This window comes from Microcoleus asticus IPMA8 (genome assembly GCF_013179805.1).
GTDB classification, from domain to species: Bacteria; Cyanobacteriota; Cyanobacteriia; order Cyanobacteriales; family Microcoleaceae; genus Microcoleus; species Microcoleus asticus.
The window spans coordinates 1-54404 of sequence record NZ_SRRZ01000036.1 but is presented as its reverse complement, the minus strand read 5'-3'; the positions used below and the strand labels follow the sequence as shown (position 1 = coordinate 54404).

Genomic DNA, 54404 nt, shown 5'->3' with positions numbered 1-54404 from the left:
GCTTTCACTATTTTTTTACGAAACTCGATCGAATAAGCTTTCATTTTTTCTGCTGATGTACTCAATAGAGTGTACCACATATACATGGAATCGGCTGTAAATCTTTTTCAGCGCGTTTATGTAGGGTAACGTCAGTACGGGTTAAGAAAAAAGCTGAAGTCATTACCCAGTAAGGCTTAAAGCCGATTCATCTGACCGGGAATAGGAAAAGGAGGGGGATAATGCTGAAAATCTCAAAAAAACCATTCATTCAGCCCCCCTCCCTATGACTAGTCTAGAGGAACTCTTTTGCCAGATCGATGATTTTTGCCAAAGCTTTGAACCCCAATGGCAGGTCGCGCTTTTAGGCAACGGCTTGAAGCATCGTCAGCGTCGCCGCTCCTTGAGTTTGAGTGAAATCATGACGATTCTCGTCAGCTTCCACCAACACTCATATCGCAATTTTAAGCATTTTTACGAGAAACACGTCGGTGTCTATTGGCGACAGGCTTTTCCCGGACTCCCCAGTTATCAACGGTTCGTCGATTGGATGCCCTCCAGCTTGATGCCTTTATGCGTCTATCTCAAACAGTGCTTTGGGACTTGCAGTGGCATCAGCTTTATCGATTCCACCAGCTTGAAGGTGTGCCACAATCGGCGCATTTCAGGACACCGAGTGTTTAAGCATCTGGCGGCGCAGGGCAAAACCTCGGTCGATTGGTTCTTTGGTTTCAAGCTCCATGTGGTGGTCAACGAGCACGGTGAGCTGCTCAACTTCACTTTGACACCGGGCAATACTGATGACCGCAAACCCGTTGGAGATTTGCTCAAAGAGTGCTTTGGAAAAGTGTTTGCCGATCGACAAGGTTACGTCTCCAAAAAGCTGGCTGGGCAGTTGCTTGAGGACTTTGGCATCAGCTTCTTTGCTAAACCCAAGCGCAACATGAAGAATCAGTTGATGCGACGTTCCCGACAAGCTGATGTCCCGGAAAAGTTCGATTATTGAAACGATTATTGACCAATTTAAGAACATCTCTCAAATTGAACATTCTCGACATCGCAGCCCCATCAATTTTCTGGTCAATGTCGTCTGTGGGTTGATTGCTTATTGTCACCAGCCCAAGAAGCCTTCCCTCCAGATTGACTGGGCTTTACCCCCTGCTGCTTAACCCGTACTGACGTTAGGGTAAGGTGCGCAATGCGCACCTACAGTTTATCTAGCGGTCAAGTGCGCATCGCGCACCCGGAGAAAGCGATTTAACCTTAACTGTAAGCCTCCATTGGCAAACAAGAACAAACAAAATTGCGATCGCCAAACGCATTATCTATCCGGCCCACCGCCGGCCAAAACTTATGTTCGCGAGTCCAAGGTGCCGGATAAGCCGCTTGCGCGCGAGTATAAGGACGATTCCACTCATCAACCATCAGAGATTCTGCTGTGTGGGGCGCATTTTTCAAAACGTTATTTTGCGCGTCAACATTACCTTTTTCAATTTCCGCAATTTCGCCTCGAATCGCAATCATCGCATCGCAAAAACGATCTAGTTCCTGTTTAGATTCGCTTTCCGTCGGTTCCACCATTACCGTACCAGCAACCGGCCAAGAAACCGTCGGCGCGTGATAGCCGTAATCCATCAACCGTTTAGCGATATCTTCGACTTCAATAGTCGCAGATTTTTTGAGCGAGCGCAAATCTAGAATACACTCGTGCGCCACCAAACCAGCTTTCCCTTTGTACAAAACCGGATAATAAGATTCTAAGCGTTTTGCCATGTAATTAGCATTAAGTATTGCTACTTTTGTTGCCTCAGTTAAACCCACTCCTCCCATCATCCGAATGTACATCCAAGAAATAGTCAAAATGCTAGCACTTCCCCAAGGCGCTGCGGAAACAGCACCAACTGATGTTTGTTGACTGTTAACTGTTGACTGTTGACTGTTAACTGTTGACTGTTGACTGTTAAGAATAGAATGACTGGGCAAAAATTCTACCAAATGAGACATTACCCCAATCGGGCCCATACCAGGGCCGCCGCCGCCGTGGGGAATACAAAAAGTTTTGTGCAAATTTAAGTGACAAACATCAGCACCAAAATCACCGGGGCGGCACAAACCAACTTGAGCATTCATATTGGCGCCGTCCATATAAACTTGTCCGCCGCAGTTGTGGACAATCTCGCAAATGTCTTTAATTTCTTCCTCAAAAACGCCGTGCGTAGATGGATATGTCACCATCAAAGCCGCCAGTTCATTTTTGTGTTTCTCGGCTTTTTTATGTAAATCGGCAACATCAATATTGCCCTGAGAATCGCACTCCACAGCAACTACTTTCATCCCAGCCATTACCGCGCTAGCCGGATTCGTACCGTGGGCTGACTGGGGAATCAAACAGATATTTCGGTGAGATTCGCCTCGGTGTTCGTGGTATTGGCGAATAACTAACAAGCCCGCGTATTCGCCTTGGGAACCAGCGTTTGGCTGCAAAGAAATTCCCGCAAAACCGGTGATTTCTGCCAGCCACTGTTCTAGTTGCACGAACATCATTTGATAGCCGCGAGTTTGATCGCGGGGTGCAAAAGGATGTATATTGCCAAATTCCGTCCAAGTCACCGGCATCATCTCTGCTGTTGCATTCAATTTCATTGTGCAAGAACCCAAGGGAATCATCGATGTATTTAGCGATAAATCTTTGGCTTCTAAACGGTGCAAATAGCGCAAAAGTTCAGTTTCTGAATGGTAGCTGTTGAAAACTGGATGGGCGAGATAGCTGCTGGTGCGATCGCAAAAATCTGGTAACGTCAAATATGAATTCAATGCGTCGGCATCCAGCGGAATGTTAAGAGCATTCTGCCCGTCTGCCCTGATATAATCCTTATCCTGTGAAAATATTTTCCACAACTCTTGCACATCTTCAACGGTGACAGTTTCATCTAACGTGATTCCCACTGTCGAATCATCGAAAATTCGGAGATTAATTTTGCGAACTTTAGCAGCTTCTAGAAGTTCTGAAAGGGGTTTATCTCCCAATTCTACTCGCAAAGTATCGAAGAAATGTTGAGAACCAATTTTGTATCCGAAACTTCTTAAACCGGATGCCAAAAGTGCTGTTAAACTCCATACTTTCTCAGCAATGTCTTTCAGTCCAGACGGCCCGTGATAAACAGCATACATACTCGCCATCACTGCCAGCAAAACTTGAGCAGTACAAATATTGCTGGTTGCTTTTTCCCGGCGGATGTGCTGTTCGCGAGTTTGCAAGGCCAGACGCAAAGCAGATTTGCCGTTGGCATCTTTAGAAACGCCGACAATTCTCCCCGGAACTTGCCGTTTAAAATCTTCTCGCGTGGCGAAATAGGCTGCGTGGGGCCCTCCGAATCCCATCGGCACTCCGAAGCGCTGAGTGCTTCCTACTGCTATATCCGCGCCGAATTCGCCGGGGGGTGTGAGCAAGCAAAGGCTCAAAATGTCGGCGGCCACTGTGACTAATGCGCCGACTTCGTGTGCCGATCGAATAAAATCCGTATAGTCGTAAATTGCGCCGTCTGTGGCGGGGTATTGCAGGAGAGCGCCGAAGATTGTACGATCGAACTCAAAGCTTTGATGGTCGCCGACAATTACCTCAATTCCCAGCGGCTTAGCGCGAGTTTGCACGACTTCCACAGTTTGAGGGTGGCAATCTTGGGAAACAAAAAACGCTTTTGCCTTATTTTTACTCGCGCCGTAACTAACCGCCATCGCTTCCGCCGCCGCAGTCCCTTCATCTAGCAAAGAAGCGTTGGCAATTTCCAAACCCGTGAGGTCAATTATCATGGTTTGGAAGTTCAGTAAAGCTTCCAATCGTCCTTGAGCAATTTCAGCTTGATAGGGAGTGTAAGCTGTATACCAGCCAGGATTTTCTAGGATATTCCGCTGAATGACGGGGGGAGTTATGCAGTCGTGATATCCTGTGCCGATATACGATCGAAATACCTGATTTTTGGCAGCAATTTCTTTCAATTCTGCCAAAGCGCTGTATTCGCTTTGCGCTGCGGGAAGTTGTAGCGGTTGAGAAATGCGAATCGCCGCAGGAACCGTTTTGTCAATCAACTCATCGAGGCTGGAAATGCCCAAAACATTGAGCATTTGCTGGATTTCGCTGGGTGTCGGGCCAATGTGTCGGCCCGCAAAACCACCGATGGGGGAAAGGTTTTGCTGCTGACTGGGTTCAAGTTGAGGGCTGTAAAGTACCAAGGCGGATTCTCCTGAATAGACTTTTGCTTCTTTGTTTGTAACATTTTGCTAAGAAAACCAGGAAGATTTTCTGGGTCTATTAAAGTCCGACAGTCCGACAGGGGTTTCAACCCCTGTCTCACAGCTAAAGTGGTCGGTCGCCGACCTTAGATTAAGCCGCACTTATCGCAAATCGCCACGCAACTGCTTAGTATTTCAGTCGTATTTAGACGACTTGTGCTATAAGCCCCGTGGGTTTCAACCCCTGGCGGATTGTGGAGGAATCAACGAGCCCTAGCCCCAAATTCCCACTCAAAACCCAAAACTCATAACTACTCGCCTTCCACCATTTTGCGATACTCCGGGGCCGAGAAAGCCTCGTCTGCGTCGCTGGTGTTGTCAACGCGCACTTTCAGCAGCCAGCCAGCGCCATAGGGGTCTTCCGCCAAATTTTCGGGAGACTCTATAATTTCATCATTGCGTTCTACGACTGTACCGGTAACTGGTGCTTTCAAGTCTTCAACGGCTTTCACTGACTCGACTGTACCGAAAGCTTCGCCTTTTTCCAACCCTGCACCGACTTCTGGCAAATCTAGAAACACGATATCGCCGAGTTGGTCAACTGCAAAGGCACTAATGCCGATGGTGGCAATTTCGCCTTCGAGTCGGATGTATTCGTGGGTGTCTAGGTATTTCAAGTCATCGGGGTATGTTAGTGCCATGTCTTTTCTCGCAATAAAAAAGTATTAGTTAAATCTTATTCAACTATGAGCCTTTAGTAATGACTAAGTGGAACAGAAAAAATATTAAACGCTTACTTTTCGGAGAATTTTCTGTCAAACGACTTATGAAATCTATAATTTTTATTTACGCATTTCTGTGTTTTTACGCTTTCTTTTTTTCAGAACGGCTAATTTTCCAACATCCCCCATCTAGTCAGAGTGATAGCATGGAAGTTATCAAAGTTAGCTCAGCTAATGGCGTGAAAATTTCTGCTATTCATTTTCCTAACCCGCAAGCTAAATATACCATACTTTACAGTCACGGGAATGCGGAAGACTTGGGCGGGATTTTGTGGGTACTCAGAGAGATTCGAGATAGCGGGTTTGCTGTGTTTGCCTATGATTATCAAGGTTACGGCACGAGTCAGGGAAATCCTTCTGAGTATAATACTTATCGTGATATTGATGCTGCGTATAATTATTTAACCCAACAGTTGAGAGTACCTGCAAAGCAAATTATTCTTTATGGGCGTTCTGTGGGCGGTGGGCCGGCAATTGATTTGGCGTCGCGCCAAAAAGTGGGCGGTTTGGTGGTTGAAAATTCCTTTGTTTCCGCTTTTCGGGTGTTGACGCGGATTCCGATTTTACCCTTTGATAAGTTTGTGAATATTGATAAGATTGGCAAAGTTCGATCGCCTGTTTTGGTAATTCATGGTAAGGCTGATGACGTGGTGCATTTTTGGCATGGAGAGCAGTTGTTTGCAGCCGCGAAGCAGCCGAAATTGAATTTTTGGGTTGATGGGGCGGGTCATAATGATTTGATGGACGTGGCGGGCGATCGCTATGCTGCAACTTTGCAAAAATTTGCTAAGCTAGTAGATGAATCTTCTCGACCAATATGAGCAACGGGCTAGAAGCCCGTTCCACAACAACACTTACACTTACACTTTCTTGTGAACCCTTGCTCTGAGCAACGCCCCTGAATTAATGCTCGCTTACTTAAGTTAACTGGGGCGGTTTGGCGAGCGATAAAAGGGTTTTTTCACCACACTAGCCGGATAGTTTTTACCGCGAATTTCGATCTCTAATTGCTGACCAATTTTAGCTAATTTTGCCGGAACAAATGCGAGGGCTACTGGCCGATTCAATGTAGGCGATAATGTACCGCTAGTAACTTCTCCTACTGTTTCGCCTTCAAATATTACCGGATAGCCGTGGCGTGCAATGTGCCGCGCCTCCATTTCTAACCCTACCAAACGCTTCGATACTCCACTCGCTTTCTGCTGTTCCAAAACCTCGCGACCAATAAAATCGCCTTTGGTGTCGAGGTGAACTACCCAACCCAATCCAGCCTCTAAAGGCGTGATATTGTCGTCTATATCTTGACCGTAAAGAGCCATTGCTGCTTCTAAACGCAAGGTATCTCTCGCACCCAAACCGCAGGGCACAACCCCAGCAGCTAACAATTTTTGCCACAGTTCTTTTCCTACTTCGGCATCCACCATGATTTCAAACCCATCTTCGCCGGTGTAACCAGTTCTGGCAATAAAACTGGGCTGTCCCAACAGATTTGTTTCTAAGTGACCGAATGCCTTAATTGGTGCCAGGTTGTCTTCCACAAAAGGCTGGAGATAGTTAACAGCTTCCGGCCCTTGAATTGCGATTAAAACTTTATCTTCGGAGATGTCTCTAAAACTGAGTTCGCTCAATTCTAAGTGCGTGGTTATCCATGCTTTGTCTGGGATGCGAGTGGCGGCGTTGACAATGATTACTGCACGTTCTTCGTTAGTAATAGCGTCTGGTTCTTGGCAGTAGAAAATAATGTCGTCTAAGATGCAGCCTTTGGCGTTTAGCAAGACTGTATATTGAGCTTGACCGGGTTGCAAGCGGCTCAAGTCTGAGGGTACTAAGGGTTGAAATTTTTCTATTACTTTTTTCCCTGTTAAACCAAATTTTCCCATGTGGGAAATGTCAAACATTCCTGCTTGCTGACGTACTGCTTGATGTTCGCTGCTGATGCCTGCGTACTGTACTGCCATCTCCCACCCAGAAAAGGGCACCATCCGGCCTTTGAGTTGTAATGATAGGTCGTACAGAGGCGATCGGGCAAGTTGTTGGATCGGACTCTCTGGATTGTTGGGTTCAGTTGACTTTGCCACAGGTAGCGCTTTGTTTTTGCGGGTAGACTGTTTTGATTTTACGGGAAAATTGGTTTTCAGGGTGTGCGGTGCGATCGAATTTAAACACGGGGTGCTACTGTTTCGGTACAAAGCGCGATCGCATTTAAGCACACGGTGGTACTGTTTGCGTACAAATTAGGATAGGGCAGTGCCGTTTATTTAATCTTTTTTATGGAGAATAGCGGACTCGAACCCCTAACCCCTACAATGCCATTGTTCATATATTTTGCCTGTAATACTTATTTTGTATAGCTTTTTAGCATTCTCAATAACTGATATCCGTCTTCTGTCACTAAGCGGAAGAAGAAAATAAAAATTCACTCTCATTCATCAAGTGAAAGAAGGGATTTGGGTAAAAATTCATTAACGCATTTAATCGAGCCAAGCCTGTAGATAATTGTGGAATCGGAAAAACTTTTAGCCACTGTTGTATCAAGTTAAAGCTAATGGCTCTCCTGAGTTTATGGTGTAAAAGGTAACTACTAATACATTTACCGTTATGAGCTTCCATCTAGACTAGGGAGCATCTCAAATATGTAATGAGTATAAATACTATTCAGGCCAAAGCGAGATTTAAATAAGCACAACGATGTTTCAGAACTTGAGCCAGATTGTCACGATTCCACCGGCCCCGGATATTTTAATTCTCCCTCCAATCTGTTTAATTGTCGCCTCGACAGCAAAGCGAACCAATTGTGATCTTTTGAGATTGCATCGCCTGACAATCAGGAATTCTACATCGATGTCGTTCTAGATAATCCAGAAAGTTCTTGACGTGAGGTACATCCCAGTCAGCCAAAGTAGCGATTGCCCCATCGACCTGACCACGCCACAGATGAGTCTCCACTGTTCGCAAACGTTGATTAGAAGCACCCAATTTGTACAGGTTTTCCGGATCGGTGAGACCAATCTAAAATCTCTAAACGTTTCTCGAATGAAGCAATCGCAGCTATCAAATTCCTGACCCCTGGATGTCCATCACCCAAACAAGTAATTGGCTCACTATCGAGGCTGTCGATTCACCAAATCCAATAGCTTGTTATTCTCTTTAAAGAAAGCAGCACCTGTTGATGATGCAATGCCACGGCTTTGTAGTCTCGCCATTCACTGGCTTCTCCTAGGTCGGTCCTTAATCTTGCCTTGCCTCCATCTAAACTCAAAGCAGTGACAGTTTTCTCTGCTAGAGCCTCCACAAATTATTGTCAATGTACTAGCCGTTGTTGCGTACTGTGGGATACGTATATTCCTGTGAGTTGTTGTAAGTCTTTGGTGGTATTGGCGACAGATACGTTGGCGCTCAATATTAGGCAGCTTTTTTCTAAGTGAGGGCTTAATCTTGTCCCTTTCTTGAGTCCGAGTTTTTTACTTTGTTGTTCTCTCACTCGCCATTTACCCATGCAGGTCTGGATTTCTCTGGCTCTGCCTGCTTCTGTTTGGCTGCTGTTGCTTAAAAAATTTTCCTATCTCTGGGGCTAGTTCTTTGAGTACATTGTCTCTAACCGCTAATTCAATACTGCCAAAGTCTTTTAGCTGTTCTGATGGTGTATTCTTGAGTAAGATAGCGGATATCTTTTGTAGACTTTTTTGGAGTTCTTGAGTTTCTTCTGGGGTCATGTTTTCTCGCTCGTAAGTGTATTTTTACATTTTACATACTTCTTGCATACTGCTTTTGTTAGTATTTATACTCTTTGCATAATTGAGATGCTCCCCAAACTAACTCACCACCTCGCCAAAAACCACAGCTAAATTAAAATCGAGGATTTGCACGTCAAGGCATTCTTGAAAAACCATAAATTAGCAGGTGCAATTGCTGATTGTGGAATGTACGAGTTTAAACGCCAGTTAGAATACAAAACTGAGAGATTCCAAAGCAAACTAATCCTAGTGGATAGGTTCTTTCCAAGTTCTCAAATTTGCTCTAACTGTGGTAATCACCGTCACAAAATACCGTTAAAAAACCGCGTTTATATCTGTCCTGACTGTGGCTACAGAGCAAACAGGGACTTAAATGCGGCTCGTAATATTGACCGATGGTTTGAGGATATTTTTATCCCTGAACGGTCAGAAACGGTAAGCTCTACCGAGATTGCCTGCGGAGCGGACAAACCTCTTAGAAGTCATTCTAAGACCGCTGTAAAACAGGAAGTTAACGCCGAAACTACTTCTGTCCAGTTAAATCTAGACTTGGGTAGTTTTGGGTAAGTTTAACCGAGCGGTTTATCAGTAAGCCCTATTGACCTTACTGGCTTGTAGCCCAACATTCGGTAATAGAACCCTTGCTGGGTAAGGAGTTCGGCGTGAGTGCCAGATTCGACAATCTCGCCCTCCTGCATCACAAAAATCAGATCGCAGTCTACGGCAGTTTCGAGTCGGTGCGTGACCAAGATGATGGTTCTCTTGCGCCGCAGACGTTGCAGAGTCTCTAGGACCCACTGCTCGTGCTTCAAGTCCAGCGCATTCGTGGGTTCGTCGAGGATGAGTATGGGGGCCTTAGTGACGAGCGCTCGCGCAATAGCTAAGCGCTGTCGCTGTCCGCCCGAGAGGTTTTGACCGCCCTCAGCGATTAAAGTATCGTACTGCTCCGGCAAAGTTTCGATGAACTCGGCTGCCCCGGATTCGACCGCCGCCTCCCGAATATCGAGGAGCAGAGCATCCGGGCGACCGTAAGCAATATTTTCTGCGATCGTTCCGGGAAAGAGTGGGCTGCCTTGCGAGACGAGCGCCATGTGTTTGCGGACATCGGCAAGTTTAAGGGTGCGGAGGTCGAAGCCGTCGAGGAGGACGCTGCCCGATGTCGGGTCGTAGAAGCGAGGCAAGAGATTGAGCAGCGTGCTCTTTCCCGTCCCGCTAGGGCCCAAAAACGCCACCATCTGACCCGGCTCGATACTAGCATTAATGTTCCGCAAGACGGGTTGCCCAGAATTGTACTCGAAGCTTACATCGGAAAGTGCTAGTGTGCGGGGATGGACGGGAAGCGATCGCGCGTCAGGCTGATCTTTTATGGCGGGCGGCTCGTCAATAACAGTAAAGACGCGATCGCATGAAGCTACAAACGTTTGAATCTTAGTAGTGAACCCCAACACCCAACCTATCGGGTCCCAGAACTGCCCCAGGTACGCCATGAATACGAGCAGATCGCCGATGCTCACGCCGTTCGGCACCGGACGCAAGAACTGGTCGCGATAAACTAGGTATCCGCCGTAGCCTAAGATTACCCCGCTTCCCAGGGCGAAGACTACCTGAACCGCTAGCGGATAGAGGTTCTCTTGCCAATTGAGTCGCATGGATGCCTTGACGCTGCGTTCGACCATCTGCCCGAAGCGCCGCGACTCCGTTGCTTCTCGACCGAAGGACTGGATTAGCCCGATCGACTCTATACCTTGCTGCATGGTTGAGGTCATCACCGCATCGGTCTGCTTCGACTCCAGGGCTCGACTCCTAATCCTTCCCTCGAAATACCAATTCGCCAGTATTAGAAGCGGCGTGAACGAAAGTGCAAACACGGTAAGAAGGACGTGGCGCGACAGCATGATCCAGATCATCGCCGTCAGCGTCACCGATGCGGCCGTGGAGCCGATGAGCGTATCGATCACCCCCCAGGGTCCGAGGCTGTCGTAGCTCAACCGATAGATTGCGTCACCCTGCGATCGCGACCCGTGCCAACCGAGGCTGTGCGCCTGCATTTTGTCGTAGAGTTCGGTGCGAACCCGCAAGGTTCCGTTGTACTGGATGCGGTAGTTCAACATCCTGCGGAGCATGAAGACGGTATCGCTCAGGATTCTAATAATCATCGCGACGAACGCCATTCCGAAAATTCGGTTCAGCGTGCCTTCACCGAACGGGGCAAGAAACAGCGTATGAATCCAGTTGGCTGGAGGAGTTGGTGACAAAACCGTATCGACTAGAATAGCCACCGGCCACGCGTTGAGAAGGTTGAAAAGCACCGATGCCCCGATCAAAAGCAAGAGCGTGACGATCAGCCATAAGTCTTTGCGGAAGTAGGAAATAGAGCGCAGGACGATCCGCACCAACCAATGTTGGTTAATTAACGGCATCACCATTTTTGGTGAATTCTTCTGGCTCTTCAAACGTGCTTTGAATGGAAAATTCATGGATGTGCTGGATGCCTCTAAGTAAGACAATGCACCAATTAGGAAGTTTCACCCCTGTCAGAGAAGCTAGAAATTAACTTTGGGTTTTAACCCCTGTTGTCAAGCAGGGCAGACGGAATGTGAGATTATTCGACTGGTGGAAGATTTAAGTATAGTTTCGTTGTTTAAGGGTAGCTAAATAGAAAGCGAGCTCGCTTTGCTTCCTGGTGTGATGCGTAAGCGTTGCTTTCCCGAAAACTGTCGAAAAGTTGAGACTATCTCAACTTTTCTAGCGGAACTTCCCCTTTGTGGTCGATCGCATCCAAGCAAAAACCCCATCAGTCGGGCAATAGGGCTAATGCCCTCGCCTAATAGATGACTACAATATTAGGAAAACCTTCAGTAAATCCAAAGTTCTCTGTTGCAAAGGAGCCGGCATCGTCAGCTTGTCGAAACTAACTGAAACCCGACGCAATTTAGGCTAGACTCGATTTTTAGCGATTGTCGATAAATTTGTTATTAACGTCCGAAAATTTAGAAGTGGAAAACCCTCAAAAGTACATTTTGTTGAAGCTTTCCGTTTTGCTGGAGTGGATGGCTTAACCGGAACAACCACCTGCTCCGAATCAGAAGCATTCAACCGCTCCTCATCCTCGAACAACGACGACGGACGGTAATCGTTGACACATATGCCCTTCTACGTAATAAGCTAACACACATAAAAACAGGTGTGCAAGCACCACCATTCGTTGTATCGCTAGCAACAACACCCACAGCATCACTAATAGCGAAAACACTAGCCACACAACCCGCACAGGAAACTGCATTGCCAACTCCAACACCACCGCAGCCGGAAGCATCGGCGTTAGAACCAGTTCGCATTCAATCAAAGGAGCCTAGCCTGATGAGCAAACTGCAAGTACCCGATAAAGAAGCAACGGTTAGGTTTGCTGTGGATATGTCCGAATTCCTGCACCGCAAACTGTCGATGTTAGCCGCAAAGACGGGGCGCAAGAAAGTAGATATCGTGCGGGTGCTGTTGGAGGATGGATTGAAGGAGACGGACGGGTAAAAGCGATCATTTTAACCCGCTTCAAGGTAGTGGAAAACTTCTCTAAACCATCGAAATACTGTAGCGGGCTGGTGGCATATTGGCGTGACTGGCCAACTAATTACCAGCCCCGTCAGGGATTGAATCCTGCATACCAGGGTACAGAAAATGCGTTAGTTTTTATGAAAGAGCGTTCATCCAAATTCAGCTCATAATCGCATTTATGTGTTCAATATGTAGCAATTTCATTAATAGTTAGACAGGATTTATAAGGGCTGATTTACCGGCTAATACGGGGACGAAATTAAGTAGTAAATTGATGAGATATCGGTTAAATTAGGAAAAAGAGTCTTTAAGCTAAAATCATGGGACAATTCGATTACCTGTGCGACCAGATATCGAAAAAGAGCTGGCTCGACAAATAAATATTACAAATATCCGATACAGTTGCTGCTGCTCTAAATAGCGGTCGAGAATGATACTTTAGCCTGCCTCACATCCAGGGTAAGCTCATCTAATTTGGTATAAATTGTACTTGACAAAAATACGACTATAGAGGATGAGGGCTTTAGGTATTAGCGATTCTATAATGTCTTAAAAGCTAAGTCGCCCGGCGCGGTGGGTAAAACTCAATGAATCAAGGATTCGCGCCAGTTTTCGCAAGGCCTAAATCAAAGCAACCACAAAACCCGCCCCAACCTATTTCCATGCAAGAGTTACAAGGGAGCTTGTCAAGTTATTTTGACGACGTACCCGACCCTCATAGTGAACCGAACCAAACGCCACCTATTTAAAGACATTCTCGTCATTGCCATATTATCTACAATAGCTGGAGGTGATGGATGGGAAGACATGGAAAATTATGGAACCAGTAAGCAGCAATGGTTGCAAAAATTGGCGTTGCTGATTTACGGTATGAAAGGCTAAATATGCAAGTCAGAGAAACCAGTATCCACAAAGCTTCGGGATTTTCAACTAATTTTTTTTCATACCTAGATTAAGCAACTCCTTCATTCAGAACCGACAAGTTACGATAAATTGCTCGATCGCACTTATTAATATGCGTCAATGGTAAAAGCTACAGATCCCGCTGCTAATGTACTCGGCCCGTCGGATTTTGACTGGCCTGTGTATGTGAATTCTCTCGTAAAAGGCGATCGCACTTTATCCAATTGCCTACACAGCATCAGGATCTACGCCCAATTCCCGCAACCTCGCCGCCAATCTTTCAGCTTTCTGCAATTGAGCTTGTTCTGCCTTAATTAACCCTTCTACCAATGGCGGATCTAAAATTTCATTGACTGATAATCTCAGATTGGGAAATACTACAGATACCGTTTCCTCACCGGGCAAGTAATCTACCTGTGCATAAACGTCATCACCTTTTGGAAATGCCGCAACTCGCACCCGCTGTCGGTTTTCTGCAGGGTCAACAATCACATATTCCGGCACGTTAGCTAGTTCATACTCTACTCGTTTAGTTATATAATCTGCCCGCCGATCTTGGCTGACTACTTCAATCACTAATAATGGCGTTTCATCAAAGTCAAGGATGCCCCCTCCGGGTCTAGCAGCAGCTTGCTCTAAAAGACTTTTAGTGCAAACAACTACATCAGGAACACGGGAGGAATTTTCTTCGGTTCTGACTCCTAAACCTGTTTTTGCTACTAAATCAAGATTGTGTTCAGCTAGGTAACGCTGCAATTTGTAAACTAAATATTCGCAAATTTTTATGTGTAAAACTGTCGCTGTTGCCATCGGTATTAATTTGCCTTTGTACAATTCGTATTTTACATCGTCATTGCTTTGATAAAATCGGTATTCTTCAAAAGTTAATGTCGGCGAAGTATCGAGCTGTTTTTCTTCGACTGCTGGCACAATAGATTGAGACATATATTTTTACCTATTTCGAGAGTTTGCTATTCTACTCAATTGTAATTTTTCAAGTGTAACTTTAACACTCCAGGCATCGATTAGCAAAAGACCGATCGCCCTTATTTACAATCAAGCAATTTGGTCACAAGCCCCCGGATTCATTCGTGGAGCGAGAAAAAAGCTCCGAATCCCGATCGCAAGCCGCCGGATTTATCAGTGGGGTCGCTTTCTTCAATCTAAAATCTAAAATCTAAAATCGTGTGATTCTACAATAAGCGCACCGCGCAATAGTTTTAATATTTTTCAATATACAAATTAAATATTTGGTTCAGTTCACCATTTCGGCGATCGGCTCAACAAGGCTGTAGCTGCCTCGCTGTCGAGAGGTTTAGAGAAAAAGTACCCCTGACCGTACTCGCAGCCGATCGCCCGCATTTGAGCCAACTGGACGGCGGTTTCGACACCTTCTGCCACTACTTTCATCCCCAAACTGCTGGCCAGCATGACGATCGCGCGCACGATTTCCAAATTTTCGCCCTTTTCCCCGATGCGGCTGACAAAAGAGCGATCGACCTTCAAAATATTAATCGGGAACCTGTGCAAATAACTCAGAGACGAATAACCAGTCCCGAAATCATCAATGCACAGCTCAATCCCCAACTCTCTCAACTGCGAAAGCATCCCCGCCGCCACTTCCCCATCTTCCATCAGCACACTCTCAGTAATCTCCAACTTCAAACAGCGAGCGTCCACACCCGTTTCCAGCAAAACTTGCTTAATTTGCTCGATCGAGTCCGGTTCCGAAAACTGCCTCCCGGAAAGATTTACTGCTACTGTCAGTCCCGAATTTCCCACAGGTAAATTCAAACTCTGCCACTTGATAATTTGGCGACAGCTTTCGTTCAAAACCCACAAACCCAAAGGCGTAATTAGCCCTGTTTCCTCCGCCATCGCAATAAATTCCATCGGGGAAACTAAACCTCGTTCCGGGTGCAGCCAGCGCACCAACGCCTCAAATCCGATAACTGAGCCACTTTTCAAAGAAACGATCGGCTGGTAATAAACAGTAAAAGGACATTCCAATTTAAAAGGAGCAAATTGCGATTTCGGACGCTCCAACTTCCGCTCGATTTCGCTCGTAGGCGAGTTTTGCTGCGCCGCCCCACATCCTAAATCCACTATTGAATGTTTCAAATTCAGCTCTTCAACCGATTCCCGCAAATCGTGTTCCAAGTTCATCAAAGCCACAGCCCGAGTGTGCATCGAACTCGTAAACACTTCGTAGCGAGCTTTACCGAGAGCTTTGGCGCGGTACATCGCAATATCAGCATCGCGCAAAATATCTCCTGCCCACTGATATTTGTCGGTATTCAAAGCAATGCCGATGCTAGCAGTAATTAAAACTTTATTCCCTTCCAAATAAAGCGGTCGTTCGATCGCCTGGAGAATTTCCTTTGCTTGGGCGATCGCCTCATCAACACCCTGAATTTCCTCCAGCAAAATCACAAACTCATCTCCCCCCACACGCGCCGCCGTATCGCCAGGCCGCAAACAAGTCAAGAGACGGCGAGCCACAGCCACCAACAGCCGATCGCCCGTGCGGTGTCCCTGGCTGTCATTAATCACCTTAAACCTGTCCAAATCCAGAAACAGCACCGCAAACCGATCGCTTGGATGCCGTTGCGCGCGCGCAAAAGCTTGCCCCAACCTGTCAGTCAACAAACCCCGGTTCGGCAACCCCGTCAGCGCATCGTGCAAAGCATCGTGCAACAATTGCTCTTCAGCCAGCTTGCGCTCAGTCACGTCGTGACAGTTGACCACAATTCCCCGCACCGAAGGTTCGTCGAGCAAATTCGTCGCCACCGCTTCCAACACGCACCAGGAACCGTCCTTGTGCTGCACTCGGTATTCGGCCATTCCCAGGCTAACTCTCGGCTTTTGCATGACACCTTTGAACACTTGATCCACTATCACCAATTCGTCAGGGTGAATCAAGTCAAATACATATCGGCCGAGCACTTCCGCCGTCGGGTAGCCCAAAATCCGCTCTAGGGAAGGAGAGACATAGCGACAAAAGCCTTTCTCGTCCAGAATCACAATAATGTCTCTAGCATTTTCAATCAACGATCGAAAGCGCTTCTCGCTTTGCCGCAGCTCTTGTTCAGTGCGCTTGCGATCGGTAATATCGGTATTCATGTAAATCCGACCGACTATTTTCCCTGTGCGGTCTTTAATAGCATCGGCCCGCAGCAGCACTTGCAACATTTCGCCGCTTCTGGTGCGGTTGGTAATTTCACCAGACCAAGAATAACCGTGGGCGATAGTGTCGAGTACCTCGCTTGCGACTGCGGGGTCAGCAAAAACTGCCGGTATACCTCCGGCTAGCTTAAATTCCTCTGCCGTATCCCATTCAAATAGCTGAGAAAATGCTTGATTTTGATAGATGTGAGTGCCGTTCGCATCGCTGATCCCGATCGCGTCGCTCGAACTTTCCACCGCCTTGCGAGTCAGCACCAGAGCTTCTTCTATCCGCTTGCGCTCGGTAATGTCTATCCCTACCAGACAAGCTGCTTTGCCGCGATCGTACTTTTGAGCCACAATCAAATAGTATCCCGCCGACTCTCCGCCATCTGTTTTCACCTTAACGCTGAGTTCTTTAACCGCTTCCGTAGCGTCGCCAGCAAAAAACTCCACCACAAAAGAGTTAAAATCCGAGCTAGCGCCCAGAAAACCGATATCTTGACCGACAAAAGCCGACGGCGGCAAACCGTGCAGTTTGGCTAAGTGCTGGTTAACCCCCAAATAGTGCAAATCCGAGCTAATCCAAGATACTGTTCCCGGAACTGCTTCCAAAATCGTTTGCAATTGGTCGTTAGCTTGCTGCAAGGCTTCGTGCACTTCACAGATGCGTTCCGACAAGTCCGACTGAATCCCTACGAAGTGAGTCAAATTAGCGCTGTCGTCTCGCACGGGAGATAGCGACAATTTGCTCCAAAAAGGACTGCCGTCTTTGCGGTAATTTTTGATTGTTGTCTTGATTTCTAGACCTTGGCGCAAGGCGTCGCGGATCTTAGCTACAGTAGTTCGATCGGTATCCGGACCTTGCAAAAATCGGCAATTGCGCCCCAAGATTTCACTGGCGCAGTAACCTGTCATCCGTTCAAAGGCCGGATTGCAATAAATTATGGGGCAATCGGGTGCATTGGCGTCAGCAATGACAATGCCGCTGCTAGTAGCTGCCAAGGCTCGATCGCGCAGCCACAGTGCTTCTGATGCAGTATGGCGATCGCCGGCACCCCCCACTTCACCTAAATTAGAAATTGACTGGTTCTCCCGATCTCCCATCAGCCGAACTTTCAAGCAAACCTTTACAATTTCCGAGTTGCTTCTTACTTTAGCGTTTTTCAGAGTTTGCGCCACGTAAATTGTATGTTGGTACTTAAGTAAGCGGGATTTAACCTTAGTTGTTAGTTGTATTTTATACGCTTGCTGTTGGGCATTTAAAAAAGCACATCTTCACTTCTGCAGTGAAAACGCTCTCTCTATTCCTCTGCCCCTCGGACTCTCTCCCCCTCTCCCCTTCTCCCCGCGGTCCGTTAATCGGGATGCGCAGCAGCTTATTTAGCAGGAATTGCAGCTTGAGAGCTCGGCGGCGCAATATTAATTAAGGGCAAAGTTCCACCTCCTCCCATTACTGTCGGAAACTGACCGTTCCATTTTTCAATCGCTTGCTGCTGCAAAATTTCAGGAGTTAAAGTTTGCCGCTGCAAGCGCTGAGATTCGGCTTGACCTTTAGCGCGATTAATTTGGGCTTGAGCGTCTTGGGTTGCTTTTTTAACTGTAAATTCTGCCTGTTTGGCTTCTTGTTCTGCTATCTGCTTGGCTTCGATGGCTTTGCTAAATTCTGGAGAAAAGCCAAAATTTATTAACGAAACATCTCTGACGATGACGCCGTAAGGTTCCAAACGCTTTTTGAGGCTGTTGTCGATTTCTGTTTTCAGTTCCGTGCGCTTAGTGATAATTTCTTCTGCGGTTTTTTTAGAAGTTGCTGCTTTGAGAACTTCCGAAATAGCCGGACTCAGAATGCTGGTAACAATTTGTTCTTCGTCTCCTATTTGTTGGAAAATTTGATTGACTTTGGCAGGATCGACATTCCAGTTGACTGCCAAATCTGTAGTAATACTTTGCAAATCTTTGGAGGCTGCATCTGCTTTCAAGTCTGTTTTTTGTACCCGCACACTGAGAGTTTTTACAGAGGTGACGATCGGTAAAATCGGGTGGATGCCTTCATCTAAAATAGCGTCTTGAACTTTGCCAAAGCGCATCATGACGCCCCGTTCCCCTGCGCCGACGATGGTAAAAGGTCTTAAAATTAAGGCGGCGATGATGAAGACGATGCCACCGACGATGTAGAGAGCTAGGTTGTACCGAACACTTTGCATGGTTTTCATATCTTAATTCACCTATGTTGTGTTACTTGATGTTAGTTTTCTATTCGCTATTATCTAAGATTATAACTTCATGTTAATGGTGCAACAACTCATAAATTCATTTATTTTTTGTCATAAAAGTCATATAGTTGTGAGGGTCTGGGAACTTCTTAACTCGATGAGCGAGGATGAACAATGGCACTTGTAGCTGGGTGAGATTATTGATGAATAAATGTTTCAATCATCTTGACAAGGAGGTTTTTTTTAGATAAAGCAGAAGTAAATAGATAGCTCGATCACTCTCCGACAAGCGATAAAATGGCGATCGCAAAGATAAAGCTTTCTAGAAAGCTAAAAAATCAGCATCAAATAGGTATTTTTTGTAAATTTTGAGTAGAAAATTGGAGGTGAGCGGCAGTGAAACCTTTGCGGATTGGTGCAAGCCGCGAAAGATAGAATTTCACTCTCCGACGTACAGACTCTATTTGTAGAATAAGCCTCGGCCCGCCTTACTCAAACATCCAGAGTATAAAGAAAGACTCCTTACGCAAGCTGTGAATTTATAGTGTAAAAGGATAAAAATCCGAGTTTAAAAATGCCAGAAAATAAGTTAGACTTAGATGAGAACGGTTAAATAAAGATGCCTAATGTTGCAGCGACACCCTTGGCCGCAGACAATTGAAGAGGCGATCGCCATTCAAGAACAGCTTCGGTCAGAGGTAATTACCGAAAATCAACTGGAGACAATTCGGTACGTCGCAGGCGTAGATGTCGGCTACGACAGTGCAAACGATGTATCGCGGGCCGCTGTAACAGTTCTGAGCTTTCCCGACTTGCAGTTGCAGCAGCAAGCTGTGGTTCGCAGTCCTACAACTTTTCCTTATATTCCGGGTTTCCTGTCTTTTCGAGAAGTGCCGGCAGTCCTTGAGGCTTTGGAAAATATCAGTTTGAGGCCAGACTTAATATTGTGCGACGGTCAAGGACTAGCCCATCCCCGCAGGTTCGGTCTTGCCTGCCATTTGGGGGTGTTGACAGGGATTGCGACCATCGGAGTTGCCAAAAATCGATTTATTGGAGAACATTCAGAAGTCGGTCTCGACCGGGGCAGTTGGGAACCCTTGCTGCTGGAGGGAGCAACGGTAGGTGCAGCGCTGAGGACGCAAACAGGGGTAAAACCGATTTATGTTTCGATAGGCCATAAGGTAAACTTGAAAAGTGCGATCGAGTACGTCCTGTGCTGCGCCCCAAAATATCGCTTACCAGAAACAACTCGATCGGCAGACCAACTAACATCGGGATAACTGGCAAGCGCGGAAGGCATCAAAAAAAAAGTAAAAAGGCAAAAAAGCATCCCTCTTGGGACTTTTAATTTTTGAGGTGTCGCCGTTAAGTCAAAAAATCCTCTGAGTCTACCCCCAATCAGCTTTAGCTTCCATCCTTCCAGCGAACTAAAGAATGACTATACCTGAGAAAGAGGTATAAAAGTTGGGGGGTTTCTACAATGATTGAAAGACAGTAACCTGCTTAAACATTGGCGGCTCTAACTATAGTGCCCGGGCGTGAACTATTTTTAGTTCACATTTGTAAATTATGAAATATTCATTCTGCGAGTTAAACCAAAAGCAGAGATTCGTCTGATGAGGTTTCATAATTTACCGTCGGATATCTCACCACTGACTGGGAGCAACCACGACAGTGGGAGGCGAAGGCGCGATCGAGCTAAAAAATCAGAAAAAAAACAAGGAGACAGTCATGGCTGAGAAAAGCAAACGCGGATTCGCTTCTATGGATGCAGAAAAACAGCGCGCAATTGCTAGCAAAGGCGGAAAAGCTGCACACGAGAAAGGAACTGCACACGAATTCACCCCTGAAGAAGCCAGAGAAGCTGGTCAAAAAGGCGGCGAAGCTGTCAGCAGAAATCGCGAACACATGGCTCAAATTGGTCGCGAAGGCGGTCGGAAAAGCCGCAAGAGCGAATAAGTCTCTCGGCTGGCGCTGCAACGAAAGATTGCACAGTTGCAGCTTGAGAGATAGCACTAGGACACTGAGCGTTTGAGGAGGTGGGGCGAGCGAATTTCCCGAGATAGTTCGATCGCCATACCTCCAAAATTCGTTATTAGCGCACCAAAGCTTCGCAAATCTGAAAACCCCACAGCAATTAGTTTTTAGCAATCGCTGGCAAATCTTTAACAGCAAAATTTTAACAAAGCTGCACTGGGGTGAATAATTTTGTGGGAAAGAAAAGCTGGCCAGCGCTAGTCAGTCTCTCAAAAAAAGCCAATACGAGCATCAAAAGCCCTGACTTCGGGGCTTTTTTGTTTGGCTGCACATAATATTTTTAGAAGTTTGATCGAGTCGGCGTCAATAATTCTAATTAAGTTTTTTGGTGAGGAAGTCCGTCCTCAAAATAAATCAGCTAATATTTTTTTATATTTTTGAGCAAACTATACAATCATGACAAGCCAGCTCACTTTAGCATGGACAGAAGCTGGGGTGCGTCAAACTCTGACAATTCAAAACGGACAGCCGAGCAAAAATCCGGGAACCGTGAGGCTCGGACGCGATCCGGCGAAGTGCGATATAGTATTTTCCCATCCCAGCGTATCGGGTCTGCAGGTTGAAATATTTTTTAATCAGGAATTGCAGGAGTATGCAGTGCGGAATTTGCGCGAAAGCAATCCGCCCCTGGTTGACGGAAAAATTCTCGCCCGAGGCGAAGCAAAATTGAGTCCCGGAAGCCGCATCCATTTAGGCGAAGTGCAAATCGAGGTGGTGAAGGTGACTGAGGTGGAGGTAGCCGCGCCGCAGACAGTTTTGCTGTCGGGGCCTCCCGCACCGGGTAACTCTGGGCCGACGGGGCCTTCAAAATATGGTTTGCAGTGTCCGAAGTGCACTCGAATTTCGCCTTACGCGCAGTTGAATGCGGGGTGTCCGTGGTGCGGTACTTCTTTGGCGGCTGCGGCGAGTGTGATGATCTCTCCGTGAATGTTTGAAAAAGGAAAAATCGGCCTATCCGCTAAACACTCTCAATTTCAAAAATCTTTGTTGCAGAAAGCTCAAAGCCGAAGGCTGATGTTTAAAAAATAATCATGAATTCTCAACCCTTGCGCCTGCGACTGACTTGGACAGATACAGCTACGGGGGATTGTCGATCCCCGATACTCGACTTACCCATCGCTTTGGGACGAATTTTTGAAGCTATGCCGGCCACACTCAACGGGGAACGAGTTTCTCGAATTGCGCTCAGCAGCAGTCAAGTTTCTCGCTTTCACGGAGTGATTGGCACCGAAGGTAACAGTATCGTACTCACTGACACGGGCAGCCGCAACGGTACTTTTGTTAACGGCGTTCGCCAAACCCGGTGCGTGCTGGCAAACGGGGATATGCTGCAAGTTGGCCCCTACGCGATCGGCATTTCTTTTGCTATTAATTCCCCAGAAACGCCCTCGGTCAATTCTCACATTTTCTTTAACCCGCAGACCAATGGGCCAGACCCACGGGGGCAGCAAATGGTGTTGCAGCTTCCTCAAACACGTACTACGGGAGAATTTCCGCCGATCGCATTTTTGCACGCTTCTCAAGTGAATATGCGATCGCTCCAATCTATGGGAGTCCCTGTGGCAGAAGTTGATTGGGCTGCCGTTGGCGGCGGTTTGGGCAGCTTTATTTGGGTGGATTTGCTGAGAATTTGCGGGGTGAAAACCGATCGAATAGCGGTTTTGGGCATGGAAGAGCAACCTTACGCCCGCTATCGGCGTCTGTGCCTGAATTCTCAAATTCCGCTGCGGGAACGCCTAAGATCGAATTCTGACTCCTGTCCAGACAACATTTGGGGCTGGCCTCCCTATGCTTTGCGGGAAGCTTGGCAGGAATTACTCAAAGGGCGTTTGGGAATGTCGTTGAAGTTGATGTGGCAGGTGTTTGCTGAACCGACTTTTGCCGAAACTTATACGCCTCGCGCGGGGAATGTGTTTGATTCTATTGACAGGGAAGTCGATCGAATAGGGTGGAATCAGATGTTTCGCTACGGTAGAGTGCGGGGAATTCGCAAAATAGATGACGGCAGGTACGCGATCGCTTATTCTCGATCGAATGCGGATCACCGCGACCACGCTTTTTTAATCGCCAAATACGTACACTTAGCCACCGGCTATCCCGCCATTCAATTTTTGCCGGATTTGCAAGCTTACCGCGAAAAAACCCAGGATTTTGAGTCGGTTGTCAACGCTTACGAAAACCACGACGGCGTTTACGAAAAATTGGAGACCAGCGGCGGCAGCGTGTTAATTAGAGGCAGGGGAATTGTAGCTTCGCGGGTGGTGCAGCGGATTTACGAAGCGCGACAGCGCAACCGCAATATTCAAGTATTGCATTTGATGCGATCGCCCAAACCTCAGGGCAACAAATTTAACCTCGCTCAGCGCAGCGTCGAAAATCACTACGAATTTCAACCTTTCAACTGGCCGAAAGCTTGCTGGGGCGGGGAACTCCGCGTACTTTTAGAAAAAGCCGCCCCCGAATTTCGGCCGCAGTTGCTCACCGACTGGGGTGGCACTACTACAGCCCAGCGCAGCGACTGGCGGCGGATTGTAAAAGAAGGTTTAAGTCAAGGATGGTATCAAATTACCTTCGGGGAAGTCGAGCGAGTCGAGCGCGACAGTCAAAACCGGACGGTGACGTACATTCAGGAGAAGGAACTCAAGGGGCAAATTAAGTTAGAGGCTGATTTTATTATTGATGCTACGGGTTTGGACGCTAAGGTAAAAACCAGTCCCCTGTTAAACGATTTGGTAGCTCAATACAATCTTCCCCTCAACGGTTTGGGGCGGCTGAGTGTTAACAACGATTTTGAAGTGCCCGAATTGCGGAATTGTTCTGCTAGCAACGGAGAAGGCCGGGTATACGCAGCCGGCGCGATTACTTTGGGGGGGCCTTACGCGCCGGTAGACAGCTTTTTGGGCTTGCAATACGCTGCCTTGCGTTCGGTTGAAAGTCTGGCCGCCAACAGAGTTGCTGGTGTGCGGAAACTGAGCGTTTGGCGATCGTTCGTGCAGTGGTTGAAGTGGATTTTTAATAAATCTCCCGACTAACTTGAAGGACGAAGTTCGGCAACGAGCAATGTACAGAATTTAATGGATTTAACTGAGATATTGCACTATTTCAATAGGTTTTTTACCGGCGGGCAGGATATCCAGCTCACAATAAAACTCACTCTTTGCTTCACAGGCATCTTGCCTGTTCCTGAAAATGGTAAAAAATGTGAGATTTAACAAACTTCGCCTTCAATCTAAAATCTAAAATCCCAGCCTTCGCTAGCCACACAACCTTCCCATTCAATCTAAAATCTAAAATCTAAAATCTAAAATCGAACAACCTTCCCATTTAATCTAAAATCTAAAATCCAAAATCTAAAATCGCATGACTCCCACATTATTCGGTCGCTGGCAAACTCGGTTACTGCTATTTTCAACCATAGGCGTTTTAGTAACGCTGCCCTTTTTTCTGGGTTTAATTACCTCCCAATCAGGCTCAATCTTTTTCTGGATTTTAGGGTATATAGCGATTTTTGGCATCGGCTGGGATGCCTTATATATCTCGCTCCAGCAGTTTCGCTGGGATCGAGATTGGCCCGGTGCATTTCAATTGCTCGCCGGGATTTGGGAAGCACTTTTTGTGCTATTTTTAATCAAAATTATCGGTTTGCCGGGGATACCTGCACAAGATTTTGACTTGGGAGCTTTTGCTTTGCATTATAGTTTAGTGTGGCTGGCTATTTATCTGGCATCGCAAACACTGATGCGGATTTTCTTTCCTTACTGGCGTTTCCGAGGCGGTCAATGGCTGTAATAATACGTGTAGCGGCAGGTTTTACCCACAATAATCGCCTCAAACCCATAATCTAATAAACCCGCTCCGGCTATTCTACCAATTCCCAATTCCCTACAGAATTTACAGTCAGGTGTACCGATCCCTGGGCACCAAACATAATTTATAGTAAGCTCAACTCAAAATTGCTGGCATCCTTCAATGCACCGTCCTCCTTGTATTTTCTCATTTTTTTCAGGTTCAGGCTTGCTCGATCTGGGTTTTGAGTCGATCGGCTTTAATGTAGCGTATGTCAATGAAATTTTCCCACCTTTCATGCAAGCATACCGCTATTCTCGGCAGTGCCTGAATTTGCCGCTACCAGAATACGGATATTGCGAAGGAGAGGAAGCAGATGTAACTCGACTTGTAGGGGAAGAACCAGCTTTTCGCCTGCGGGAATTGATGCAGGATGCCCGCAAACATCACGATATTGTGGGATTTATCGCGGGACCGCCTTGTCCTGACTTTTCTATTGGCGGCAAAAACCGAGGTCAAGAAGGAGATAAAGGTCAACTTTCAGCTTCATACATTGAATTGATTTGTCAGCAGCAGCCAGATTTTTTTTTATTTGAAAATGTCAAAGGTTTGTGGAGAACGAAAAAACATAAAGCTTTTTACGACGCACTCAAAAATAAGTTGTCTGAGTCGGGATACGTTTTTGCAGAACGTTTAATTAATGCGATAGAATACGGTGTCCCGCAAGATAGAGAGAGAATTATTTTGATTGGTTTTAGCAAAAACCTTCTCAAAAATCTGGGCATTTCCCTAGATAAAAAAAGCCAAATGTTATCCGAAAGTTTATTTCCTTGGCAAAGTCAGATGTTCTATCCAAAATCAGAAGTTTTTTCTCATCCTTGGCCTGATCTAACTGCCTTTGCAGGTGATGGTTTTTTGCCTTGTCCTGATGGCATTCCCCAAGAGTTAACAGTAGAGTTTTGGTTCCAAAGAAATGACGTTCTCAACCATCCCAATGCCAAACACTATTTTCAACCCAAAGCTGGCATTAAGCGGTTTGCTTCCGTTGATGAAGGAGATGATTCAAAAAAATCTTTCAAGCGATTGCATCGGTGGCGTTATTCGCCGACAGCTTGTTACGGCAATAACGAAGTTCACTTGCACCCTTACAAACTTCGCCGACTTTCTGTTGCAGAAACGCTGGCTGTTCAGTCACTGCCCAAAGAGTTTGAACTTCCGGCTAAGATGACGTTGACTAATATGTTTAAAACTGTTGGCAATGGGGTTCCTTATTTGGCTGCACAAGGTATTGCCAAAACAATTTTACAGTTTTTATCTAACTAAAAAAACCGAATAGCCAGATACCAGACTTCGCAAAATTTGTCGCGGATCTAAAACTCTTTGTAGCGGTAAGGAGGGCATTGCGCACCCTACAATTACTAAAAGTCTCAATTACTAGACGTATCTCGTTTAACATAGAAGTGTTATAATAAATTGTTAAGGTTGAAAACCTATATTTTTTATTTGCCTGCAATTCGCCATGACCGTTAAACCCCGCCGCTATCACATCACTACTTTCGGATGCCAGATGAATAAAGCCGACTCGGAACGGATGGCCGGCATTCTGGAAAATATGGGCTTTGAGTTCTCGGAAGACCCGAACGAAGCTAGCTTGATTCTCTACAATACTTGCACGATTCGCGACAATGCCGAACAAAGAGTTTATTCTAACCTTGGAAGGCAAGCTCATCGCAAGCGCCAAGAACCGGGTTTAACTTTAATTGTAGCTGGATGCGTGGCGCAGCAGGAAGGTGAAGCGCTGCTGCGGAGAGTGCCAGAATTAGACTTAGTAATGGGGCCGCAACACGCTAACCGACTTGAAGATTTACTCGAACAAGTTTTTGAGGGCAATCAAGTTGTGGCGACTGAAGCTGTTGAGATTATGGAGGATATTACTAAGCCGCGCCGCGACAGCAAGGTGACTGCTTGGGTGAATGTAATTTACGGCTGCAATGAACGCTGCACTTATTGTGTTGTGCCGAATGTTCGCGGGGTTGAACAGTCGCGAATGCGGGAGGCAATTCGCGCGGAAATGGAGGATTTGGGCCGCCAAGGTTACAAGGAAGTAACTTTATTGGGGCAGAATATTGATGCTTACGGGCGCGATTTGCCGGGAACAAAACCGGACGGCAGCAACCAGCATACTTTGACGGATTTGCTTTATTTTGTGCAGGATGTGCCGGGTGTCGATCGCCTCAGATTTGCTACTAGCCACCCGCGCTATTTTACCGAGAGATTGATTAAGGCTTGTGCGGAATTGCCGCAGGTTTGCGAACATTTTCACATTCCTTTTCAGTCGGGAGATAATGATATTTTGAAAGCGATGTCGCGAGGCTATACTCAGGAAAAATACCGCCGGATTATTGATACAATTCGCCGTTATATGCCGGATGCTTCGATTACTGCGGATGCGATTGTCGGTTTCCCTGGGGAGACGGAAGCGCAGTTTGAAAAGACTTTGAAGTTGATCGAAGACGTTGGTTTCGATTTGGTGAATACTGCGGCTTATTCTCCGCGCCCGGGAACGCCGGCGGCTTTGTGGGAAAATCAGTTGAGTGAAGAGGTGAAAGCCGATCGCCTGCAACGAATCAATCATGTGGTGACAACAACGGCGATGGAACGATCGCAGCGCTATTTCGGACGCACTGAAGAGGTTTTGGTGGAAGTCCAAAATCTCAAAGATTCGACTCAAGTGATGGGACGCACTCGCGGCAATCGTCTGACATTTTTTAAGGGCGATATTGCTGAATTGGCGGGTAAAATTGTGCGAGTTAAAATTACAGATATTCGCGCTTTTAGTTTGACAGGAGAAATGCTGGAATAGTTTTGAGGTTTGAGTTTTGAGTTGAATTCCCACAAATAATGTTGGCGAACTCAATACTCTAAACTGAAATTGTAGGGTGGTTAAATCGCAACTAGATTTGTGGAAATAAGTAATATCAAATCCGGTAGCATCGGCATTAATATTACCCACAGCTAGGACACGGCAGTGCCGTGTCCCTACAATTAATCCCGGTAGGGACACGGCACTGCCGTGTCCTCTATATAATTCCGGTGCAACCGGAAACAATATAATTGAATATCGGCAGCAAATTATGAATAAACCAATCCGCATTTTGCGGCAAACAACTATTCCGACAACTGAGGATGGCTGAAGTATTAAGCGTTTCTGTTGATTCCGGGAATATCGGGCTGCGCTGAAGGACGATGAAGGAAATAAACTGTTTCAAATGAAAGCCAGAAACCGAGAATCGAATGCTGAGGGAAATGATTCGATTTTAAGCTGTTTAAGGGAGGCAATTTTTGACTAACGGTGGCTGTTTGCTGTGGATTATGGCAACGATTTAACTGAAAATGACCGGGCGGGAATTTAGGCTTTTCACAGGCGGGAAGGGGATTTTAACCGCAGAGATCGCAGAGGAGACAGAGGAGATAAATAGTCTTAAAGCGGTTCGTCTCTGGGTTAGTTGCGCTAACTGCGTGTATATTTGTCGAAAAGTCCTAGGAGTAGTGAAAAATGACAACGATGCGGATCGGGCTATTGTTCGGGGGGCGATCGGGCGAACACGAAGTCTCAATTAGTTCGGCGCGGGCGATCGCCCGCGCCCTCGCTGCTGACGAAAATGCCTCTAAATACGAAGTTTTGCCCTTTTACATCCAAAAAAACGGCCGCTGGCTGTCGGGAACATTACCTCAACAAGTCTTAGCCACCGGAAAACCTGTGGAAATAGAGGAACAACCCGGACAAGACGACTCTGCCGCGTCTGGACAGTTTCCTAATTTTAATGCCGTAGATGTTTGGTTCCCTGTTTTGCACGGACCAAACGGCGAAGACGGTACGGTGCAAGGGTTGCTGAAATTAATGCAACTTCCTTTTGTCGGTTCGGGGGTTTTAGGTTCGGCGCTGGGAATGGATAAAATTGCGATGAAAATGGCTTTTGCTCACGCTGGTTTGCCGCAGGTAAAATACATCGCTGTCAACCGTTCCGAAATCTGGTCTAATCCTTGCGTTTTCCCCAAACTGTGCGACAAAATTGAAGCAACTTTGGGCTATCCTTGCTTTGTTAAACCGGCGAATTTGGGTTCGTCTGTGGGAATTTCTAAAGCTCGATCGCGCGCTGAGTTAGAAGCAGCTCTCGATAGCGCAGCCAGCTACGACAGGCGGATAATTGTCGAAGCGGGTGTGGTTGCTAGAGAATTAGAATGTGCAGTTTTGGGTAACGATAATCCCCAAGCTTCAACCGTGGGAGAAATTACTTTTCAAAGCGATTTCTACGACTACGAAACTAAATATACCCTGGGACAAGCCGACTGCTCAATCCCGGCAAAAGTCAGCGGTGCGATCGTCTCGCAAATCCAAGAAATGGCAGTACAAGCATTTTTGGCTGTAGACGCGGCAGGTTTAGCGCGAGTAGACTTTTTCTACATTGAATCAACCGGAGAAGTTTTGATTAATGAAATTAACACTTTTCCCGGCTTTACAGCTACCAGTATGTATCCGCAAATGTGGGCAGCGGACGGCATTTCTTTCCCGGAATTAGTAGACCGTTTAATTCAATTAGCTCTCGAACGGCACGGGGAAAAAGGTTGAATAGCGAGCGGCAAACTGCTTTCGTCTCAAGAGCAAAAAATAAATTATTTTGCAGGTAATATATCGATGCCAGCGGAAACGATATAACATGGTTGTGGCAGGCACTGCCTGCCCGCAGCCCTATTTCTGCTGCTGGTCGAGCAACTGGCAATTTTTAGCAGGCTAGTATAAATTAAATGCAACATAAAATGTTTAACTGAGAACAGCGAATAGCAGCGTCAATCTCACATCTTGCATCTCAAATTTTAACTCGGTTAGCTTAGATGAGACGTTTCACTCAAATTCCGCATTGGTGGACTTACGGACTGTTTTTTCCCCTAGCGGTACTCAACTGCTGGTTAGCCCTCCTAGTCTTTGAATATTTTCGCGCCCTGATTACAGTTTTGATCGTCGCTACAGTCTTCTCTTTTTTGCTAGATTATCCAGTACGCTTTCTGCACAGATACGGCTTGAAGCGCGATCGAGCAGTCTTGTCGGTATTTTTTTTTACTTTACTGCTATTGGTGGTTTTAGGTCTGACTCTGGCTCCTATTTTGCTAAACCAAATCACTGAACTCGCCACCAGACTGCCGACTTGGATAGTTTCTGGCACAGAACAGATTGAAGCGTTTCACAAATGGGCGGAAAATCGCAATCTCCGCATTGATGTTAGCGGTTTGACTACCCAATTGAGCGATCGACTTTCATCTCAATTGCAGTCTCTCACTGGCGAAATTCTCAAATTTGGCTTGGGTGCGGCAGACAGTCTGTTGAATTCCCTCCTCACAATAGTCCTGACATTTTACTTGCTCTTGCACGGCGATCGCCTTTGGGAAGGTTTGTTTAAATGGTTTCCCTCCAAGCTGAACCTTCAATTGCGAGAGTTGCTGGCGCGAAGCTTCCACAACTACTTCGTCGGGCAAGCAACTTTGGCGGGTTTGATGGGACTGTCCATGACTGTTGCTTTTTTAATTTTGCGAGTTCCTTTCGGACTGCTGTTCGGTTTGGGTGTGGGTGTAATGACCATGATTCCCTTCGGGGCACCTTTCAGTATTTGCATTGTCAGTTTGTTGATCACATTAAACAACTTTTGGCTCGGCGTCACAGTCTTAGCTGTCGCTACCATAATTGAGCAAGTAATTGAAAGCGGAGTTGCTCCTCGGTTATTAGGCAGTTTTATCGGTCTCAATCCCGTGTGGATTTTAGTGTCGCTGCTGGTGGGGGTTAAGGTGGCTGGAGTAGCAGGTTTGTTAGTTGCTGTGCCGATGGCTGGTTTTATTAAGAATACTGTTGATACTTTGGAAATTTCGAGGAACAAGTCAAGGGAAATAGATTCGGTTAGTTCCATTAAATCTCTAGAGCAATAAAATTGCAAACTCGGTTCATATTTAAGCTTTTAAAGGAGTTTTTGCCGGCTATTGTGGCTGAGGTTGAGTTGGTACTTTAGCTTGAGGCATTACAGGTTTTTTACTTCCTGCTTTAGGTTTAGGCTTTCCGGGTGCTTTAGCTGCTGTCCTCGATGCAGGCGGGGTCAAAAACCCTGTTTCTACGTGAACGTCGATCGCTCACAACCAAGATTTTGACTCTTGACCAGGTTTTTGTGATTCCAGGACTGTTGTAGAGTTCGGATATCAATTCAGTCAACATTTCATGCCAATGCGGAATATCCTGGCCTGCAGCCGTAGTCTTGATTATTGAAATCTGAGGCAATTCTCCAATGCTGGCTCAGTTCGATCGCACTCAAAAGCTGGAATCCACACACAATTTGCCTGCACTTGTCGGGTTTCTACCCCAGCTTGTAGGGTAAACCCTACCAGTCAAGCAGATCTCACTAATGCTTGAATTAAAATTAAAGAGCATTTAGTTCTAAGTTAATTACAGTAGGTGCTAAAAATGGAAAACCATAATTATAACTCTCGCTCTAACTCCCACCAAATCAATACTATGTCAACCAAAGATATGCCTGCTTCTCAGCGTTCTCGCCGTTTTTATTTGCCGAAAAAACTTGCTTTTTTATCCCTACTTTTGCTCGGCTCGACCGCAACAGTTGGGTGCAACGCCCTAACTTCTCAAGTTCCTGGAAGTTCTAACGCCATCAAAGCTGAACCGGCAAGTGCAGCGCCAATCTCAGCATTACCTGCAAATATATTGCCCTCTCAAGACTCTAATTTTGTCACTAAAGTTGTGCAGGAAGTCGGCCCGGCAGTGGTGCGGATTAATTCGTCTCGCACGGTGAGGAACCAAGTTCCAGATGAGATCCCCGAGCAATTCCGTCGCTTCTTCGGTTCGGAATTACCGATTGAGCCGGGAAATCGGGTAGAAAGGGGTTCTGGTTCTGGTTTTGTCATCGGTTCCGACGGTCGCATTTTGACTAACGCTCACGTTGTTGATGGCGCGGATACGGTAACGGTAAAACTGAAGGATGGCCGCGATTTTGTCGGCAAAGTTTTAGGCGTAGATACAGTTACTGATGTGGCTGTTGTTAAAATTGAAGCTACCAATTTGCCTGTGGTGAGTTTGGGCAAATCTGAAGAATTAGAGCCGGGAGAATGGGCGATCGCGATCGGCAATCCCCTCGGTTTGGACAATACTGTGACTGTGGGCATTATTAGCGCTACAGGCCGTTCTAGCGCCGATGTCGGTGTTCCCGACAAGCGCGTCAGCTTTATTCAAACCGACGCTGCGATCAATCCCGGCAATTCTGGTGGCCCGCTGCTGAATCAGCGCGGTCAAGTTATCGGCATGAATACGGCAATTATTCAAGGCGCTCAAGGATTGGGTTTTGCGATTCCGATCGATCGAGCACAACAAATTGCTGACCAATTAGTAACAACCGGAAAAGCCGAACATCCTTATCTCGGCGTTCGGATGTTGAGCATTACTCCCGAAGTCAAGGCAGAATTCAATAAAAATCCCAACCCCAAATTGAGGCTGACTGAAGATAAAGGCGTGTTAGTTTTGGGAATTGCCAAAGGTTCTCCGGCAGAACAAGCTGGAGTTCGCGTTGCCGATGTGATCAAGAAAATCAACGGTGCAGAAGTCAGCGATGCTGGCAGCGTACAGCAAATTGTCGAGAAAAGTACAGTGGGCAGCGATCTGCAGCTTGAAGTGAGCCGCAGCGGACAACCTGTTACTGTGGCCGTGAAAGCGGGTGCTTTTCCAGCGGCCCAGGAGCGGTAGCATTGTTGATTGAAACTTATATCTTGCACGCACAAGCAAGAGTCCGGCAGGGGTTTAAACCCCTGCCTCAAAGTATCAGTCCTATGCAAGAGGACTGATACTAAGCTAATGTCAATAAATAGGGAGTAATTATTAGCCGGTTTTAACCGGATTGTGCTGTGATACGGGGGTTTAAACCTCCGGCGGGATGTCGGGGGTACTCGTTATAGTAAGTTACCATAGTTTATATGGGTTATTAAGAGGTAGAACAATGGCTAACATTAATCGGAGGCGTACTGAAAATATTAACGGTAACTTTTATGTAGACAGTACCTGCATTGACTGCGATACTTGTCGGTGGATGGCACCTGAAGTATTTACTCAAGATGGAGAACAGTCTGCTGTTTACCACCAGCCAACTAACGAGATGGAAGAAGTGCGATCGCTCGCGGCTCTTTTGTCTTGTCCCACAAGTTCCATCGGCACTGTTGAAAAACCCAAAAACATCAAACAAGTTCAGCAACAGTTGCCCGCTCTCGTAGCTGAAAATGTCTATCACTGCGGCTACCACTCAGAGCAATCCTACGGTGCTGCTAGCTATTTAATTGTCCGTCCAGAGGGCAATATTTTAGTTGATTCTCCCCGTTTTGTGCCGCCGCTAGTCAAAAACATAGAAGCAATGGGGGGCATTCGCTATCTGTACTTGACTCACCGCGACGACGTAGCAGACCATCAAAAATATCACGATCATTTTGGGTGCGATCGCATTCTCCATACTGACGAAATTAACGCGGGTACTCGCAGTGTAGAAATTCAATTGGGGGGCAGCGAACCGCATCAAATAGCCGATGATTTGTTGATTATACCTGTTCCCGGCCACACGAAAGGTCACACAGTTTTGCTTTACAATAACAAGTTTTTGTTCAGCGGCGATCATCTTGCTTGGTCGGAAAGTTTTCAGCAGCTAGTTGGCTTTCACGAAGTCTGTTGGTATTCTTGGCCGGAACAAATCAAATCTATGCAGAATTTGGCTAATTACTCGTTTGAATGGGTGTTGCCGGGACACGGCCGCAGGTATAATGCCGATCGACAAACAATGAGCAATCAAATGCGGAAATGTGTTGCTTGGATGGTCGATTCTTAATGGTTTAAAGCCCCTTCTATCCTCGGCAGTAGCCAATCCTATACACACAAATTCCGACGAGCCGAGGGCGACTAAGAATAAGAGGGGATATTTAAGGTGGATTGGGTATTAAGCCTTTGGAATGGCAACCAAAGTGATAGAATTAGCGAGATAAGTTGCCTGAAAACTGGCGCTGACACCGAAATTGCTGTGATGGGCCATCGCCCGCAAATTCGTTTGGCTGTAAGTGTAAACTTGAGCTTTGGGGGGTGGGTTAAGTCCTTTCAAGCTCAAGTTTCAGGTCAAATTTTGGCTGGTTTTATTAATGGTTACTAGCGTCAAAACACTGAGGCATTAACATCGCCAGTAATTCCCGGCTAACTTGTTTGTGAGATTGCCAGAGATGTACAAAATTTTGAGAGGCAGATATTAGCTATTTTTTAGTGGCTGTTGCAGGTGAATTGCGTAAAATTGAGGAAACATCTACCAACAGTTGCACAAGGTGCTGAAAGGTTGAGGGCGAGGTTACGGGAATTTGGCGTAAATCCTGATGCTGTGTAGAAGATGGGATAAAGTGGGTGAAGCAAAGCTATCTTCCCGCAGGGGTTCCCGAAGGGTAGGGAATCGCCCTTGATGTATCTCAATCCTCTAGCGACAAGTCGCGCAGGAAATAAAAGCGATCGCCCCCTAAATTCTCGCCTTTAATTCGCCCTGCATAACCTGTCAGCGGAGAAGAAAGTTCTACTAACATTTCGTGCAACTCTTCGCGGGACAACTTCTTCGGCGGCTTAGACATTGAATAAGCACCGATCAGAACATCAACACTAGCTCTTTCAGAACCTGTAGTTTCTAAATACTTTTTCAGAATACAAAGAACGTGCGATCGCACTTTAAGCTTTTCCCACACCTCGTCAATATAGCTATTAACCTTAGCATCGGCTTCCTCACCAAACGGCTGTTGTTCTAAACAAGGTTTTAACTGTAATAAATCGATCGAACCTGGTTGCTTAGCTTTCAGTTCAACCAGCTTTTGCAATGTTTCCGGGCGGATTACGTTCATTTTACTACCAATAGCTGCTTGATTAGCTGGATTAGTTAAAGGCCCAGCCGCCAAAATCATTTTAACGGCTCGATCAAACCTATCTTGACCCAAGTGAGTCAAGCCTAAATGAACCAATTGAGCGGTGACACTATTAGGTACACTTTCATGTTTGCTAGCTTTGCACTCTCCCGCTACTGGATAGGGAGTCTCGCAATAAAAATCCAAACCACCAGCGCCGCCTGTTGATTCTGGATTGAGACTAGCTTTCGGATTACTGTTAGAATTGGCAAAACCTAGCTTGATCCAACTCTTGCGGACTAATTTTTCAAAGCCATTACCGTCGCTAGAGTTGCCGATAAGTGCGATCGCACTTATCCATGCTAAATCGGGGTCTGATTGTGTTGTTGGTGAAGTTTTCGACCAACCTAAAAACATTTTGATATCATCGTTGAGCTGATTGGCAGCTAAGTTGATACTACCAATTTGCTCAATTTGCAACTGCAAAGCTTCTAAATCTTTATAAGGATAGACTTCTCCACCCACCAAGAGAGCTTTACGCTGATAAAAATTAGCTTCAGAAATCACCGGAGTATCACTCTCGCTGTTGATTGCCATCACATCGTCATGCTGCGGCCAATAGAAGGCTCCTGACTCTGTTTGCACATTGACTACGCAAGGATTAGACAGGCGATAAACTCGTAAAATCAATAGCTTGAGAACTTGGTATTGTTCAAAAATATGTTCCAAAGCTTCCAATTTCCAAACCGTTGACTTTGCAATCTTCTCTAGAAGGTACTTTTGCTGTGAATTAATCCGCCAATGATATTCACAACGCGCCCATACTTTAATCTGAATAGGATATGTTTGAAGTTCAGCAAATACACTTTCAGCCTTCGTCAAATATTGAGTCTGATAGTATTGAGCGAGGCTAAGTTTATCAGGAAGATGTTGACTGGGATAGAGCCAGATTACCTCACCTTCTCTGATATTTTGCCTAAATGGTACAGCAATTAGCCTGCCTAATGTTAGCAGGTCAACATCACAAGCTGGTAATTGAATACCCTTAATGATTCCAATATTCATATTAAGTAGGAGCGCTTAGAATTTCACAAAGTAGTGGATTTTTAGCAGCCAGGTTTAATTCTTGAACGAAGTCAATCACTTCCTGCTTAGTAAACCCGTAGTTCTCAGCCTCTTGATAAATTTGATGAAGTGCTGCTAAAGGCTTGATCTCATCCTTTTTGAGAACAACAACTTCACCTCCTTGTTCCTGTACAAGTTTCTCTTCAAGCTGTTTGCCTTTCTTCCAACTTAGAGGAACAGGTGTTGAGCGGACTAAGCAACCACGAGTAATGTTATGTTTGGTATATTTCAATAGTCGTTGCATTACTGCATTGAATGTCATGCCAGTCAAAGTTTCGGAAACTCTGACTCCAATTCTTACTGTTTTTTGTTGAAGTGAATCGTAGCCCTCAATAATCAAATGTAGATCGTGACCTCCCTCCTTAATAGGTGTAACCGAAATAATTATTACATTTTCTGTTCCACCTTTAGGAATCATGACCATTGTAGAGCCAATAATAGCAGCTAACAGGTCATCGTTTCTATCGGGTACTGAAACTCTACTCAAGAGTTCATTATAAGCATCCAGAAACTCTTGCCGTCTTTTATCGAGCGGGTCTATCGGAATAACTGGATTTACAATTTCCACTGAATCAAATTTTTCAGCACACCATGTCATCAAGTCTCGCACACTAGCAGATCTACTTGCAATACCTCTGATTTCATTAGCATCGAAAGGATATAAATTCGGGTAAGCATCAGAATTGAGATTATTTTTGCTGTGAAACCAAGCTAGCCTCAATTTAACAAGCTCTAACATCTGATCGGCAGTAGGTGGGTTTGTAGTTACAGACCTTTGTCCTACACGATCGGGTATGCCACTTCCCATTTGTTTAATTTCCCTCCATGTGTCACTAATAACGCAACATAGGAGAAGTACATTGCTACATTGAAAGTAAATTCTATCTATGCAGCTAGCTACTATTTGAGCTGCGCTATCTCCGCAGTCAGCCCCTACACTAGCTTTGTCCAGTTGATCGAAACAAATCAATACTGGTCGTGATGAAACTCTAGCAAGCTTACATATTTGCTCTATGAACCAAATAGATTTTGCATCTTGTTCTTGCTGCGAAAACTCTGGTAAACGCTTTTTCCTAGTTTCAGGATGATCGATACCTTGAATCCAAGCCATACCAATTTGAGCAATTGGAGCATTTTTAAATAGGAGAAATAAAACTGCTCTCAAAAAATTAAAATCGAGGTCATGTTGAGATTCTAAGATTGCTTCGACTACCTCATCAATAAATTGAAACCGTTGCTCTTGGCTGAGATTTTGAATGAGGAATTTCCTTAATTCTTCAGGATGATTGCATTTTTCAAGATAAAGCTGGTATTTTTCTTCAAATTCTGTTCCCTTAAGAGTCGCAATCATAGATGCAGCAAGTTGCTGCCATTGCGTTACTCCTGTGACATCTTGGTGCTTAAAGCTGAGTGAAAGATAGAAGCGCACATGGGAGTCAATTCGACTAGCGTTAGTAAATTGAGGGATGTAGGCAAATACAGCTCCCCCCTCACGCTCAATAGTTTTCCAGATTCGGTGGATCGTATGACTTTTACCTGTGCCTAGATCTCCTTTGACTGCAATCCCGATTTTATTAGAATACTTTTGGCGTATTTCAGAAATTGCTTTATAGATTGTTTGGTCAACCTGCTGATTGAGATCAGCGAGATTAGTCTCAACTTCACCCCAAACCTCATCCGCGCTTACGACGGGTTTCAATCCGAAAGGATTGGCTTGTTGCTTGCGTGCTTCTTCAAACAGCGTATACGGATCAGTCATTGTTTCCTGCCTCAATCTCAAGATGGTTTGCTAGCGAAAAATAAAAGACCTCTTACGTCGTCACTGATGGAGTCTCGTTTTTGTTCATCAGTTGCTCCACGAGCCTCTCCACTTTGGAGATAAAATAAACGATCGGCCTGCATCTGCATAATCAAGTCTTTGAAATTCTCCCGGCTAACCTGTTCCCCTAGCTCACGGCGCAGATGCCAGATTGGGACAAGTCCCATGTAGTTGTAGCCTTTGTCCAATTTCTCAAATAGGGCAAGGGCTTGGGACTTAAAATCCTCATAGGATGCGATCGCCCCTACATCCGCCTTCCCCTTCTCAACCCCAACACTTGCCACACTATCCTGATGCCGAATCCACTTCAACAAAGAATTTCCCAGCCGAGTACCAATTTGAGAACCATCAAACTCAAACAGAGAATCCTTACTTTTCAAGCCTTCCGCTAAAACTTCTTTCCCCTTGGCGCTCAATTCCACCAGCGTCACCCGATTTACCAGCGAATACTCGATCGCCCCAGTCGCCTGCAAATCGCCGAGCACTTCCACATATCTCTGACTCGTCTCATTAGTCCGCACAATCCGCTTAGTCAAATCCCCCTTTTTCACCTTCATCTTCCCGCCGCCCAAATCCCACAAATTCAGCAGTACCCGAACTTTCGCCTTCGCATCCCAAAGCGCTTGCTCTTCTGGTGTCAGAGTTTTAGACACTGGAATTTCATCATTCTCAGACATATCCATACCTTTAAATACTTGTTTTTACTATCAAATTCTACCAGAAACCTTGCTGGGAAACATTTAAACTTTTCCGCAAGCACGCCGGCGAACCTGCGAATAACTGATGCAGATTTCATTATTAAATAATTTTGTCACTCATCAGGACAGTAAAATTCGATTACAAAGAATATGAAGATTGACTAAAAACTTGTGAATTGATAAAATAGAATGTTGGATAACTTATCGCACTTCAAATTATCCGCAGTCAATACGAGCGATCGCTCTTTTCAATCAAAACAATCTCGATACGCGCCTGAGACAACTTAGCAACCTCAACAAATGTAGCGATCCCAACCTTAGTCAACCACCCGCAACCCAGCTTAACTGCGACTTTAGTTCAATGCCGGATTCTGCCTTTAGAAAGACGAATTCAACCGACACATCTTGTTAAATTGTAAGGGAAATCAAAACATTGAACAATAGTTTACCCATGAAAAAGATTCCCGACCAAATTTCTGACATCAAAGAAAAACTTCCCGATTTAACTCCTACCCCTCCCGGTTTAAAAGCTCAAGCATCTAGCCACGACCTCAAAGCTCGGTTAGATTGGGGCGAACCCGGATTAACAATCATCGACGCTCGTGATTTTGAAAGCTTCGGCAAAAGTCACATTACCGGCGCCGTACCCATGCCAATCGACGACTTAGTAGAGCGAGCAAAATCCAGCCTCGAACCCATCCGCGACATCTACATCTACGGCGAAAACGACGAACAAACAGCCGAAGCCGCTAATCTTCTCCGCGCAGCAGGCTTTAGAAAAGTAGCCGAACTAAAAGGCGGAATTCCAGCTTGGAAAGCCATCGACGGGCCCATCGACGGCGCAGTCGAACACAATAATCCCGGCCCCGATGCCTACAACGTTTTTTCTCGCTTGCAACACCACGCCGAAGCCCAGAAAATCAACAAATAATCACACAGAATACCTAGATACCCGACTTATTGAAGAAGTTGGGTATTTAACAAAATAATTTGTTTGTAGTAAGGACTCGATCTCTCTCTTAAAGCTTGCAGTCACTAAGCACTAAAGTCCTTACTACAAATTTAATTGCGATCGTATAACCTGACTAGATATTAACAGTCGCGGACGCAAAAAGTGCTTTGACAGGCTACTTATAGCGTAAACTGAACAATGCACACCCTACATAAACAAGTGTGTGCGTCCAAGACTGATTAATACTCCTTCCTCGCGTCCAAAAATGCTTTGACTTCCCTTAAAACTTGCCGATTCCCATCAAAAGTAATCAGCTTAACTGCATCTTCAAAGGAACTCCAGGCCGAATTTTGAACTTCCTCTACTTGCAACTGAACTTCCATTGAATTTACAAAAGCCAAAAAGTAAGTAACAGTCTTTTCAATTGATTCCCCTTCCTTCGCAAAGGAATAATGTTCCACAGAACTAGGCTTCCCTTCCTTAACAAAGGAATAACGTTCGACAAAACTAGGCTCCTCAAGCACTTCACAATCGCGGATGCCAGTTTCCTCCTCAAACTCCCGCTTCGCCGTTTCTAGCGCAGATTCTCCCTGATTCGCGTGACCTTTAGGAAACGCCCAATGTCCCGCTTGATGTTGAATCAACAAAAACAAACTATCAGTTTCAGTCGCAAAAACTGGCACAATACCAAAAGCTTCATCTTTCATCTTTTTACCGACACAATTTTACATATCCAAACTAAAATTACCACCCCAACCGAGTCGGCTGTTCGTAAACGCGCTTCAAAGTATTGACATCCCTAGCCGAAATAGGCGGAGGGTTTCTCACTTGAGAAAAATAAAGGACATCAGTTTCTATCAAACTGTGGCCCCAAATTCCCAAAGCGTGACCCAACTCATGGCGCGCCGTCGCCGGAACGTACTTACCCACTTGATTGGGATTCAAATAAACCGAAAACCGATGAGATAAAACTGTTTTATCCCCATCGCGACGGGCGTACAATTCATAGGTAGCCTCTCCAGATCGCGATCGCAACACCCCTTGACGCAAAGGCGGAGCGCGACGTAAAATCCTAATATCAGCCACCTCCGAACTATCCACCACTTCCAAAGGCAAATAAACCCCCCATTCCCGGACAACATCCAACACAGCCCCCACCCATTCTTCAGACTTATTAGCATCAACTGGACGCTCAACATAAACCTGAATCGGAAACTTCGACCACAGCAAATGACCGAAATTCGGTGGCTTAACCTGGTCAAAATAATCACCGCTATCCGTGGAATCTTGCCAATTTGCCAGCGTTGGCGGCAAAGGGTGAACCTGTGGATTTGGCAAAGTCTTCGGGAGAGGAGAAACACTCGCTGCCGGAGTATTAACCTGAGTAAAAATTATCAGGCTAAAACAACATAAAGCCAATCCCAAACCAGCCAGCAATCGGGGTTTTACCGTAACTTTCCACAACCGCATTTTTGCAACCGCAGATAGACGAAAATAAACGCAGATGAACTTGATATTATCTGCGTCTATCTGCGTTCATCTGCGGTTAAAAATCCGAATCTTATAACTTAGGCGTCAACCAACCAGCACTCAAAATCACCGTCAAACCCATAAAAACAATAGACAGACCCCAAGTAATCCGGTTCAGACTCGTTTCTGCACTCTTGGCGCTGGTAAACAATTGAGCTTGTCCGCCAATCCCTCCAATGCCATCACCTTTAGGACTGTGCAGCAATACAAAAACCACAAGTCCTAAAGCAGACAAAGACCAGATAGCTTGTAAAACAGAAACAATATTCATAATCTGGGGTAATTGGTAATTAGTAATCGGTAATCAATGATTATATCAAATTCGGTCGATCGCACACAAACTCGCTTAGGGACACGGCGCCGTGCCCCTACCTGTAGCTCAATCTCGCCGAGCCTTCCTACAATCGGACTCGCACCGGAGTGCGATTGGCGCGAACTTCAAAATTAGCCGGTTCAATCATAGATCGTCCCGTCATCTCCGGGGGCTGAGGCAACCTCAACAGCTCCAGAATCGTCGGCGCAATATCCGCCAAACAGCCGTCCGTCCTCAGAGGAACATCCGTTCCGTGACCCGGAATCTTCAGACCTTCGCCTTCTATCAGAATAAACGGAACCGGGTTAGTCGTGTGAGCCGTCCAGGGATTCCCGTTATCGTCAAACATCTGCTCAGCATTTCCGTGGTCAGCAATTATAATTGCCGTTCCCCCAGCTTTACTAATGCTGCTCAACAGCCGCCCCAAACATTTATCCACAGTTTCGATCGCAATTATCGTCGCACCCATCATCCCCGTATGACCAACCATATCCGGGTTAGCGTAATTAATCACCACCAACGAATAAATCCGCTTTTCCAAACCCGCCACAGCCACATCCGTCACCACGGCCGCTGACATCTCCGGCGCCTCATCGTAAGTCGCCACCATCGGGCTCTGCACCAACTCGCGGTGTTCTCCTATAAAAGGCTCTTCCAGACCCCCATTAAAAAAATAAGTCACATGAGCGTACTTTTCAGTTTCCGCCGTCCGCAACTGCTGCAAACCGTGCTTAGAAATCACCTCGCCCAGAATATTGTTCAAATTCTGCGGTTCAAAAGCCACCATTACCGACAGTTTCGGGTCGTACTGAGTAAAAGTCGCAAACGCCAGCGGCTCAATTAACTGCCGTTCAAACCCATTAAAAATGGGAGACACAAAAGCCTGAGTCAATTCTCTAGCCCTGTCCGGGCGAAAATTAAAGAAAATTACCCCATCCCCGGATGCCACCGCCCCCGGAGCAATCCGAGTCGGAATAGCAAACTCGTCCGTCACTCCTTCAGCATAAGAGGCCCGCAACACATCAACAGCCGATCGACCGTCAGGCGCACCCTCAGTCGTCATCACCTCGTAAGCGCGCTGCACCCGATCCCAGCGCTTGTCCCTGTCCATCGCGTAGTAGCGGCCGCTGATGGTCGCAATCCGACCGACCCCTACCTTTTCTATATAACTTTCAATCTTTGCTAGAGCTTCTACACCCTCTTTCGGAGTAGTATCGCGGCCGTCTGTAATCGCGTGAATGCAAACATCAGAAATTCCCTGTGCCTTTGCTAGCAGCAGCAAACCCAAAATGTGACTCAGATGCGAGTGAACCCCGCCCTCGGAACAAAGACCAGTCAGGTGCAACTTGCCGCCCTGAAGGCGCACTTTCTCGCAAAGCTGAACCAGCGCCCGGTTGTTGAGCAAAGAACCATCTTCCACTGCATCCGAGATCCGCACCAACTCTTGAGGAACCACGCGGCCCGCGCCCAGATTCAAGTGGCCGACCTCTGAGTTGCCCATTTGTCCGTCAGGAAGCCCTACCGCCCGGCCCGATGTGTGAATCAGAGTTCTGGGATAAGCGGCCCAGAGACTGTCCATCACGGGTGTTTTCGCAGCTGCGATCGCATTTCCGTATTTTTCTTCACGATAACCCCAGCCATCCAGAATAATCAGCACTACAGGAGATACAGACGCTTGTGCCATGCGAATACCTTATTTAGAATAATTAATTTCTCGATTTGCATGATTTCCGATTTTGCGGAACATCTTCCGCTAATCAGTTTACATATTTTCTACGCTCCGGCTGAACAAAGCCAACCAAAATTCCCTCAGCCACAGCATTTTGGGAACTAATTTCGACCTGCTTTGCGAATTGTTTAATGGATTGCCTTGCCTTGTACTGTGAATCCACAGTCGGAGACTGTTACCGATCTCACCAACAGCGACCGTGCTTTTCTTGTCGCATTTTCATGAATTGTTCAACGGTCGGTTGCTATTGAAACAATCAGAAGAATACCACAGATGGCGAACTTTTGCTACAGCCTCAAGAAATAAATTAAACAGCTTTGACTGCGCTGCGAAAAACTTTAAACGAGTTGAGCAAAAATTCGTTTCCGAATCGGCTCACTTTCAACGGACATAAAATTCTACAACATCTTTTTTAATTTTGACATCGTAATTGCCAAAGAAATCGTGACCGAGCAGACCAATTTCCATCTGTTTGGCGATCGCCACTTCGACATTTTGGATCGCAGCACCCCCAACCCGAATCGATCGCACCATGCCTATCGGGAACTCGACAACGCTACCGTCAGCGATCCCCGCTCTCACGGTACGCACGGGTTTCACTTGCAGTGCAGTAGCCATCCGCTGAGTAATCAAAGTGCCGCTCGCCCCGGTATCGACAATCATCTCAAAAGTGTTGTTGCCGTTAAATACCACGTCTATCACCGGCGTCCCGCCAGCGCGGCGCTTGATTTTAGCTTGAAATACCTTTTGATTCCCCGCCGCCGGCGGTCGAGCACCAGGATTTGAGGGGCCCCTGCGAAACTGAGAGTAAACATTGCCTGTTGCGGCTCCCGATCCTGCTGTTAAAGTGCGATCGAGCTGCTGGGCTCTCACATCGGACACCAATGTCATCACCTTGGTTTCAGGCTGTGGGATCACCTGAAATCCTAGGTTTTTCGTCAACAAACCCGGTTTCTTAGGTATTGTTGAGAATGCTGCCCCCTGTGAATGAGAATGTAGCTCGCCGCCCCCCACCGAGCCAACAGCAGCCAAAACGGCCACAGAAACAATGCCCGATCGCCAAATCCGCTTGAGAATCACTTTTGCCATTAGAGGAATGCCTTGATTGATTCAAGATCTTGAAGAACCACCGCCATTGATATCCTAACCTGCTCCCGAAAACCGATCGCCAGCTCCCACATCAGATCATCAGGAAAGCTTGGCAATTTTCAAGCGATCGCATACCATCAAACACAGGTAAACTTAAAAGCGGCAAATGGCATCAACTGCACTTGCCATTTGGATCACTTAAAAGTCAGGCGTTTGGGAATGATCGGCAATGCGTAAACTTTTATATTTTGCAACTATAGGAATGCTGGCTTTCTCGATCGGGGGATGTGGCGGCGACGGGGGCGGCAACACGGCCAGTCCCACTCCTAGTCCTACTCTCAGTCCCGGTGCAGCATCTCCGTCACCGGCCGCCAACGCTCCAGGAACTCCCGGTGCCGCGGCAAGTCCCGCCCCAGCAGCCCAGACATTTCCCTCCCCCGTAGTAGCGGCCCAGCCCCCCGGCTTGCTCCGACCCACAAACCCCGACGAACGAGCAAGACAAGCTCAAGCAGACATCCAGGCCAAAAAGACAGCACCGGACTTAAACGGAACGGCAATTCGACAGACCCCCATCCCCGGCAAAGCAAACGATCCATTCTCAGTCCTTCCGCCTCAACCGATCAGAACAGACGGCGGGACGCAGGGCAACGAACTCCCCAACCTGCCTGTCCGAGAAGTGCCAAATCTGCCCAAGCTGCCAGATGATAGAAACCCCCCTCAGTGGACGCCAGCACAGCGCCCAAGCGCAGCGGGCGGCGGCGCAATTGCCCAACTTCCCCAAACCCAAAGCCCCGTAGAGGTGTCCAGTCTTCCCAACCTGCCGTTAACCCGCATACCCCAATGGAGGTCGCCAATTTCAACGCGTCCCCAAACAGCCCCCGGACGCCCCGGTACTAGACCAGCAGGCTCCGGTGCTAGACCAGCAGGCTCCCCAGACATAGCAGGAGATCCTGCATCTATACCTGGACTGCCCTCCCTACCGGGCTTCCCAAGAGGCACCACCGGACGGCAGCCAGCCGGCCCCGGACGCCCGGGAGCTAGACCGGCAGGCTCCCCAGATATAGCAGCAGCTCCCGCATCATCTATACCCGGACTACCATCTATACCGCCATTCCCAAGAGGCACGACCGCACGCCCCCAAACGGCGCCGGGACGCCCGGGAACACCGGGACGACCGGGAACACCGGGACGACCGGGAGCACCGGGACGACCGGGAGCACCGGGACGACCGGGAACACCGGGAGCACCGGGACGATCCCCAACGATCGCTGCTCGCCCCCCCAGCCCCCCCAGTATTCCCAACATCGCCACCAGAGAACTGCCCGGTCTACCCAAGCTGCCAGAATTAACGCCGCCGCCCTCCTGGCAAGACCCCAACCCGCCACCCCCCCCAGTGGCTCCGCCAGCCCCACCGCCTCCGCCTTCGACAGACAATGCCAAAGGAGTTGAAGTTAGTGGCGTAGTCAGAGTTGGTAATGACATACTGGTAATTGTGAAAGCACCTAACGAGCCAACAAGTCGATATATCAAAGTAGGACAGCGGATTGCCAGCGGGCAGGTGCTGATCAAACGGGTTGATTTCCTATCAGGAGCCGATCCGGTTGTGGTTTTAGAAGAAAACGGTGTAGAGGTGTCTAAAATTGTGGGAGAAAAATCTCCCCGAGTTGCCCAAAACCCAGTTTAATGAAAAATTTACCTCAATCCTTGGAACGAAAATTGAGAACAGTCATGCTTCGCTCAATTCAAAAATTCGGAATAGTGATGTTGGTTAGTTCGGGGGTAGGATGCCTCTCACTGCTAGCCAACATTCAGCAGTCATTGGCCCAGAATGCGCCAGACTCCGCCCAAAACCGCCCTCCCGTTTGCGAAGGCTCTCCCCCCAACGGTAGAGTCAAGTGCAACTACCAGAATGGCGACAATTATCAAGGAAATTTCGTCAACGGCAGACCTCAGGGACAAGGAATATACGTATACTCCAACGGCGATCGCTATGAAGGACAGTTTCGCAACGGCGTGCCCAACGGTCAAGGTGTCTTCCTGTTCGCCAACGATGACCGCATGGTGGGAGAGTTCCGCAACGGTCTGATAGTTAGGGGAGAAGCTATTTTTGCTAGTGGCGATCGCTACCGGGGAACATTTGAAATTGTTCAACAAGTTGGCGGCGGGGCTGCTAGCAGTCAGCCGCACGGTCAAGGGCAATTTATCTTTGCTAGCGGCGATCGCTACGCCGGACAGTTTTTCGCAGGAAACCCGTTTGGTCGGGGAGTGTTCACCCGCGCTGACGGCACGCGCTGCGACGGTCAGTTTTTCAACGAACAGCTAGACGCCAAAGGTAGTTGCAGCTTCCCAAACGGCATTCGCTACCAAGGCGAATTGCGCAAGGGACTTCCTCACGGTAGAGGAGTAATTACAGATGCTAAAGGCAGACGGTTTTCCGGAGAGTTTCGCGCAGGCAAGCGCGTTCAACCGTGAATCTAGCCTCTAAAATTTAACATCTGACATCAGTGGAGGCGTTTTGACATGACGACAAATGCTGCTTCTAGTTCTTGGCGCGCCAGCCAATTTCCTTTTGACTTTGCCCCGCAGCGGACTCAAGATGCTGATTTGTTGAGACAACTCAATTTTGTGCCCGGTTTGAAGGAAGTCTTGACTCTGCGCCAAGTTCATGCTTTGGAACACGCTACGGTTTGGGTACTCAGCCAATCTGGCGGTACGGCGACAGCAAGAGCCGATAATGATTTATTGGGCGGGATGTCCACAGATCAAGGATTTTATCTTTACGGTCGCGTTAACATTGCACAGTTGCGTCAGGCCGTGCGCGAGGCTTTGCAGCGGATTGCCAGCGGAGAGTGGGATTTAGCTGTACACCCCCGCTGCGGAACCAACTTGTCGGTGGGAATGCTACTGACTGCTGGACTTGCTGTCGGCATCAATTTAGCCCTGCCCCGGGGGCCCATTCTGCAACTTTTAGGTTTGGGAGCTGCAGCAGCGGCGGCGGCTCAGTTAGCTCCTGATGTGGGAGCTCTGGCTCAGCGTTACGTCACAACTGCTATTCCGTTTAATTTAGGTGTTGTTGATATTACTTTAAGTCACGACTTCTGGGGACGCGAAGCTCATTTTGTGCGGGTGCGTTGGGTTGAATAGCTGTTGCGGGAGGGGGAGAGTAGAGAAAATCTTGCTTCTTCCTTCTTGCTTCTTCCTTCGTTTAATTAGTGCTTTGAAGCCAGGGCGATTCCCTTCGGGATAGCTTCGCACGCGCGTACTTCATCTAACAAAAAAAATAAATGTGCAGATTAGCGATCGACAAAACCTGGGTGGCAAGTCTACTGGCTGTCAGCTTAGCCGTACCAGGCAAAAGTTTTTTGCCTTTCACCGACAATGCGACTTTTGCTAGCGAAATATCCCAAACTAACGAATTAGAAAGAACTCCTGACGGCAAGATAGTTCCCGTCAATGGCAAAGTCAATGTTAGATTAACAAATAAAACCAACGATCGACTATTTTATCAGGTAGCTGGACAGACTAACCGCCGCAGTTTAGCAGAAAATTCAACAGTCGCGCTGCCAGCATTGACACTACCAGCCTCAATTGTATTTAGGCGACCAGATGGCGCATTATTGAAACCCAGTTTGAAACCTGTTGGCGAAGGAACAGTAGAAGTAAGATTAGACGAGACGAATGATTTAGGTTTGGATAAAACATCTTTAAGGATTCGGAATGACGGCGGACTTTTTCTGAGATAGAAAACTGCCAAGTTTAAAAAATTAACTTTCATTAAATATCTGTCTGCGTTAATCTGTGTGCATCAGGGGTTAAAACGTCCAATCGCCCTTGCCCCAGGAATTGTCAGGCAACAGTTGAATCATGTAAACTCAACTTGGCGATCGCCCCGACAACTCGACCTCACACTGCCGTACACTATCCGAGTTCCTATGTCAATCAAAAAAATTCTTTCCATAGCGCTGTTAATTTTCATCCCCATTTCCATCGCCGCTGAGTATTTGCACTGGGGTTCCCTCGCAGTTTTCATCACATCCGCTTTAGGCATTATACCTCTGGCTATTTGGTTGAGCACAGCAACAGAAGAAGTGGCGATCGTTACAGGCCCCTCCATAGGTGGCTTATTAAATGCAGTCTTCGGCAATGCTACAGAATTAATTATTGCCATAGTTGCCCTGAAAGCCGGCTTAATTGACATTGTGAAAGCCAGCATAACCGGCACAATTATCAGCAACTTACTCTTAGTCATGGGATTTTCCATGCTGCTAGGAGGCATACGCTACAAAGAACAAGAATTTAAGCCAATTATCGCGCGGGTGAACGGTTCCACAATGACTCTAGCAGTGATTGCAATCCTGCTGCCGACAATGGTAATTTACACCTCCAATGGAGTCGAACCCGCAGCTATAGAGAATCTTTCCTTAATAACTGCGATCGTCCTAATTGCAGTTTACGCTTTAACTCTGCTATTTTCATTAAAAACTCACAGCTATCTTTACGAAGTCGGCTTACTAGAACTAGAGTCAGAGAATCCTCAAAATACAAAAGAGGAATCTACTACGCACAAACCTAATTTGTGGCTGTGGATAGGAGTGCTAGTTGCCTCAACTGTTGCCGTTGCTTTTGAATCAGAAATTTTCGTTGGCGTTGTCGAAGAAACTACCAAAGGATTGGGATTGACGCCGCTGTTTACAGGGGTAATTCTGTTGCCGATTGTTGGCGGCGCGGCCGAATATGTAACTGCGGTGGGAGTTGCGATGAAAAACAATATGGATTTGTCAGTTTCTGTCGCCATGGGTTCGAGTTTGCTAGTTGCTTTGCTGGTAGCGCCGGTGTTGGTGATTATCGGATTAGTAATTCATCAGCCGATGGATTTAAACTTCAATCCGTTTGAAGTAGTTGCAGTTGCCATTGCAGTGACAATTGCCAATCTAATCAGTATAGACGGGCGCTCTAATTGGCTCGAAGGAGTGCTGCTTTTAGCCACATATATCGTGTTAGGAGCAGCATTTTACTTTCACCCCATTACTTGAAGCAACAATTTTCTTGGAGGGGCAATCGTGCGTGGTTGCCCCTCCAAGAAAATAACTTATCTTTTTTCTGATTTTTTATTTCTCTTTGTCTTCTGCCGTTAATTAAAGAAAATAATTTTAGGGATCAAAGTAATTACGGACAGCTACACTTTTGAACAGGAAAACACTGTCGTCTGCAACTTCTTTTTCTGCCTTTACTGTCGCGACAATCAGAAGTATCCCGACATTCTACCTTCTCTTCACAAATTTGCTGACGGGGAAAAATACCCAAACTTTGTATAGACACTTCAGCGGTAAGCCCACCCTGGTCTATAACTTGATTATTTTCTTTAATTTCATAGACAAACTTATTTTCTCCCTCTAAAACTGAAAAAGTTCTTGTTTTGTGACTGTTACCCAACTTAAATCCAAAATCCTCGGAAAACTCACCTTTGTTGTAACCTCTATCTGTATAAGGATAGGGGTTAGTTTCCATGCCCTCAGTCACATTTTTAATCACCACCCTTCTGTTAGGGCCGGGAGGAGTCTTGCTGGAAACAAATCGAGCGCTTTGCGAATCAGGGGAGATCGCAGTACCGGCACACGCACCTACATATTCAGTGCGCTTAAATTGAATCAAATTAATATTAAAACTATTTTCGTTTTTGACCCTAAATTGTGCTTCGTTAGTCTGCTGGGCGCTGACTGTGAAAGCTGCTAGCGTCAAAAAAATTGCCCCCAGCAAAATAGCTAGAAATTTAATTTCTGGCCTCCCTGTAAAAAATCGGGTCTGTTTCATTTCTCTCTACCTCTAATGTTAATAGATAGCCTTTTGTTAACAAGTTATTATTTTAACTTGAGAGGAGATATGTTGTCAAAGTCGCTCGGATAGTTTCACCGTCACGACTTTAGTCCTTGATGTTGAGTGGCGAAAGGAAAAACTGAAGTCCTGACTGCGAACTTGGTAGAGTCATGAATAAAGTCCTGAGTACGAACTTAACTACCAAGTTACTCGATCGCGCCATTTTTCTAATAGTTTTTCCCCGACTCCCTGCACTCGTTCTGCATCCTCCAAAGAGGTAAAAGGTTGCTGTTGCCGCGCTTCAATAATTCTCTGGGCTAACTTCGGGCCAACCCCGGGCAAGGTTTCTAATTCTTCCTGACTGGCTGCATTCAAATTAACTAACTTTTTACCAGGAATTTGAGGTTTAGCACTCGCAGATTTTGATGCTGCTTGTAGTGAATCACACTCTTTTTTCTTAGCATCAATTCTCTGTTTGATTCGGGCGGGAATTCCCAAGGTTGCACCTTTGTAAAGCCGATCGAACTCCCGCTCAAAATGGGCCCCAACTGTGGGACTCTCGATCGCCAGCAGCGTCTCGTCATTCCCGTGATTTGCGGCCTCACTCCAGTTGTGAGAACCTGTAAGCACAGTTTTGCCGTCCACAACGCCGAATTTGTGGTGCAGGCGATCGCCCATTGGTAACAGTGGCACTCCCACCGTAGTCAGCGGCTTTCTCCAAGGGCGATTGTCAGCTTCTAACTTGCAATCTTGGATGAAAGTCGCACCCATCATATCCAAACCTTCACTGTAAGAGCGATAAATAAAATTAGAGTCAATTAAAGCTCGCACCGCAACTCCTCGCCTAGCTTCAATTTCCAGAGTATTTGACAACCGCTGAGCCGAAAATACAAACAGTGCCAAATCAACCGACTTTTTCGCACTACCCAAAGTTCGATTTATCAAACCGTTGACGCTTTTTTCCCAAGGCAAAGTCGCAGTTGTCGGCGAAAATTGCACCGCCACTGTCGCATTCCCTACTCTCACTTTTTGCACTTGACGAAACGGCTTTTTGATGCCAAATTTGCTGTCCGGTTTGCCTCCGGGCCCGTCGCCCCACATCATGTTAAATTCTTGAGTAAATAGTTGCGCTACTCGAGCATTTTCAATTTTCAGCAAATTGTTCGCATTACCGCGACTTGCTGCGGTCTTGAAATCGCCGTGTATATCGCTTGTGGTAAAATTAGCAGAAGTGACGATTACGGTTTTGCCGTCAATTACCACAAATTTGTGGTGCATCAAATCGCTGCCTTTACTGCCGTCAGCAGTATCGTCAATTACAGGAATTCCCGCATCTTTGACTATTACCAAAGCATCGTTGTGCTTGATTTCATCGGCAGTCAATTTACCGTCTTTATTGGTATCGGCAAGTTGGACAAATTCCCTATAACGATCGCGCTCTCTTTCCGGTAATTTCGCCAACTCCTGGGTTGTAAAATCGCTCCAAGGGCGACTATACATCTGTTCGACAATTAATCTCACTTTAATTCCCGATCGCTGCCGATCTGCCAAAACCCTGGCAATACTGGGCAAGCGAAACTCCTGAACTGCTACATCTAACGTCGATCCAGCACTGGCGATCGCAACAGTGACCAACTTTTCCAAATCATCTCCAAATCTAGTTTGCTGGCGGTAAGGCTCTGTATAACTCGAAGCGATCGACTGATTGAAGTATACTTGCAACAAGGGGTCTTGAGGCAATGGAGCCAGACTCAGAGGTAAATTCTGCACGTCTTGCTTTGTTTGTCCACAGCCCGCCAGATTGATCGCCAGCAGCCCAGCACAACAGAAACCGAGTAAATGATAATACAATACAGCCACAAAATTTTAAAAAATATAGAGGTTATTAGCCTTCCGACAGTTCAAAGCTATGGGAGCAAGTAAAGTTACAACTTATTAAATTTATGCAAGGGAAGAGATTTTGCGTCTTGTAGAACTGCCTCGATGCCGGAAGCATCACTGGTAGGGTAGCAGCAATCAGGGGCGTGGGTCAAACCCGATACCCCTGCTTTATGGCTAAAAGAAAAAGAATTTTTCCGTGCGGTCACAAAGGATATGGTAAAGCGTGCCATCGCTGCACGCAAGAGTTGGTAGCCCAGCAGCATTACGTTGAAGAGCTGGCAGAAAAACAAACTAAAAAACAACGGAGGGAAGCATCATTTGCTAGAGATATCATCGATCTCAGAGGTCTGCCCGACCACGTAGTCACTAAAGCTCGCGCCATTATAGCAGCTTTGGGAGAAAATAAGAATTACAGAGATTTCGGCGGCAAACGCCTGCGTCACAACCGTTTGATCGTCAGTATTCCTGTAACGCGCAACTACAGAATGCTTTGTGAAGATTGCGGCACTTTTTTAATTCCCCAAAAAGTTCTGTCGCACGAAGACTACAACGTCTGCAAACCAGGAAGTTAGTTATTGGTTATTGGTTATTGGTAGCCACTCACAACAGTCAACCGTCAACAGTCAACATTCATTCATTAATTAGTTATTTAAAATCATGCAAATTTACCTCGACTATAGCGCCACAACGCCACCGCGCCCAGAAGCGATTCAAGCCATGCAAATAGCCCTGACTCAGCAGTGGGGCAATCCTTCCAGCTTGCACGAGTGGGGACAAAGGGCGGCGACAGCTTTAGAATTAGCGAGAATGCAGGTTGCTAGCTTGATTAACGCGCTACCGGAATCGATAATTTTTACCAGTGGCGGCACTGAAGCGGACAATTTGGCAATTATGGGAATTGCTCGTCTTTATACAAAGCCGCAGCATATTATTATCTCCAGCGTAGAGCATTCCGCAGTAGCAGAACCAGCGCGACAACTCGAACATTTGGGATGGGAAGTGACGCGCCTACCGGTGGATAAATTTGGGCGAATTCATCCTTTGGATTTGCAAGAGTCGCTGCGATCGAATACAGTGTTAATTTCAATTATTTACGGACAAAGTGAAGTTGGGACGCTGCAACCAATTGAGGCCTTGGGACAAATTGCGCGCGATCGCAATATCATGTTTCATACCGATGCAGTTCAAGTTGCCGGCAAGCTGCCGATTGACGTGCAGAAATTGCCCGTAGACTTGCTTTCGGTTTCCAGTCACAAACTTTACGGGCCGCAAGGTGCGGGGGCGCTTTACGTGCGTCAAGGAATAGAATTAGTGCCAATGTTGGGCGGTGGTGGTCAAGAATTGAAACTGCGTTCCGGGACACAAGCGCTGCCGGCAATTGTCGGTTTTGGGGTGGCGGCGGAGTTAGCTTTGCAGGAAATAGATGTGGAAACGCCGAGGTTAATTGGATTGCGCGATCGACTTTTTGACCGATTATCCCACGTACCAAGTTTAGTACCAACAGGCGATCGATATTACCGACTGCCGCACCACGTCAGTTTTTGCATCGTCTCCCCCTCCTGCCGCCCTTACCAAAAGAGAGATACAGACCGAATCACAGGCAAAACTCTGGTGCGGCAGCTAAATTTAGCAGGAATTGGCATTAGTTCCGGTTCTGCTTGTAGCAGCGGGAAACTAACTCCCAGTCCGATATTATTAGCAATGGGATATGACGAAAGCGGCGCCGTTGGTGGAATTCGCTTAACTCTCGGACGAGAAACCACAGAAGCTGATATTGATTGGACAGTAATTGCGATCGAGCAAATTTTGGATAGATTAATGCCCAAAGTAGCATTATGTAAGCGTTAACATTAACTGCAAGCCCAGATAACCGTATTTATCCGCGTCCATCCGCGTACATCAGCTAACATCTGCGGTCATTCGATTTTAGATTTTAGATTTTGGATTTTGGATTGACCCCACGGATAAATTCAGGGGCTTGAGGATTTTAGATTTTAGATTTTGGATTGATTCCACGGATAAATCACGTGGCGGGTACCATCAAGAAATTCTTGGTCAAAATCATCAAAAATCAGAAACAAACCCAAAATCCCACCCCCAATCATGATAAAATAAATCCCGGTGTTATTCACAACTCCCCACAATGGAAGAAAACCGCGCTCAAGCCTATCTGCAATTAATTCACACCCTGCTGAATTGCCCCAACGGAGAGGAACCGCAGATATTACAGGATAACTCAGAATTGCTCGATCGCGGATTTCTGGAAACTTGCGAGTTAGTAGCATCAACCTTGGCAGAACAAGGAGGCGAGAATGGCGCTAATTTCCTCCGAAATCTGGCCAGTCAGCTATGGCAATTCATCGATATGAACGATGACGGAGATAGCAATAACTCTGAAAGTGAAAATTTCCAAGAGTATGCAAACTTTTTCCTAGAATTATTGCGAGCCGAACAAGATAGTAATAGCGATATTGCAGTAATTTACCCCATGCTCGAACAACGGCAACATCTACTCAATGCCCGTTTTGCCGAGATTTTACTGGAAGTAGCCCAGAAGTTAATTGACGGCGAAAACTCAGAAACAATTAACTCAATTATCAGCCTGATTGAAAATTTGAGTGTTCATATTAGTGACTTTCCCAGCGGTAATAGAGCTAACAATATTGAAATTGCGATTACAGGTTATCAAATAGTTTTAAATAATCGGGAACCGGGAAGCGAAAAATGGACGCAAACTCAAAATAATCTGGCTATTGCCTACAATAACAGAATCAACGATTCGCTGGCGGAAAATCTGTAACGACGATCGCACTTTATGACGCTGCTTTAACAATCTATAATCTTGAGGCTTTCCCGTTCAATAACGTAGGAACCTTAAATAACCTGGGCAGGGCTTATCTGAAAAAACTCGACCAAATCAACCTATAAAAACCTGAAGACAGCAACCAAAGAGCAGAAACCAGGCGGTTTCAACCGCCTCTACACAAACTGTCATCTACTAGACATCTCCAAAAACAATTAAAGCCTTTGTGTAACTAGGCTGTATGACGTAAATGCAATCATCCTAAATTAGCGACTCTGTACGCTCTAATAAGGCTTTGAGATATTTATTGTTGATAATT

Annotated in this window: 42 protein-coding genes and 2 pseudogenes; 25 read left to right on the top strand and 19 right to left on the bottom strand. The window is 46.5% G+C overall.

Annotated elements, in window-relative coordinates:
* Positions 1-265: 265 nt before the first annotated feature.
* Positions 266-1148: pseudogene (locus E5S67_RS12070) on the top strand (IS982 family transposase).
* Positions 1149-1242: 94 nt separating this feature from the next.
* Here E5S67_RS12070 and gcvP read toward each other — a convergent pair.
* A complete protein-coding gene (gene gcvP / locus E5S67_RS12065) occupies positions 1243-4209 on the bottom strand; it encodes an aminomethyl-transferring glycine dehydrogenase (RefSeq protein WP_172187422.1) in 2967 nt (988 codons plus the stop codon).
* A gap of 311 nt (positions 4210-4520) precedes the next feature.
* Complete coding sequence (gene gcvH / locus E5S67_RS12060) at positions 4521-4910, bottom strand: glycine cleavage system protein GcvH (protein WP_006631619.1); 390 nt, start codon at positions 4908-4910, stop codon at positions 4521-4523.
* A 59-nt stretch (positions 4911-4969) separates the two neighbouring features.
* On the opposite strand from gcvH, the gene E5S67_RS12055 reads away from it, so the two are divergent.
* Positions 4970-5812: an alpha/beta hydrolase gene (locus E5S67_RS12055; protein WP_172187420.1), complete on the top strand. Its 843-nt coding sequence runs from the start codon at positions 4970-4972 to the stop codon at positions 5810-5812.
* 102 nt (positions 5813-5914) lie between these two features.
* Here the strand turns inward: E5S67_RS12055 and gcvT are convergent, their stop codons facing one another.
* Both gcvT and E5S67_RS32385 read right to left on the bottom strand, forming a co-directional pair.
* A complete protein-coding gene (gene gcvT, locus E5S67_RS12050) occupies positions 5915-7069 on the bottom strand; it encodes a glycine cleavage system aminomethyltransferase GcvT (protein WP_172187418.1) in 1155 nt (384 codons plus the stop codon).
* A 1410-nt stretch (positions 7070-8479) separates the two neighbouring features.
* Positions 8480-8704, bottom strand: a complete 225-nt coding sequence (locus tag E5S67_RS32385; RefSeq protein WP_216670375.1) for a hypothetical protein — start codon at positions 8702-8704, stop codon at positions 8480-8482.
* Between the two features lie 102 nt (positions 8705-8806).
* On the opposite strand from E5S67_RS32385, the pseudogene E5S67_RS34730 reads away from it, so the two are divergent.
* A pseudogene (locus tag E5S67_RS34730) lies at positions 8807-9113 on the top strand (RNA-guided endonuclease InsQ/TnpB family protein); the annotation flags it as partial.
* Between the two features lie 181 nt (positions 9114-9294).
* Here the strand turns inward: E5S67_RS34730 and E5S67_RS12035 are convergent.
* Positions 9295-11202: an ABC transporter ATP-binding protein gene (locus tag E5S67_RS12035; protein WP_246276744.1), complete on the bottom strand. Its 1908-nt coding sequence runs from the start codon at positions 11200-11202 to the stop codon at positions 9295-9297.
* Between the two features lie 709 nt (positions 11203-11911).
* Here E5S67_RS12035 and E5S67_RS12030 point away from each other — a divergent pair.
* Together E5S67_RS12030 and E5S67_RS12025 are read left to right on the top strand one after the other, a co-directional pair.
* Positions 11912-12253 carry a CopG family transcriptional regulator gene (locus E5S67_RS12030; RefSeq protein ID WP_172187354.1) on the top strand — a complete coding sequence of 114 codons (342 nt, stop codon included), beginning with the start codon at positions 11912-11914 and terminating at the stop codon, positions 12251-12253.
* Positions 12254-12997: 744 nt separating this feature from the next.
* Positions 12998-13159, top strand: coding sequence for a transposase family protein (locus E5S67_RS12025; RefSeq protein WP_172187416.1), 162 nt, complete (start codon positions 12998-13000; stop codon positions 13157-13159).
* Between the two features lie 249 nt (positions 13160-13408).
* On the opposite strand, the gene E5S67_RS12020 is transcribed toward E5S67_RS12025, so the two are convergent.
* The 3 genes from E5S67_RS12020 to E5S67_RS12010 all read right to left on the bottom strand — a co-directional run bounded on the left by E5S67_RS12020 (position 13409) and on the right by E5S67_RS12010 (position 18558).
* Positions 13409-14125: a Uma2 family endonuclease gene (locus E5S67_RS12020; protein WP_172187414.1), complete on the bottom strand. Its 717-nt coding sequence runs from the start codon at positions 14123-14125 to the stop codon at positions 13409-13411.
* Positions 14126-14440: 315 nt separating this feature from the next.
* A complete protein-coding gene (locus tag E5S67_RS12015) occupies positions 14441-17452 on the bottom strand; it encodes an EAL domain-containing protein (RefSeq protein WP_172187412.1) in 3012 nt (1003 codons plus the stop codon).
* 272 nt (positions 17453-17724) lie between these two features.
* Positions 17725-18558, bottom strand: a complete 834-nt coding sequence (locus E5S67_RS12010) for a prohibitin family protein (protein ID WP_172187410.1) — start codon at positions 18556-18558, stop codon at positions 17725-17727.
* Positions 18559-19184: 626 nt separating this feature from the next.
* Here E5S67_RS12010 and nfi point away from each other — a divergent pair.
* The 11 genes from nfi (at position 19185) to E5S67_RS11955 (ending at position 33293) form a co-directional block, all read left to right on the top strand.
* A complete protein-coding gene (nfi, locus tag E5S67_RS12005; protein ID WP_172187408.1) occupies positions 19185-19838 on the top strand; it encodes a deoxyribonuclease V in 654 nt (217 codons plus the stop codon).
* Between the two features lie 451 nt (positions 19839-20289).
* A complete protein-coding gene (locus E5S67_RS12000; protein WP_015175252.1) occupies positions 20290-20517 on the top strand; it encodes a KGG domain-containing protein in 228 nt (75 codons plus the stop codon).
* 474 nt (positions 20518-20991) lie between these two features.
* Positions 20992-21522, top strand: a complete 531-nt coding sequence (locus tag E5S67_RS11995; RefSeq protein WP_172187406.1) for an FHA domain-containing protein — start codon at positions 20992-20994, stop codon at positions 21520-21522.
* Between the two features lie 104 nt (positions 21523-21626).
* Positions 21627-23627, top strand: a complete 2001-nt coding sequence (locus E5S67_RS11990) for an FHA domain-containing protein (RefSeq protein ID WP_172187404.1) — start codon at positions 21627-21629, stop codon at positions 23625-23627.
* A gap of 328 nt (positions 23628-23955) precedes the next feature.
* Entirely contained in the window at positions 23956-24384 is a 429-nt protein-coding gene (locus E5S67_RS11985; RefSeq protein WP_172187402.1) for a hypothetical protein, read from the top strand.
* Positions 24385-24564: 180 nt separating this feature from the next.
* Entirely contained in the window at positions 24565-25704 is a 1140-nt protein-coding gene (locus E5S67_RS11980; RefSeq protein WP_172187400.1) for a DNA cytosine methyltransferase, read from the top strand.
* Between the two features lie 196 nt (positions 25705-25900).
* Positions 25901-27244 (top strand): tRNA (N6-isopentenyl adenosine(37)-C2)-methylthiotransferase MiaB, encoded by a 1344-nt coding sequence (gene miaB / locus E5S67_RS11975; RefSeq protein WP_172187398.1) that lies wholly within the window; start codon positions 25901-25903, stop codon positions 27242-27244.
* 693 nt (positions 27245-27937) lie between these two features.
* Positions 27938-29011, top strand: a complete 1074-nt coding sequence (locus E5S67_RS11970; protein WP_172187396.1) for a D-alanine--D-alanine ligase family protein — start codon at positions 27938-27940, stop codon at positions 29009-29011.
* 263 nt (positions 29012-29274) lie between these two features.
* The gene (locus tag E5S67_RS11965; RefSeq protein ID WP_172187394.1) at positions 29275-30357 is read left to right on the top strand and encodes an AI-2E family transporter; all 1083 of its coding nucleotides are present in this window, start codon (positions 29275-29277) and stop codon (positions 30355-30357) included.
* Positions 30358-30883: 526 nt separating this feature from the next.
* Positions 30884-32170: an HhoA/HhoB/HtrA family serine endopeptidase gene (locus E5S67_RS11960; RefSeq protein WP_172187392.1), complete on the top strand. Its 1287-nt coding sequence runs from the start codon at positions 30884-30886 to the stop codon at positions 32168-32170.
* 250 nt (positions 32171-32420) lie between these two features.
* Positions 32421-33293, top strand: a complete 873-nt coding sequence (locus tag E5S67_RS11955) for an MBL fold metallo-hydrolase (RefSeq protein ID WP_172187390.1) — start codon at positions 32421-32423, stop codon at positions 33291-33293.
* 108 nt (positions 33294-33401) lie between these two features.
* On the opposite strand, the gene E5S67_RS11950 is transcribed toward E5S67_RS11955, so the two are convergent.
* The 4 genes from E5S67_RS11950 to E5S67_RS11935 all read right to left on the bottom strand — a co-directional run bounded on the left by E5S67_RS11950 (position 33402) and on the right by E5S67_RS11935 (position 37953).
* The gene (locus E5S67_RS11950; protein ID WP_172187388.1) at positions 33402-33560 is read right to left on the bottom strand and encodes a hypothetical protein; all 159 of its coding nucleotides are present in this window, start codon (positions 33558-33560) and stop codon (positions 33402-33404) included.
* A 352-nt stretch (positions 33561-33912) separates the two neighbouring features.
* Positions 33913-35397 (bottom strand): DUF1802 family protein, encoded by a 1485-nt coding sequence (locus tag E5S67_RS11945; RefSeq protein ID WP_172187386.1) that lies wholly within the window; start codon positions 35395-35397, stop codon positions 33913-33915.
* Position 35398: 1 nt separating this feature from the next.
* Positions 35399-37216 (bottom strand): hypothetical protein, encoded by a 1818-nt coding sequence (locus E5S67_RS11940; protein WP_172187384.1) that lies wholly within the window; start codon positions 37214-37216, stop codon positions 35399-35401.
* 17 nt (positions 37217-37233) lie between these two features.
* Positions 37234-37953 carry a hypothetical protein gene (locus E5S67_RS11935; RefSeq protein ID WP_172187382.1) on the bottom strand — a complete coding sequence of 240 codons (720 nt, stop codon included), beginning with the start codon at positions 37951-37953 and terminating at the stop codon, positions 37234-37236.
* A gap of 454 nt (positions 37954-38407) precedes the next feature.
* On the opposite strand from E5S67_RS11935, the gene E5S67_RS11930 reads away from it, so the two are divergent.
* On the top strand, positions 38408-38905 hold the full coding sequence (locus tag E5S67_RS11930) for a rhodanese-like domain-containing protein (protein WP_339382845.1): 498 nt from the start codon (positions 38408-38410) through the stop codon (positions 38903-38905).
* Between the two features lie 260 nt (positions 38906-39165).
* On the opposite strand, the gene E5S67_RS11925 is transcribed toward E5S67_RS11930, so the two are convergent.
* The 5 genes from E5S67_RS11925 to E5S67_RS11905 all read right to left on the bottom strand — a co-directional run bounded on the left by E5S67_RS11925 (position 39166) and on the right by E5S67_RS11905 (position 43587).
* Positions 39166-39633 carry a bis(5'-nucleosyl)-tetraphosphatase gene (locus tag E5S67_RS11925; RefSeq protein ID WP_172187380.1) on the bottom strand — a complete coding sequence of 156 codons (468 nt, stop codon included), beginning with the start codon at positions 39631-39633 and terminating at the stop codon, positions 39166-39168.
* Between the two features lie 37 nt (positions 39634-39670).
* Positions 39671-40396, bottom strand: coding sequence for a peptidase (locus E5S67_RS11920; RefSeq protein WP_172187378.1), 726 nt, complete (start codon positions 40394-40396; stop codon positions 39671-39673).
* A 91-nt stretch (positions 40397-40487) separates the two neighbouring features.
* Entirely contained in the window at positions 40488-40727 is a 240-nt protein-coding gene (gene secG, locus E5S67_RS11915; RefSeq protein ID WP_172187376.1) for a preprotein translocase subunit SecG, read from the bottom strand.
* 127 nt (positions 40728-40854) lie between these two features.
* Entirely contained in the window at positions 40855-42453 is a 1599-nt protein-coding gene (gene gpmI, locus E5S67_RS11910) for a 2,3-bisphosphoglycerate-independent phosphoglycerate mutase (RefSeq protein WP_172187374.1), read from the bottom strand.
* Positions 42454-42879: 426 nt separating this feature from the next.
* The gene (locus tag E5S67_RS11905; protein WP_172187372.1) at positions 42880-43587 is read right to left on the bottom strand and encodes a retropepsin-like aspartic protease family protein; all 708 of its coding nucleotides are present in this window, start codon (positions 43585-43587) and stop codon (positions 42880-42882) included.
* Between the two features lie 229 nt (positions 43588-43816).
* Here E5S67_RS11905 and E5S67_RS32380 point away from each other — a divergent pair, with 229 nt between their 5' ends.
* The 5 genes from E5S67_RS32380 to cax all read left to right on the top strand — a co-directional run bounded on the left by E5S67_RS32380 (position 43817) and on the right by cax (position 48620).
* Positions 43817-45271, top strand: coding sequence for a hypothetical protein (locus E5S67_RS32380; RefSeq protein WP_216670374.1), 1455 nt, complete (start codon positions 43817-43819; stop codon positions 45269-45271).
* A gap of 44 nt (positions 45272-45315) precedes the next feature.
* Complete coding sequence (locus tag E5S67_RS11895) at positions 45316-46059, top strand: MORN repeat-containing protein (RefSeq protein ID WP_172187424.1); 744 nt, start codon at positions 45316-45318, stop codon at positions 46057-46059.
* A gap of 48 nt (positions 46060-46107) precedes the next feature.
* Positions 46108-46731 (top strand): DUF6391 domain-containing protein, encoded by a 624-nt coding sequence (locus tag E5S67_RS11890; RefSeq protein WP_172187370.1) that lies wholly within the window; start codon positions 46108-46110, stop codon positions 46729-46731.
* Positions 46732-46871: 140 nt separating this feature from the next.
* The gene (locus E5S67_RS11885) at positions 46872-47330 is read left to right on the top strand and encodes a hypothetical protein (protein ID WP_172187368.1); all 459 of its coding nucleotides are present in this window, start codon (positions 46872-46874) and stop codon (positions 47328-47330) included.
* Positions 47331-47519: 189 nt separating this feature from the next.
* Positions 47520-48620 carry a calcium/proton exchanger gene (gene cax / locus E5S67_RS11880; protein WP_172187366.1) on the top strand — a complete coding sequence of 367 codons (1101 nt, stop codon included), beginning with the start codon at positions 47520-47522 and terminating at the stop codon, positions 48618-48620.
* Positions 48621-48753: 133 nt separating this feature from the next.
* On the opposite strand, the gene E5S67_RS11875 is transcribed toward cax, so the two are convergent.
* Complete coding sequence (locus E5S67_RS11875) at positions 48754-49398, bottom strand: hypothetical protein (RefSeq protein ID WP_172187364.1); 645 nt, start codon at positions 49396-49398, stop codon at positions 48754-48756.
* Positions 49399-49599: 201 nt separating this feature from the next.
* Positions 49600-51261 (bottom strand): DUF655 domain-containing protein, encoded by a 1662-nt coding sequence (locus tag E5S67_RS11870; protein ID WP_172187362.1) that lies wholly within the window; start codon positions 51259-51261, stop codon positions 49600-49602.
* A gap of 191 nt (positions 51262-51452) precedes the next feature.
* On the opposite strand from E5S67_RS11870, the gene E5S67_RS11865 reads away from it, so the two are divergent.
* The 3 genes from E5S67_RS11865 (at position 51453) to E5S67_RS11855 (ending at position 54082) form a co-directional block, all read left to right on the top strand.
* Entirely contained in the window at positions 51453-51854 is a 402-nt protein-coding gene (locus tag E5S67_RS11865; protein WP_172187360.1) for a DUF7682 family zinc-binding protein, read from the top strand.
* 85 nt (positions 51855-51939) lie between these two features.
* Positions 51940-53130, top strand: a complete 1191-nt coding sequence (locus E5S67_RS11860) for a cysteine desulfurase family protein (protein WP_172187358.1) — start codon at positions 51940-51942, stop codon at positions 53128-53130.
* Positions 53131-53425: 295 nt separating this feature from the next.
* On the top strand, positions 53426-54082 hold the full coding sequence (locus tag E5S67_RS11855; protein ID WP_172187356.1) for a hypothetical protein: 657 nt from the start codon (positions 53426-53428) through the stop codon (positions 54080-54082).
* The last annotated feature ends 322 nt before the right edge of the window (positions 54083-54404 follow it).

What these genes read in the sequence shown, in the direction of transcription:
- gcvH (WP_006631619.1), bottom strand. Translation starts at nt 4,910, where the DNA reads ATGGCACTAACATACCCCGATGACTTGAAATACCTAGACACCCACGAA.
- E5S67_RS12055 (WP_172187420.1), top strand. Translation starts at nt 4,970, where the DNA reads ATGACTAAGTGGAACAGAAAAAATATTAAACGCTTACTTTTCGGAGAA.
- E5S67_RS32385 (WP_216670375.1), bottom strand. Translation starts at nt 8,704, where the DNA reads ATGACCCCAGAAGAAACTCAAGAACTCCAAAAAAGTCTACAAAAGATA.
- E5S67_RS12035 (WP_246276744.1), bottom strand. Translation starts at nt 11,202, where the DNA reads ATGAATTTTCCATTCAAAGCACGTTTGAAGAGCCAGAAGAATTCACCA.
- E5S67_RS12020 (WP_172187414.1), bottom strand. Translation starts at nt 14,125, where the DNA reads ATGTCTCAATCTATTGTGCCAGCAGTCGAAGAAAAACAGCTCGATACT.
- E5S67_RS12015 (WP_172187412.1), bottom strand. Translation starts at nt 17,452, where the DNA reads ATGGGAGATCGGGAGAACCAGTCAATTTCTAATTTAGGTGAAGTGGGG.
- E5S67_RS12010 (WP_172187410.1), bottom strand. Translation starts at nt 18,558, where the DNA reads ATGAAAACCATGCAAAGTGTTCGGTACAACCTAGCTCTCTACATCGTC.
- nfi (WP_172187408.1), top strand. Translation starts at nt 19,185, where the DNA reads ATGTTGCAGCGACACCCTTGGCCGCAGACAATTGAAGAGGCGATCGCC.
- E5S67_RS12000 (WP_015175252.1), top strand. Translation starts at nt 20,290, where the DNA reads ATGGCTGAGAAAAGCAAACGCGGATTCGCTTCTATGGATGCAGAAAAA.
- E5S67_RS11995 (WP_172187406.1), top strand. Translation starts at nt 20,992, where the DNA reads ATGACAAGCCAGCTCACTTTAGCATGGACAGAAGCTGGGGTGCGTCAA.
- E5S67_RS11990 (WP_172187404.1), top strand. Translation starts at nt 21,627, where the DNA reads ATGAATTCTCAACCCTTGCGCCTGCGACTGACTTGGACAGATACAGCT.
- E5S67_RS11985 (WP_172187402.1), top strand. Translation starts at nt 23,956, where the DNA reads ATGACTCCCACATTATTCGGTCGCTGGCAAACTCGGTTACTGCTATTT.
- E5S67_RS11980 (WP_172187400.1), top strand. Translation starts at nt 24,565, where the DNA reads ATGCACCGTCCTCCTTGTATTTTCTCATTTTTTTCAGGTTCAGGCTTG.
- miaB (WP_172187398.1), top strand. Translation starts at nt 25,901, where the DNA reads ATGACCGTTAAACCCCGCCGCTATCACATCACTACTTTCGGATGCCAG.
- E5S67_RS11970 (WP_172187396.1), top strand. Translation starts at nt 27,938, where the DNA reads ATGACAACGATGCGGATCGGGCTATTGTTCGGGGGGCGATCGGGCGAA.
- E5S67_RS11965 (WP_172187394.1), top strand. Translation starts at nt 29,275, where the DNA reads ATGAGACGTTTCACTCAAATTCCGCATTGGTGGACTTACGGACTGTTT.
- E5S67_RS11960 (WP_172187392.1), top strand. Translation starts at nt 30,884, where the DNA reads ATGGAAAACCATAATTATAACTCTCGCTCTAACTCCCACCAAATCAAT.
- E5S67_RS11955 (WP_172187390.1), top strand. Translation starts at nt 32,421, where the DNA reads ATGGCTAACATTAATCGGAGGCGTACTGAAAATATTAACGGTAACTTT.
- E5S67_RS11945 (WP_172187386.1), bottom strand. Translation starts at nt 35,397, where the DNA reads ATGAATATTGGAATCATTAAGGGTATTCAATTACCAGCTTGTGATGTT.
- E5S67_RS11940 (WP_172187384.1), bottom strand. Translation starts at nt 37,216, where the DNA reads ATGACTGATCCGTATACGCTGTTTGAAGAAGCACGCAAGCAACAAGCC.
- E5S67_RS11935 (WP_172187382.1), bottom strand. Translation starts at nt 37,953, where the DNA reads ATGTCTGAGAATGATGAAATTCCAGTGTCTAAAACTCTGACACCAGAA.
- E5S67_RS11925 (WP_172187380.1), bottom strand. Translation starts at nt 39,633, where the DNA reads ATGAAAGATGAAGCTTTTGGTATTGTGCCAGTTTTTGCGACTGAAACT.
- E5S67_RS11920 (WP_172187378.1), bottom strand. Translation starts at nt 40,396, where the DNA reads ATGCGGTTGTGGAAAGTTACGGTAAAACCCCGATTGCTGGCTGGTTTG.
- secG (WP_172187376.1), bottom strand. Translation starts at nt 40,727, where the DNA reads ATGAATATTGTTTCTGTTTTACAAGCTATCTGGTCTTTGTCTGCTTTA.
- gpmI (WP_172187374.1), bottom strand. Translation starts at nt 42,453, where the DNA reads ATGGCACAAGCGTCTGTATCTCCTGTAGTGCTGATTATTCTGGATGGC.
- E5S67_RS11905 (WP_172187372.1), bottom strand. Translation starts at nt 43,587, where the DNA reads ATGGCAAAAGTGATTCTCAAGCGGATTTGGCGATCGGGCATTGTTTCT.
- E5S67_RS32380 (WP_216670374.1), top strand. Translation starts at nt 43,817, where the DNA reads ATGCGTAAACTTTTATATTTTGCAACTATAGGAATGCTGGCTTTCTCG.
- E5S67_RS11895 (WP_172187424.1), top strand. Translation starts at nt 45,316, where the DNA reads ATGCTTCGCTCAATTCAAAAATTCGGAATAGTGATGTTGGTTAGTTCG.
- E5S67_RS11890 (WP_172187370.1), top strand. Translation starts at nt 46,108, where the DNA reads ATGACGACAAATGCTGCTTCTAGTTCTTGGCGCGCCAGCCAATTTCCT.
- E5S67_RS11885 (WP_172187368.1), top strand. Translation starts at nt 46,872, where the DNA reads ATGTGCAGATTAGCGATCGACAAAACCTGGGTGGCAAGTCTACTGGCT.
- cax (WP_172187366.1), top strand. Translation starts at nt 47,520, where the DNA reads ATGTCAATCAAAAAAATTCTTTCCATAGCGCTGTTAATTTTCATCCCC.
- E5S67_RS11875 (WP_172187364.1), bottom strand. Translation starts at nt 49,398, where the DNA reads ATGAAACAGACCCGATTTTTTACAGGGAGGCCAGAAATTAAATTTCTA.
- E5S67_RS11865 (WP_172187360.1), top strand. Translation starts at nt 51,453, where the DNA reads ATGGCTAAAAGAAAAAGAATTTTTCCGTGCGGTCACAAAGGATATGGT.
- E5S67_RS11860 (WP_172187358.1), top strand. Translation starts at nt 51,940, where the DNA reads ATGCAAATTTACCTCGACTATAGCGCCACAACGCCACCGCGCCCAGAA.
- E5S67_RS11855 (WP_172187356.1), top strand. Translation starts at nt 53,426, where the DNA reads ATGGAAGAAAACCGCGCTCAAGCCTATCTGCAATTAATTCACACCCTG.